Origin of the sequence: Thiothrix lacustris DSM 21227 (assembly GCF_000621325.1) — a bacterium.
GTDB classification, from domain to species: domain Bacteria; phylum Pseudomonadota; class Gammaproteobacteria; order Thiotrichales; family Thiotrichaceae; genus Thiothrix; species Thiothrix lacustris.
This window is the reverse complement of sequence record NZ_JHYQ01000015.1, coordinates 57,672-112,232: the sequence shown is the minus strand read 5'-3', so window position 1 is coordinate 112,232 and position 54,561 is coordinate 57,672. Positions and strand designations below refer to the sequence as shown.

Annotated in this window: 54 protein-coding genes (1 of these 54 cut by a window edge); 27 read left to right on the top strand and 27 right to left on the bottom strand. The window is 51.9% G+C overall.

The features are described from left to right. Together Q394_RS22705 and Q394_RS0108520 are read left to right on the top strand one after the other, a co-directional pair. Positions 1 to 729: transposase (locus Q394_RS22705; RefSeq protein ID WP_051543122.1), on the top strand; the 729-nt coding region annotated here is incomplete at its 5' end. Between the two features lie 257 nt (positions 730 to 986). After that, complete coding sequence (locus Q394_RS0108520) at positions 987 to 1,826, top strand: class I SAM-dependent methyltransferase (RefSeq protein WP_028488917.1); 840 nt, start codon at positions 987 to 989, stop codon at positions 1,824 to 1,826. A gap of 92 nt (positions 1,827 to 1,918) precedes the next feature. Here Q394_RS0108520 and lpdA read toward each other — a convergent pair whose 3' ends face one another. Genes lpdA through aceE form a run of 3 tightly spaced genes read right to left on the bottom strand, consistent with a single transcriptional unit; the run spans position 1,919 to position 7,632 of the window. Then, the gene (gene lpdA, locus Q394_RS0108515) at positions 1,919 to 3,661 is read right to left on the bottom strand and encodes a dihydrolipoyl dehydrogenase (protein WP_028488916.1); all 1,743 of its coding nucleotides are present in this window, start codon (positions 3,659 to 3,661) and stop codon (positions 1,919 to 1,921) included. After that, positions 3,658 to 4,962: a dihydrolipoyllysine-residue acetyltransferase gene (aceF, locus tag Q394_RS0108510; RefSeq protein WP_028488915.1), complete on the bottom strand. Its 1,305-nt coding sequence runs from the start codon at positions 4,960 to 4,962 to the stop codon at positions 3,658 to 3,660. Before aceF ends, lpdA begins: the two co-directional genes overlap by 4 nt. Positions 4,963 to 4,974: 12 nt before the next feature. Continuing rightward, a complete protein-coding gene (aceE, locus tag Q394_RS0108505; RefSeq protein WP_028488914.1) occupies positions 4,975 to 7,632 on the bottom strand; it encodes a pyruvate dehydrogenase (acetyl-transferring), homodimeric type in 2,658 nt (885 codons plus the stop codon). A gap of 207 nt (positions 7,633 to 7,839) precedes the next feature. Between aceE and rnt the strand changes: the two genes are divergently transcribed. Further along, positions 7,840 to 8,481, top strand: a complete 642-nt coding sequence (rnt, locus tag Q394_RS0108500) for a ribonuclease T (protein WP_028488913.1) — start codon at positions 7,840 to 7,842, stop codon at positions 8,479 to 8,481. A gap of 40 nt (positions 8,482 to 8,521) precedes the next feature. Here rnt and Q394_RS0108495 read toward each other — a convergent pair whose 3' ends face one another. The 12 genes from Q394_RS0108495 to Q394_RS0108445 form a co-directional block, all read right to left on the bottom strand. Next, positions 8,522 to 9,556, bottom strand: a complete 1,035-nt coding sequence (locus tag Q394_RS0108495; protein WP_028488912.1) for an extracellular solute-binding protein — start codon at positions 9,554 to 9,556, stop codon at positions 8,522 to 8,524. Position 9,557: 1 nt separating this feature from the next. Next, positions 9,558 to 10,325 (bottom strand): spermidine/putrescine ABC transporter permease PotC, encoded by a 768-nt coding sequence (gene potC / locus Q394_RS0108490; RefSeq protein WP_028488911.1) that lies wholly within the window; start codon positions 10,323 to 10,325, stop codon positions 9,558 to 9,560. Further along, positions 10,309 to 11,175 carry a spermidine/putrescine ABC transporter permease PotB gene (gene potB / locus Q394_RS0108485; protein WP_028488910.1) on the bottom strand — a complete coding sequence of 289 codons (867 nt, stop codon included), beginning with the start codon at positions 11,173 to 11,175 and terminating at the stop codon, positions 10,309 to 10,311. The genes potC and potB overlap by 17 nt, the downstream gene beginning before the upstream one ends. Beyond that, positions 11,172 to 12,281 (bottom strand): spermidine/putrescine ABC transporter ATP-binding protein PotA, encoded by a 1,110-nt coding sequence (gene potA / locus Q394_RS0108480; RefSeq protein ID WP_028488909.1) that lies wholly within the window; start codon positions 12,279 to 12,281, stop codon positions 11,172 to 11,174. The genes potB and potA overlap by 4 nt, the downstream gene beginning before the upstream one ends. A gap of 137 nt (positions 12,282 to 12,418) precedes the next feature. Beyond that, positions 12,419 to 13,183 (bottom strand): hypothetical protein, encoded by a 765-nt coding sequence (locus Q394_RS0108475; protein ID WP_028488908.1) that lies wholly within the window; start codon positions 13,181 to 13,183, stop codon positions 12,419 to 12,421. Between the two features lie 146 nt (positions 13,184 to 13,329). After that, positions 13,330 to 16,590 carry an efflux RND transporter permease subunit gene (locus Q394_RS0108470; protein WP_028488907.1) on the bottom strand — a complete coding sequence of 1,087 codons (3,261 nt, stop codon included), beginning with the start codon at positions 16,588 to 16,590 and terminating at the stop codon, positions 13,330 to 13,332. A 27-nt stretch (positions 16,591 to 16,617) separates the two neighbouring features. Beyond that, positions 16,618 to 17,514, bottom strand: coding sequence for an efflux RND transporter periplasmic adaptor subunit (locus tag Q394_RS19600; protein ID WP_245606757.1), 897 nt, complete (start codon positions 17,512 to 17,514; stop codon positions 16,618 to 16,620). After that, positions 17,504 to 17,764 carry a hypothetical protein gene (locus Q394_RS22855; protein WP_245606756.1) on the bottom strand — a complete coding sequence of 87 codons (261 nt, stop codon included), beginning with the start codon at positions 17,762 to 17,764 and terminating at the stop codon, positions 17,504 to 17,506. The genes Q394_RS19600 and Q394_RS22855 overlap by 11 nt, the downstream gene beginning before the upstream one ends. 77 nt (positions 17,765 to 17,841) lie before the next feature. After that, entirely contained in the window at positions 17,842 to 19,119 is a 1,278-nt protein-coding gene (locus Q394_RS0108460) for an NAD(P)/FAD-dependent oxidoreductase (protein WP_028488906.1), read from the bottom strand. A 258-nt stretch (positions 19,120 to 19,377) separates the two neighbouring features. Continuing rightward, positions 19,378 to 19,485 (bottom strand): cytochrome bd-I oxidase subunit CydX, encoded by a 108-nt coding sequence (gene cydX / locus Q394_RS21890; RefSeq protein WP_028488905.1) that lies wholly within the window; start codon positions 19,483 to 19,485, stop codon positions 19,378 to 19,380. 11 nt (positions 19,486 to 19,496) lie between these two features. Then, positions 19,497 to 20,639, bottom strand: a complete 1,143-nt coding sequence (gene cydB / locus Q394_RS0108450) for a cytochrome d ubiquinol oxidase subunit II (RefSeq protein WP_028488904.1) — start codon at positions 20,637 to 20,639, stop codon at positions 19,497 to 19,499. Positions 20,640 to 20,651: 12 nt separating this feature from the next. Then, positions 20,652 to 22,253: a cytochrome ubiquinol oxidase subunit I gene (locus tag Q394_RS0108445; protein ID WP_028488903.1), complete on the bottom strand. Its 1,602-nt coding sequence runs from the start codon at positions 22,251 to 22,253 to the stop codon at positions 20,652 to 20,654. A gap of 346 nt (positions 22,254 to 22,599) precedes the next feature. Here Q394_RS0108445 and Q394_RS0108440 point away from each other — a divergent pair, with 346 nt between their 5' ends. Next, on the top strand, positions 22,600 to 24,309 hold the full coding sequence (locus Q394_RS0108440) for a proline--tRNA ligase (RefSeq protein ID WP_028488902.1): 1,710 nt from the start codon (positions 22,600 to 22,602) through the stop codon (positions 24,307 to 24,309). Positions 24,310 to 24,356: 47 nt separating this feature from the next. On the opposite strand, the gene pheA is transcribed toward Q394_RS0108440, so the two are convergent. The 4 genes from pheA to Q394_RS0108420 all read right to left on the bottom strand — a co-directional run bounded on the left by pheA (position 24,357) and on the right by Q394_RS0108420 (position 29,986). Further along, positions 24,357 to 25,460 (bottom strand): prephenate dehydratase, encoded by a 1,104-nt coding sequence (pheA, locus tag Q394_RS0108435; RefSeq protein WP_028488901.1) that lies wholly within the window; start codon positions 25,458 to 25,460, stop codon positions 24,357 to 24,359. A 67-nt stretch (positions 25,461 to 25,527) separates the two neighbouring features. Continuing rightward, on the bottom strand, positions 25,528 to 26,613 hold the full coding sequence (gene serC, locus Q394_RS0108430; RefSeq protein ID WP_028488900.1) for a 3-phosphoserine/phosphohydroxythreonine transaminase: 1,086 nt from the start codon (positions 26,611 to 26,613) through the stop codon (positions 25,528 to 25,530). A gap of 6 nt (positions 26,614 to 26,619) precedes the next feature. Then, a complete protein-coding gene (gene gyrA, locus Q394_RS0108425; protein ID WP_028488899.1) occupies positions 26,620 to 29,229 on the bottom strand; it encodes a DNA gyrase subunit A in 2,610 nt (869 codons plus the stop codon). Between the two features lie 370 nt (positions 29,230 to 29,599). Further along, the gene (locus Q394_RS0108420; protein WP_245606755.1) at positions 29,600 to 29,986 is read right to left on the bottom strand and encodes a hypothetical protein; all 387 of its coding nucleotides are present in this window, start codon (positions 29,984 to 29,986) and stop codon (positions 29,600 to 29,602) included. A 47-nt stretch (positions 29,987 to 30,033) separates the two neighbouring features. Here Q394_RS0108420 and Q394_RS0108415 point away from each other — a divergent pair, with 47 nt between their 5' ends. Next, the gene (locus Q394_RS0108415) at positions 30,034 to 30,459 is read left to right on the top strand and encodes a hypothetical protein (RefSeq protein WP_028488897.1); all 426 of its coding nucleotides are present in this window, start codon (positions 30,034 to 30,036) and stop codon (positions 30,457 to 30,459) included. Here Q394_RS0108415 and Q394_RS0108410 read toward each other — a convergent pair. After that, positions 30,437 to 31,354 (bottom strand): LysR family transcriptional regulator, encoded by a 918-nt coding sequence (locus Q394_RS0108410; protein ID WP_028488896.1) that lies wholly within the window; start codon positions 31,352 to 31,354, stop codon positions 30,437 to 30,439. The two genes, Q394_RS0108415 and Q394_RS0108410, sit on opposite strands and share 23 nt — an antisense overlap. A gap of 158 nt (positions 31,355 to 31,512) precedes the next feature. Between Q394_RS0108410 and Q394_RS0108405 the strand changes: the two genes are divergently transcribed. The 5 genes from Q394_RS0108405 to Q394_RS0108385 all read left to right on the top strand — a co-directional run bounded on the left by Q394_RS0108405 (position 31,513) and on the right by Q394_RS0108385 (position 36,924). Continuing rightward, the gene (locus tag Q394_RS0108405) at positions 31,513 to 32,931 is read left to right on the top strand and encodes a form I ribulose bisphosphate carboxylase large subunit (protein WP_028488895.1); all 1,419 of its coding nucleotides are present in this window, start codon (positions 31,513 to 31,515) and stop codon (positions 32,929 to 32,931) included. 33 nt (positions 32,932 to 32,964) lie between these two features. After that, the gene (locus Q394_RS0108400) at positions 32,965 to 33,321 is read left to right on the top strand and encodes a ribulose bisphosphate carboxylase small subunit (RefSeq protein ID WP_028488894.1); all 357 of its coding nucleotides are present in this window, start codon (positions 32,965 to 32,967) and stop codon (positions 33,319 to 33,321) included. A gap of 106 nt (positions 33,322 to 33,427) precedes the next feature. Next, positions 33,428 to 33,739, top strand: a complete 312-nt coding sequence (locus tag Q394_RS0108395) for a hypothetical protein (RefSeq protein WP_028488893.1) — start codon at positions 33,428 to 33,430, stop codon at positions 33,737 to 33,739. Between the two features lie 11 nt (positions 33,740 to 33,750). Then, a complete protein-coding gene (locus Q394_RS0108390) occupies positions 33,751 to 34,560 on the top strand; it encodes a CbbQ/NirQ/NorQ/GpvN family protein (RefSeq protein ID WP_028488892.1) in 810 nt (269 codons plus the stop codon). Positions 34,561 to 34,581: 21 nt separating this feature from the next. Further along, the gene (locus Q394_RS0108385; protein WP_028488891.1) at positions 34,582 to 36,924 is read left to right on the top strand and encodes a VWA domain-containing protein; all 2,343 of its coding nucleotides are present in this window, start codon (positions 34,582 to 34,584) and stop codon (positions 36,922 to 36,924) included. Positions 36,925 to 36,950: 26 nt separating this feature from the next. Here Q394_RS0108385 and Q394_RS0108380 read toward each other — a convergent pair whose 3' ends face one another. The 3 genes from Q394_RS0108380 to Q394_RS22350 are packed head-to-tail and all read right to left on the bottom strand — an operon-like array spanning position 36,951 to position 38,456. After that, positions 36,951 to 37,889, bottom strand: a complete 939-nt coding sequence (locus tag Q394_RS0108380; protein ID WP_169735886.1) for a reverse transcriptase family protein — start codon at positions 37,887 to 37,889, stop codon at positions 36,951 to 36,953. Positions 37,890 to 37,892: 3 nt separating this feature from the next. Further along, a complete protein-coding gene (locus Q394_RS0108375; protein WP_028488889.1) occupies positions 37,893 to 38,174 on the bottom strand; it encodes a helix-turn-helix domain-containing protein in 282 nt (93 codons plus the stop codon). A 33-nt stretch (positions 38,175 to 38,207) separates the two neighbouring features. Beyond that, complete coding sequence (locus Q394_RS22350; protein WP_156946781.1) at positions 38,208 to 38,456, bottom strand: hypothetical protein; 249 nt, start codon at positions 38,454 to 38,456, stop codon at positions 38,208 to 38,210. Positions 38,457 to 38,932: 476 nt separating this feature from the next. On the opposite strand from Q394_RS22350, the gene Q394_RS0108365 reads away from it, so the two are divergent. Then, positions 38,933 to 39,220: a type II toxin-antitoxin system HigB family toxin gene (locus Q394_RS0108365; RefSeq protein ID WP_028488887.1), complete on the top strand. Its 288-nt coding sequence runs from the start codon at positions 38,933 to 38,935 to the stop codon at positions 39,218 to 39,220. Between the two features lie 4 nt (positions 39,221 to 39,224). Continuing rightward, the gene (locus Q394_RS0108360; protein WP_028488886.1) at positions 39,225 to 39,632 is read left to right on the top strand and encodes a helix-turn-helix domain-containing protein; all 408 of its coding nucleotides are present in this window, start codon (positions 39,225 to 39,227) and stop codon (positions 39,630 to 39,632) included. Positions 39,633 to 39,646: 14 nt separating this feature from the next. Here Q394_RS0108360 and Q394_RS0108355 read toward each other — a convergent pair whose 3' ends face one another. Continuing rightward, positions 39,647 to 40,570: a LysR family transcriptional regulator gene (locus Q394_RS0108355; RefSeq protein WP_028488885.1), complete on the bottom strand. Its 924-nt coding sequence runs from the start codon at positions 40,568 to 40,570 to the stop codon at positions 39,647 to 39,649. 165 nt (positions 40,571 to 40,735) lie between these two features. Here Q394_RS0108355 and Q394_RS0108350 point away from each other — a divergent pair, with 165 nt between their 5' ends. The 7 genes from Q394_RS0108350 to Q394_RS0108320 all read left to right on the top strand — a co-directional run bounded on the left by Q394_RS0108350 (position 40,736) and on the right by Q394_RS0108320 (position 46,996). Further along, a complete protein-coding gene (locus Q394_RS0108350) occupies positions 40,736 to 42,115 on the top strand; it encodes a ribulose-bisphosphate carboxylase (RefSeq protein WP_028488884.1) in 1,380 nt (459 codons plus the stop codon). An 87-nt stretch (positions 42,116 to 42,202) separates the two neighbouring features. After that, a complete protein-coding gene (locus Q394_RS0108345) occupies positions 42,203 to 43,006 on the top strand; it encodes a CbbQ/NirQ/NorQ/GpvN family protein (protein ID WP_028488883.1) in 804 nt (267 codons plus the stop codon). A gap of 5 nt (positions 43,007 to 43,011) precedes the next feature. Next, positions 43,012 to 45,258, top strand: coding sequence for a nitric oxide reductase activation protein NorD (locus Q394_RS0108340; RefSeq protein WP_156946779.1), 2,247 nt, complete (start codon positions 43,012 to 43,014; stop codon positions 45,256 to 45,258). Positions 45,259 to 45,595: 337 nt separating this feature from the next. After that, positions 45,596 to 45,766 (top strand): oxidoreductase-like domain-containing protein, encoded by a 171-nt coding sequence (locus Q394_RS0108335; protein ID WP_210223529.1) that lies wholly within the window; start codon positions 45,596 to 45,598, stop codon positions 45,764 to 45,766. 86 nt (positions 45,767 to 45,852) lie between these two features. Further along, entirely contained in the window at positions 45,853 to 46,179 is a 327-nt protein-coding gene (locus tag Q394_RS0108330) for a heavy metal-binding domain-containing protein (protein ID WP_028488880.1), read from the top strand. Positions 46,180 to 46,216: 37 nt separating this feature from the next. After that, positions 46,217 to 46,573 (top strand): HopJ type III effector protein, encoded by a 357-nt coding sequence (locus tag Q394_RS0108325; RefSeq protein ID WP_028488879.1) that lies wholly within the window; start codon positions 46,217 to 46,219, stop codon positions 46,571 to 46,573. A gap of 69 nt (positions 46,574 to 46,642) precedes the next feature. Further along, positions 46,643 to 46,996: a VWA domain-containing protein gene (locus Q394_RS0108320; RefSeq protein WP_245606754.1), complete on the top strand. Its 354-nt coding sequence runs from the start codon at positions 46,643 to 46,645 to the stop codon at positions 46,994 to 46,996. Between the two features lie 2 nt (positions 46,997 to 46,998). Here the strand turns inward: Q394_RS0108320 and Q394_RS21410 are convergent, their stop codons facing one another. Continuing rightward, positions 46,999 to 47,811: an HNH endonuclease gene (locus Q394_RS21410; protein WP_051543120.1), complete on the bottom strand. Its 813-nt coding sequence runs from the start codon at positions 47,809 to 47,811 to the stop codon at positions 46,999 to 47,001. Between the two features lie 185 nt (positions 47,812 to 47,996). On the opposite strand from Q394_RS21410, the gene Q394_RS0108310 reads away from it, so the two are divergent. From Q394_RS0108310 to Q394_RS0108295, 4 genes are all read left to right on the top strand, one after another. Continuing rightward, positions 47,997 to 48,425 carry a putative toxin-antitoxin system toxin component, PIN family gene (locus Q394_RS0108310; protein ID WP_028488877.1) on the top strand — a complete coding sequence of 143 codons (429 nt, stop codon included), beginning with the start codon at positions 47,997 to 47,999 and terminating at the stop codon, positions 48,423 to 48,425. Next, positions 48,422 to 48,679, top strand: coding sequence for a toxin-antitoxin system HicB family antitoxin (locus tag Q394_RS0108305; protein WP_028488876.1), 258 nt, complete (start codon positions 48,422 to 48,424; stop codon positions 48,677 to 48,679). Before Q394_RS0108310 ends, Q394_RS0108305 begins: the two co-directional genes overlap by 4 nt. A 97-nt stretch (positions 48,680 to 48,776) precedes the next feature. After that, positions 48,777 to 48,941, top strand: coding sequence for an oxidoreductase-like domain-containing protein (locus tag Q394_RS0108300; protein ID WP_211248792.1), 165 nt, complete (start codon positions 48,777 to 48,779; stop codon positions 48,939 to 48,941). Positions 48,942 to 49,040: 99 nt separating this feature from the next. Next, positions 49,041 to 49,397 (top strand): HopJ type III effector protein, encoded by a 357-nt coding sequence (locus tag Q394_RS0108295; protein WP_028488874.1) that lies wholly within the window; start codon positions 49,041 to 49,043, stop codon positions 49,395 to 49,397. A 3-nt stretch (positions 49,398 to 49,400) separates the two neighbouring features. Here Q394_RS0108295 and Q394_RS0108290 read toward each other — a convergent pair whose 3' ends face one another. Continuing rightward, positions 49,401 to 49,997: a DUF938 domain-containing protein gene (locus tag Q394_RS0108290; protein ID WP_028488873.1), complete on the bottom strand. Its 597-nt coding sequence runs from the start codon at positions 49,995 to 49,997 to the stop codon at positions 49,401 to 49,403. 47 nt (positions 49,998 to 50,044) lie between these two features. Here Q394_RS0108290 and Q394_RS0108285 point away from each other — a divergent pair, with 47 nt between their 5' ends. Then, positions 50,045 to 50,599 (top strand): thermonuclease family protein, encoded by a 555-nt coding sequence (locus tag Q394_RS0108285; protein ID WP_028488872.1) that lies wholly within the window; start codon positions 50,045 to 50,047, stop codon positions 50,597 to 50,599. 61 nt (positions 50,600 to 50,660) lie between these two features. Then, complete coding sequence (locus Q394_RS0108280; protein ID WP_028488871.1) at positions 50,661 to 52,799, top strand: metallophosphoesterase family protein; 2,139 nt, start codon at positions 50,661 to 50,663, stop codon at positions 52,797 to 52,799. On the opposite strand, the gene epmB is transcribed toward Q394_RS0108280, so the two are convergent. Further along, on the bottom strand, positions 52,796 to 53,782 hold the full coding sequence (gene epmB, locus Q394_RS0108275; protein ID WP_028488870.1) for an EF-P beta-lysylation protein EpmB: 987 nt from the start codon (positions 53,780 to 53,782) through the stop codon (positions 52,796 to 52,798). The two genes, Q394_RS0108280 and epmB, sit on opposite strands and share 4 nt — an antisense overlap. A gap of 83 nt (positions 53,783 to 53,865) precedes the next feature. Here epmB and efp point away from each other — a divergent pair, with 83 nt between their 5' ends. Then, a complete protein-coding gene (gene efp / locus Q394_RS0108270) occupies positions 53,866 to 54,435 on the top strand; it encodes an elongation factor P (RefSeq protein ID WP_028488869.1) in 570 nt (189 codons plus the stop codon). After that, positions 54,432 to 54,561: the beginning of an EF-P lysine aminoacylase EpmA gene (gene epmA / locus Q394_RS0108265; protein ID WP_028488868.1), read on the top strand. It continues 791 nt past the right edge of the window; only the first 130 of its 921 coding nucleotides appear in the window; the start codon lies at positions 54,432 to 54,434; its stop codon lies off the right edge, out of view. The genes efp and epmA overlap by 4 nt, the downstream gene beginning before the upstream one ends.

The following is a 54,561-nucleotide window of genomic DNA, read 5'->3' as shown; positions in this document are numbered from 1 at the left end:
GCAGCCGCTTTTGACCCAGCGGTGTTACTCAAAATCATCCTGTTAGCTTACAGCCGTGGCATTATCAGTAGCCGCAAAATCGAATCAGCGTGCCGTGAGAATATGCTGTTCATTGCGATTTCCGGTGACAGCCAACCGCACTTCACCACGCTGGCGGCGTTTATCGCCAATGCCGGGGAGCTGATCACCAAACTGTCTACCCAAGTGCTGCTAATTTGTGACCGCCAAGGCTTGATCGGGAAGGAGATGTTTGATCTAGCCCAGCAAACCCGGACATTAGACAACAACAAAAGAAACAAATTGGATATGAAAAATATAATCTTGATCACTCTTTTAGTCGGCATTGGATGGTATGGAAATTTTTTCTATAAACAACATCAATTACCTTTACTAAATACCCCCTCAAACGCCGCACCGACTATAGCCACAAAATGCATTACTAAAGATGGCCATGTTATATATGGTAGCGTGCCTGTAGGAACGGTATGTGAAAGAAAAGAACCGATTGATGGCGCATTAACAATCATTGGTGGCGAATCTCCACGCATTGATAAACAGAACTCATATAGTCAAAGCGGTAAATCTTCAAGCTTTCGCTGTGATGGCAGAGTATATTGTTCTCAAATGAACTCTTGCGAAGAAGCTACTTTCTTTTTGAACAATTGTCCAAACCTCAAAATGGATGGAAACAATGATGGTATTCCTTGTGAGAAACAATGGTGCAAATAATGAAATCAAAGCAAATCATTTTGCACACCATTGAAGTGTGGTGAAAAAAGCGAGCACGAGACTCAGAACAATATAGGGAGGCCGTGGAAAGCAGTTTGTAAATGTGGCAACGACCTCTATTATGAAGTCGACGAAATACCAATATTCGGAAACACAGAGAAAACCTAACAAACGGAAATTCTCTGCATCTAAACTTGAGGTATGCTTCTAATTCGATATAGTACGGTCAGTATTTTTAGCCAGATAGACGAAACACTATGCCCAGCTACTACCTCCACACAGACAATGCCAAACAAGCGCTGGATGCCATCGCCAAGGGGCTTACCTGCATCCGGCTCTCCACCGACCTGAACCTTTCGGAACAAGACTTTGCCTTAAGCGACCAGAGCCTAGTGCTCGACGCAGACAATCGACTCTCCATCGACACCCTCAAAAGCATCGTCAAAAAGACCCAGAGGATCTACCTGTGTCGCGATGGCACGATACACCCCTTGGAAGACCGCAGCACTGGCTACTACAAGCTCGTTCCCACGGCTGGCGCACCGCTGCTGGAAATTAGCGGCGTCAAGATGCACATCTCCAAGGGAACCGACCCCTTTGCCAGCGCCTCCGCGATGGCGCAACAAGCAGTGCGCAAGGGTGACAAGGTATTGGACTGCTGTAGCGGCTTGGGCTATGCCGCCATCGCCGCCCACCGACTCGGCGCAAGCGAAGTACTCAGCATCGAACTAAGCCCGGAAGTCATGAGGCTACGCTCACAAAACCCGTGGTCAAATGATTTAGGGCAAGCCGGAATTGTGCAACGCCAAGGCAGTAGCTATGAGCTGATAGGCTCCATGCCAGCGGCTTCCTTTGATGCGGTCATTCACGATCCACCGCGTTTTTCCCTCGCCGGGGAACTCTACAGCGAAGAATTCTACAGGGAAATCTTCCGGGTGCTACGCCGCGACGGGCGGCTGTTTCATTACACCGGCAATCCACACGTCGTCAAAAAAGGCAGCAGCTTTGTCGATGGCGTCATCCACCGGCTCAAGGCGGCAGGCTTCAAGCACGTACAAAAAGTCGAGCACCTGATGGGTGTCAGCGCCCAAAAATAACGGCAAAAAAAAGCGGCTCGTTGTTCACGCGAGCCGCCAACCGGTTTCTCACTTAACGTGAGGAGTCAAACTTAAAATCTTCTAGTAAGGGATTACTTCTTCGGCGCGTAAATATCCGTGCAAGTCCCTTCTGCCACTTCCGCCGCAAAGTTCAGCGTCTCGGAAAGCGTCGGATGCGGGTGGATAGTCAAGCCGATGTCATGCGCATCCGCACCCATTTCCAGCGCCAACACCGCCTCAGCAATCAGCTCACCGGCATTCTTACCCGCAATGCCCGCGCCAATCAGCCGTCCGGTTTCCTTGTCAAACAGCACTTTAGTAATGCCGTTGCTGGCATCCATCGACAAAGCCCGCCCACTTGCTGCCCACGGGAACGCGCCTTTTTCATACGCAATCCCCTCAGCCTTGCACTGCTCTTCAGTCTTACCCATCCACGCCACTTCCGGGTTGGTGTAAGCCACCGATGGAATGGTTTTCGCATCGAAATACGCCTTGTGCCCGGCAATGACTTCCGCCGCCACTTTGCCTTCGTGCGTGGCTTTGTGCGCCAGCATCGGTTGCCCCACGATGTCGCCAATCGCGAAAATGTGCGGCACATTGGTACGCATTTGGTTATCCACCGGAATAAACCCGCGAGCGCCCGCAAAGACACCTGCCTTACCCGCGTCGATCAGATCACCGTTGGGGCTACGCCCAATCGCGACCAGCACCCGGTCAAAGGTATCCTTTTCCGGCGCACCCTTGCCTTCAAACGAACACACCAACCCTGCCGCCGTCGGCTCAATCGCCGTGACCTTGGTATTGAGGTAAATGGCTTCGTACTGGCCTTTGATCTTATTGTGCAAAGGCTTCACGATGTCGCGGTCAGCACCGGGCATCAAACCGGGGGAAAGCTCCACCACCGTCACACTCGCGCCCAGCGCGTGGTAAACCGTGGCCATTTCCAGCCCGATAATGCCACCGCCAACCACCAGCAAACGCTTGGGGATTTCCTGTAATTCCAGCGCAGCGGTGGAATCCATCACACGCGGGTCATCCCACGGAATAAACGGCAATTTGGTAACACGCGAACCCGCAGCAATGATGCAGTTGGCAAACTTAACCGTTTGCTTGCTGCCGTCTGCCGCTTCCACCTCAAGCGTGTGCGCAGAGGTGAAACGACCATAACCCTGCACGATCTGCACCTTACGCTGCTTTGCCAGCCCTTTCAGACCCGTGGTCAACTTGCTGACCACATCGCTTTTGTGCGCCCGTACCGCAGCGAGGTCGATGTCCGGCTCACCGAATTTCACCCCATGCTTGGCAAATTCCTTAGCCTCTTCAATCACCTCAGCGGTGTGCAGCAAGGCTTTGGACGGGATACAACCCACGTTCAAGCACACCCCGCCGATATTAGGGTAACGCTCGATCAGCACCACTTTCGTGCCGAGATCAGCCGCGCGGAACGCAGCGGTGTAGCCGCCGGGGCCAGAGCCGAGCACAACCAATTCCGCCTCAATATTCGCCGTGCCACTAAAAGTTGCTGCTTGAGGTGTGGGAGCAACTTCTTGTCCCTCCCCTGATAAGGGGAGGCTAGGAGGGGTTTCCCCCTCTTCCGCCACTTCCAGCATCAACAACACCGACCCTTCCGACACCCGATCCCCCACCTTCACCAGCATCTGCTTGACAGTGCCAGCCAAGGGGCTAGGGATTTCCATCGACGATTTGTCCGACTCAATGGTAATCAGCGAATCTTCCATTTCAATCTTGAAACCAGCGTCGACCAGCACTTCGATGATTTCCACATCCTTGAAGCTACCAATGTCGGGGACTTTGACTTCGATTAGCGTGCTCATACCAGCAACCTCCGAATGTCACCCAGCATTTTCGCAAGGTAGGTGGTGAAACGCGCACCCTCCGCCCCGTCGACCACGCGATGGTCATACGACAGCGACAGCGGCAGCATCAGGCGCGGCGCGAATTCTTTACCGTTCCAGATCGGCTGGATGTCGGATTTGGACACACCGAGGATAGCGACTTCCGGTGCATTCACAATCGGGGTGAACTTAGTGCCGCCGATCCCGCCGAGGCTGGAAATCGAGAAGCAGCCGCCTTGCATGTCCGCCGGTTTCAGCTTCTTGTCACGCGCCTTGCCAGAGATTGCTTTCAACTCTTCCGACAGTTGCATGATGGACTTTTTGTCCACGTCACGAATCACCGGCACGACCAAACCATCCGGCGTATCCACGGCCACACCCACATGGTAGTAATGCTTGCGGATCAGGTTTTCACCCTTCGCATCCAGTGAGGAATTGAAACGCGGGTAAGCCTTCAAGCCAGCCACTACCGCTTTCATGATGAACACCAGCGGGGTGATTTTCATCCCGGACTTGGCATTTTCCTCATTCAACTGCTTGCGGAAGGCTTCCAGATCGGTAATGTCCGCCTGATCAAACTGCGTCACATGCGGAATGTGTACCCAGTTGCGGTGCAGGAATTCGCCCGTCAGCTTGTTGATGCGTGACAGCGCCACCGTTTCGATTTCACCCCATTGGCTGAAGTCGATATCAGGCATCGGTGCAACGCCGAGCGTATTGCCGGAAGCAGCACCTCTGCCCGGCACACCGCCCATGCTCATCACGTCCTTGATGTACGCTTTCACGTCTTCTTGGGTGATGCGCCCTTTGCGGCCTGAGCCGGTCACTTTATTGAGATCAGCGCCGAGTTCGCGGGCAAACTTGCGTACCGATGGCGTCGCGTAAGCCTTGCTGAAATCGAGCTTCGCGGCTTCGGACTGCACGGCTGCTGTTGGCGATTTCACCGGTTGCGGACGTGGTTCTGGTTTCGCTGCCGGAGCGGGTGCAGGGGCTGGAGCTGCCGGTGCAGCAGCAACGGGTGCAGGAGCAGCCGCAGCGCCATCCGTCACATCCATCATCACCACCAGACTCCCTTCCGAAATCCGGTCGCCGACCTTAACCTTCACGTCCTTGACCACACCCGCTGCGGGTGAGGGAATTTCCATCGACGACTTGTCGGATTCAATCGTGATGAGTGAGTCTTCAACGTTGATCGTATCGCCAACGTTAACCAGTACTTCAATGATTTCAACATCTTTGAAGCTGCCAATGTCTGGCACTAAAATTTCCTGGATTGCCATAACATGCTCTCCTTATGCCAGACGTGGGTTGGGTTTTTCGGGGTTGATGCCGTATTTTTCCATCGCCTTGACCAGATCAGCAGCAGGCAGGGATTTTTCATCCACCAGCGCTTTCAGTGCGGCAATCACGATGTAATGACGGTTAACCTCGAAATGTTTACGCAGTTGCGCACGGGTATCACTACGCCCAAAGCCATCCGTGCCCAACACAGTGTAAGGCACTGGCAACCAAGCACGGATTTGATCCGGGTACTGGCGGATATAGTCGGTCGCGGCAACCGCAGGCCCACGTTGGCCTTTCATGGCTTGGGTCACATACGGCACTTTCGCATCTTCCAGCGGGTGCAGCATGTTCCAGCGGTCGATGTCACGGGCTTCACGCGCCAGTTCGTTGAAACTGGTCACACTCCACACATTGGCATCCACGCCCCATTCCTTGTCGAGCAATTCTGCGGCAGCAATCACTTCGCGCAGGATCGTGCCTGAACCCATCAGTTGCACTTTCTTGCGCTTTTTACCGCCGCCGCTGAACAGGTACATGCCTTTGACAATGCCGTCTTCGCAACCAGCTGGCATGGCGGGGTGCGTGTAGTTTTCGTTCATCGCGGTGATGTAGTAATACACATCTTCCTGATCCTGATACATGCGTTTCAGGCCGTTATGAATGATGATCGCCATTTCATAAGAGAAGGTCGGGTCGTAAGACAGGCAGTTCGGAATCAAGCCTGCCTGAATCAGCCCGTGACCATCCTGATGTTGCAAGCCTTCACCGGCGAGCGTGGTACGCCCTGCCGTGCCGCCAATCAGGAAGCCGCGTGAACGCGAGTCACCCGCCGCCCATGCCAAATCACCAATGCGCTGGAAACCAAACATGGAGTAGTAAATGTAAAACGGCACCATGTTCACGCCGTGGGTACTGTAAGCTGTCGCTGCTGCAATCCACGAGGAGAACGCGCCCGCTTCGTTGATACCCTCTTCCAGAATCTGCCCGGTCTTGTCCTCTTTGTAGAACATGACCTGATCTTTATCCTGCGGCTCGTACAATTGCCCGACCGAGGAGTAAATCCCCAACTGGCGGAACATGCCTTCCATACCAAACGTCCGCGCCTCATCCGGCACAATCGGCACAACATGGCGACCCATGTTTTTATCGCGTGCCAGCAAGGTCAGCAAGCGCACGAATACCATCGTGGTCGACATTTCGCGCTCGCCCGTGCTTTCCAACAGCGGTTGGAAAATGGAAATATCCGGCACTTTCAGCGGCGTTGCATGGGTCTGGCGCTGCGGCAAAGAACCACCCAAGGCTTTGCGGCGTTCCAGCAGATACTGCATTTCTTCGCCGTTCGGGTCAGGGCGGTAATATTTCGCTTCAGCCGCATCCGCATCGCTCAACGGGATGTTGAAACGGTTTTTGTAAGCAATCATTTCTTCGCCACTCAGCTTTTTCTGCGAGTGGGTACGGTTCTGGCCTTCGCCAGCAGAACCCATGCCGTAACCTTTAACCGTATGCGCCAAAATAACGGTTGGCTGCCCGGTGTGGTTTACGGCTGCGTGGTAGGCGGCAAACACTTTGTGCGGATCATGGCCACCACGGTTCAAACGCCAAATGTCGGCGTCGCTCATTGTCGCGACCATTTCCTTCAGTTCGGGGTATTTGCCGAAGAAGTTTTCGCGCACATATTTGCCATCGCGGGATTTGTAGTTCTGGTACTCGCCGTCGACCGCTTCCATCATGCGAGCTTTGAGCAAACCATCTTTGTCTTTGGCCAAGAGCGGATCCCAGTAAGAACCCCACAGGACTTTGATGACGTTCCAGCCAGCGCCACGGAATACCGCTTCGAGTTCCTGCACGATTTTACCGTTGCCACGCACTGGGCCATCCAGACGTTGCAGGTTGCAGTTGACGACCCACACCAGATTGTCGAGTTTTTCGCGACCACCGAGGGAAATCGCCCCGAGGGTTTCCGGCTCATCGGTTTCACCGTCGCCGACGAATGCCCAAACCTTGCGGTTGGCGGTTTCAGCCAGCTTGCGGTCTTGCAGGTACTTCATGAAGCGTGCCTGGTAGATCGACTTGATCGGCCCCAGCCCCATGGAAACGGTCGGGAACTGCCAGTAATCCGGCATCAGCCACGGGTGTGGATAAGAGGACAAGCCGCCGCCATCCACTTCCTGACGGAAATTGTCGAGTTCGGATTCGGTAAATCGGCCTTCAAGGAAGGAACGCGCATACATCCCCGGTGCAGCATGACCTTGTATATACAGCAAGTCGCCGCCGTGTTGCGGGGAAGGCGCGTGCCAGAAATGGTTCATGCCCACATCGTATAAAGTCGCGGCTGAGGCGAAGGTGGCAATGTGCCCGCCCAGTTCCGGGCTTTCCCGGTTAGCACGTACCACCATCGCGGCGGCATTCCAGCGGATGTAAGAGCGCAAACGCGCTTCAATCGCGGGCTTACCGGGCGTATAGCGTTCTTTATGGGGGGGGATCGTATTGATGTAAGCGGTGTTGGCTGAATAGGGCAGATTCGCGCCGTTATGACGGGCGGTAGCAATCAGCTCTTCTAGCAAGAAGTGGGCACGTTCCACACCTTCTGCTTCAATGACTGCTTCAAGGGAATCAGTCCATTCTTTTGTTTCTTGCAAATCAATATCTTGTATTGAATTATCCATTGTAAATCCTCTCTCTTCCAGCGATAACTCTGGCGCACCAAATGGTATTATTATCCAGATGGATATGAACCATATCACACGATCCTATTTTTTTGAAAGAAAAAATTATTACAAAAATAAAAACTTAAATATTAATAACTTATGCGCATTAAATATTTTTTAAAATCTTTCCTATTCATTTTACATCAGTTCCGTTAAGCTCTCGCTATGACTGATGATATAGAAATTATCCCTATCGCCGGACGTTTCCGTGGCTTCCTCCCAGTAGTGGTGGATGTGGAAACCGGAGGCTTTGATTGCCGCAAGGATGCGTTGCTCGAAGTGGCAGCCGTGGTGCTGCGTATCGACGAAAAAGGTGAGCTATCACGCCACCGTACTTTCAGTTGGCACATTGAACCTTTCCCCAATGCCAACATGGACCCCAAGTCGCTGGAAGTGAATGGCATCAAGCCTTTCAGCCCCTTGCGCATGGCTGTCCCTGAACCGAAAGCGATGGAAGAATTCTTCAAGGTCATCCGCAAAGAAGTGAAGGTTAACCGTTGCAGCCGCGCCATTCTGGTTGGTCACAATGCACCGTTTGACCTAAACTTTGTGCACGCGGCCTCGGAACGCATTAAAGCCACCCGCAACCCCTTCCACCCCTTCAGCACGCTGGACACGGTTTCCTTGGGTGCGGTGATGTATGGGCAAACGGTATTGGCGCGACTGGCGCAAGCAGCAGGCATGGGCTGGGATGCAGATTCAGCACACTCAGCCGTGTATGATGCTGAAAAAACAGCAGATTTATTTTGCCATTTCGTGAATACCTGGCAAACACTCGATGCAGCGTTTAAAGCTGTCGAGAATTAAAATATAGGGTGAGTGGAGCCACTCCACTCACCCTACAAAATTACTTTCCTGTCTTCAATTTTTCCCAATAGCCGTCATACACTTTCATAGCGTCGCCAACATCCTGCTGGAATTCACTGGCTTTAACGATGTCTGCGGGCGGGAAAATCACCGGGTTGTTTTGAGTATCCTCATCCAGTAATGCCTTGGATGCCATATTGGGTGTGCTGTAGCCCAGCTCTTCGACCACTTTCTGACCCACTTCAGGGCGCAACATGTAATCAATGAACTTGTGGGCATTCTCGACATGTTCCGCACCAACCGGGATCGCAAAACTGTCTACCCAGAAACCCGCGCCTTCCTTGGGAAAAATGTACTGGATATCCGGGTTCTCCTGTTGCGCCATGATGACTTCACCGCTCCAGATCATTCCCAAATTCACATCGCCCGCCAGAAACGGTTCACGCGGCGCATCTGCATTAAATACTAGCACGTTGAGCATCAGTTTTTGCAGGTCTTCGTAAGCTGTTTTGATTTCATCCGGGTTAGTGGTATTGGTGGAAAAGCCGTTCTTTTTCAGCGCCATGTGGAAGACTTCACGCACATCATCGGTCAGCAACAGCTTACCTTGCCACTTTTCATCCCACAAATCTGCCCATGAAGTGATGGTGGCAGGGTCAATTTCCTTGGCATTCACGCCAATGCCAGTGCTGCCCCACAGGTAGGGGACGCTGTATTCATTGCCGGGGTCATAGGGTTTGTCCAGCAAATCAGGCGAGAGGTTTTTCAGATTGGTAAGCTTGGCAGGGTCAATCTTCTGCAATAAACCTTCCTGACGCATCTTCGACACCAGATAGGAGGACGGCACCACAATGTCGTAACCCTTGCCCTTTTGCAGCTTGATCTTGGAGTACATCACCTCGTTATTTTCGTAGGTGGAATACTCGACCTTGATACCGGTTTCCTTGGTGAAATCTGCCAGCGTACTTTCGGGAATGTATTCTGCCCAGTTGTAAACCACGAGTTTTTCTTCAGCGTGCAGCGCCGTTGTCGCCGCCATCAGCACAGCAGCCAGTAAAGCAGGGATTTTTTTCATGTCAGTGTTTTCTCCTGAGTAGCAAAGTTGAGAACGTGACCAAAAGCAGTGACAGCGCCAGCAACAGGGTTGCCAACACATTCACTTCGGGCGAAACACCGACCTTAACCATCGAAAACACCCGGATCGGCAGGATTTCAAAGCTGGGGCCGGTCACAAACGAACTGATGATTACATCATCTAATGACAGGGTAAAGCTCAATAACCACCCTGCGACAATCGCCGGAAACACCAACGGGAAAATAATCAGGCGAAAAATACGGCTTTCACTCGCCCCCAAATCCTGCGCAGCCTCCAGCAAATATTGATCGAAACCTTTGAGTTGCGCATACACCGTAATCACCACAAACGGCAGGCAAAAGGTGATGTGCGCAATCAGCAACGACCAGAAACCAAGCTGGATACCCAACGCAATAAAAATCACCAAAAAGGTAATCGCCAGCACAATATCTGGCGACATCATCACAATGAACAACAACCCGCTGGAGGTGGCCTTGAGCGGGAAACGGTAACGGTACAAGGCCAGCGCCATCAAGGTTCCGATAAGGGTTGCTGCCGTCGCCGCCAGCGTCGCGATTAGCAGGGAATTCAGGAAAGCCTGCGCCAATGCCTCATTTTCCCAGAGCTTCGCGTACCAGTTGAGGGTGAAGCCTTTCCACTCATAACCGTATTTGGAAACGTTGAAGGAATTGATCACCAGAATCGCGATGGGCAGGTAGAGGTAGGCGAAGATGGCGGCGATAAAGCTCCATTTAAAAACTTTCATCATCCAACCCCCCTGCCCGGTTAATCCGCCGATTTGCCAAGAAATACAGCCATAGCAACACCGCCATGATCCCAATCAGTGCCACGCTAAACGCCGCCCCAAACGGCCAATCCCGCACCACCAAAAACTGGTTCTTAATAATATTTCCCAGCAGCAGATTCTTCGCGCCACCCAGCAAATCCGCCACGTAAAACATCCCCATCGCGGGCAGAAACACCATCAAACTTCCCGCAATAATCCCCGGCATAGTCAGCGGCACAATGATCAGCCGGAAGCGCTGCCAAAACCCCGCCCCCAAATCATGCGCGGCCTCCAGCAACGTGCCATCCAGCTTGCCGAAACTCGACACCAGTGGCAGCACCATGAACGGCAACAGCACATACACCAGCCCAAAAATCACCGCAAACGGCGTATACAACAACTGCACCGGCTCATCCACCAAACCCGAAGCCAGCAACAAGCTATTCACCAACCCCTTGTTCCCCAGAATCAGCTTGATCGCATACGTGCGGATCAAACTGTTCGTCCAGAACGGCACAATCATCAAAAACAGCAGCAAACCACGCCACACCCCCGGCAATTTCGCCACGATGTACGCAAACGGATAGCCCAGCAGCAAACAAATCGCCGTCGTCAGGGTCGACAGCCACAAACTGTGCCAGAACACTTCGGCATACAACGGCTCCAGCAAACGCCCCCAGGAATTCAGCGTCAGCGGCCACACCGCCAAATGCTGCGGATCAGGCGACATTACGCTGGTCAGCAACACCAACACATGCGGAACCAGCACAAACAGCCCCAACCACACCACGGTCAGCACAATCACAAATCGGCGGAAATTTATCACCATCATGCTTTCCCCGATCTTTCCGCCGGGATCACATGCTCCCAACCCGGCACCCAGTCCACCCCCACTTTCTGGTTGATGCTGTAGTCAAAATCGGGGTCGTCTTCGTCAAAGAATTCGTGCGCCATCAAGGTTTGCCCGTTTTCCAGCTCGATGTGTGAATTCAGGGTCTGCCCGGTGTAACTGCGTTCCAGCACAATGCCGGGGAAACCTTTGCGTTCTGCCACGTCCGGGCGGCAATCAATGCGCAAGTCTTCCGGGCGCAACATCACGTGTACTTTGTCACCCACTGCAAAACGGTGGTCACAGCGGATTTCACGCACCACGCCGTTAATGCTGGCTTCGTACTGGTATTCACCCAGCGCCTGCACGATTTCGCCGTCAAACACATTGATTTCGCCAATGAATTGCGCCACAAACAGATTACGCGGTGATTCGTAAATTTCGCGCGGTGTGCCAACCTGCTGTGCTTGCCCATTGTGCATGACCAAAATACGGTCAGACATCGACAGCGCCTCTTCCTGATCGTGGGTAACGTAGACGAAGGTAATCCCCAATTGGCGTTGCAATTGCTTGAGTTCAAGCTGCATTTGCTGGCGGAGTTTATAATCGAGAGCGCTAAGCGATTCATCCAGCAATAAAATTTTCGGGCGATTCACCACGGCGCGGGCAATCGCGACCCGTTGCTTCTGACCACCGGAAAGCTGATGTGGCTTGCGGGTGGCAAACTCGGAAAGGCGCACAATCGCCAGCGCATCCGCTACCCGTACCGCGATGTCTTGCACATCGACCCCGGCCATTTTCAAACCAAAGGCTACATTGTCGAATACCGTCAGGTGAGGAAACAGCGCGTAACTCTGGAATACCGTATTGAAGGGGCGTTTTTCAGCGGGAATGCGGGCAATATCGTCGCCATTCAGCAAGATTTGCCCTTCATTCGGCTGTTCAAAGCCTGCAATCAAGCGCAACACGGTCGTTTTACCGCAGCCAGATGGCCCCAGAATCGTGAAGAATTCACCATCCTGTATCGTCAGATTAAAATCGGAGAGCACTTCCTGAGATGCAAACCGCTTGCTAATGTTACTCAGGGTAAGGATGGGTGATCGGGTCAAGCGATACTCCAGTGGTTAACATGATTCATCACACTGGCATTGATTATAACCAACATCGACTGCTGGTTGACTGATTTATCCGAAATCCATTCCCCCGTAGGAGCAAGCTCCCACAGGAAGAATGTCAGGCGCACTCGTTACTGAGCGGCGGCTGGCGCTGCTGCACTTGGTGCTGGAGCGCTAGTTGCTGCTGCCGGAGCCGAGCCTGCGGGTATCGGCACCAGCATATACCCTGGCGGTACCATCATCATCTGCGGCTGTTGCATTGGCATCTGCTGCATAGGGGACATACCGTTGTAATTCTGCTGTGGCATCATCGGCATGTTAGGCATGTTAGGCATGTTAGGCATGTTAGGCATGTTAGGCATGTTAGGCATGTTAGGCATGTTAGGCATGTTAGGCATGTTAGGCATCTGCATATTGGGCATACCGCCGCCATTATTGCCGCCCCACGGGAAACCACCCCAAGGACTGCCACCATTACCACCCCACGGATTAGCACTGCCCCAAGGGCTGCCACCACCGCTGTTATTACCCGAGGTATTGCTGTAACCGCTCATATTGTTATAGCCATTACCGTAACCATAGCCACTGCCTTGCAGATTACTGGCGGTATTGCCGCGCCCGCTACCTGCTGCATCGGAAGCCATGTCGGTATTGCCCTTGCCTTTGAAGGTCACAGTGAAATCGACAGCGCCATCGGCATCACCTTTACCACGCCCAAAGCCACTGGCATCGCTTGCACCCGTGCCGTAACCTTGCCCGGTTCCAGAGGTATTGGCAGTCCCGCTACCCTGACCACTGCCAGTTCCTGAGCCATTATCAAAACCATTGAAAAATTCAGCCGATGCCGCTGTAGACAAGGCCAACAAGCTGGCGAAAACCATGATAGGTAATTTCATTTTCATCCATCCTCTCTAACGTGTTTAATGTTTATCATCCGAGACCATTACTAGCAAACCACCTCCGTCCCAATAAAAAAATGGCTCCGTACACAAGACACGGAGCCAAAAAACCTTCTACGTTAGGATGAATAGAAGGAGTCTACTCACAGTGACTTTCCGGCACTGATGCAACCCAGCGGAATAATCAGCAGGGTCAATAAAGTCGCCACAGCCCCGCCAAAGATCAGTGACACCGCCATCCCCTGAAAAATCGGGTCAGAGAGAATCACCATCGAGCCACCAAACAAGGCCAGCGCCGTAATTAAAATCGGGCGGGTACGCGCTTCACAAGAATGGATAACCGCATCCAACACCGGCATACCTTTAGCCACTTCACCTCGGGCAAAGTCCACCAGCAGGATGGAATTGCGCACAATAATCCCCGCCAGCGCAATAAAGCCGATCATCGACGTTGCGGTAAACTCTGCATTCATCAGCCAATGCCCCGGCACAATGCCGATCAAGGTCAGCGGAATCGGTGCCATGATGATGGCAGGCAGGATGAAATTACCGAACTGCGCCACAATCAGCATGTAAATCAATACCAGTGCGGCGGCAAACGCAATCCCCATGTCGCGGAAGGTTTCCCACGTTACTGTCCATTCACCGCCCCACTCGAAAGCGGATTTACTTTCCACCTCTTGCGGGGTCTTGAGCCAGTAAGCTTGTTCATGTAACAACGTGCCATCCGGGCTGCGGTAGCCTTCGCCATTGTTGGCAGCCTTCAGCAGATTTTCTACCTGACTTTGCCCGTAAACCGGTGCAGCCAAACGCCCAGTGGTTTCAGCCGTCACAAATTCAACCGGGCGCAAATCCTTACGGTAAATCGGCTTGTCCTGCTTCTCGAACACGAATGTACCCAATTCCTGCAACGGTACAGCCTGCCCGGCCGGGTTGGTCACGGGCAGTTGTGACAAGCGGTAAATTTGCGAGCGGGCTTCCAGCGGAATCTGCATCACAATACGGGTCGGGTCGATCAAGGCGTTTTTCTTGATGTCACCCAACACATAACCCCCCATCGCCATTTCCAGGGTGCGGTTGATCGCTTCGGCAGTAATGCCATTACGTTGCGCCTTGTCCGAATCCACGATGAAGCGCAGCACCTCATGATCGTCTTCCATCAAGTTATCCACGTCCCCAAGGTTTTCGGCCTGACTAAAGAAGCGAGTCAAATCAGCCGCGACCTGACGGCGGGTATTCGCATCCGGCCCATAAACCTCGGCGACTACAGATTGCAGCACCGGAGGGCCCGGCGGCATTTCGACAACCTGAAGTTTCGCGCCAGTATTGCCCAGCAAAGGTTGCAGGATTTCCCGCGCCTCCACCGCAATCTCGTGGCTGCTGCGCTTACGGTCGTGTTTGGGGGAAAGCTGTACCTGTATATCCGCCTGCCAAGGTTGCTGGCGTAAATAATAGTGGCGCACCAAGCCGTTGAAATTGAAAGGCGAAGCTGTGCCAGTATAGGTTTGCAGAGCAGTTACTTCCGGCAAGGTCTTGAGTTTGCCCGCCAGTTGGTACACCAGATTGGCGGTCACGGGCATTGCCGTGCCTTCCGGCATATTGACCACCACATTGAATTCCGGCTTGTTATCCAGCGGTAACATTTTCACCCTGACACCCGTGAATGGGTAGAACATCAGCATAAACACGAAGAAGGTCGCGATAATGCCCACTAGAAAGGTAAAGCCCTTAAAACGGCTATCGACCAAAGGTGTGATAACACCACGGAAAAACTTTTCCATCATCGCCGCTTGCTTGTGCTCTTTCTCCGCCGCCGCCTGCAAGCTTTTCAGGGAAGGTCTAAAGCGATTGGTCAGCCACGGCGTAAAGGCAAACGCTGCAAACAAGGAAATCACCATCGCCACCGAACCCAGTACCGGAATCGGGCGCATATAAGGCCCCATCATGCCGCTGACAAAGCCCATCGGCAGTAAAGCTGCAATCACCGTGCCCGTTGCCAGAATAGTCGGGTTGCCTACCTCACGCACTGCATCGACCGCAATACTGATTTTGGTACTGCTGTCCATCAACCAGCGCCGGTAAATATTTTCCACTACCACAATGGCGTCATCGACCAGAATGCCGATGGAGAAGATCAGCGCAAACAGACTCACCCGGTCAATCGTCATACCCATCAGCCAAGCCGCAAACACCGTGGTGGTAATCACCGCCGGAATCACGATCAGCACCACTGTCGCCGCACGCCAACCGAGGAAGAACCACACCAGCAGCGTCACGATACCAGTCGCAACAAACAGCTTGAAGATCAGTTCATCGACCTTTTCTTTCGCGGTTGCCCCATAATTGCGGGTCACTTCGACATGCACATTGTCGGGAATAATCCGGCCTTTGAGCACTTCCAGTTTCGCCAGTATCGCATTGGCTATATCGACACCATTGGTGTTCTTTTTCTTGGCAATCGCCAGCGTGACCGCAGCGGCATTATCGGCAGTTTCTGGCACAGCCTGCGCCGCAGGGCCTGTAAAGTAAGCAACAGCATGATCTGCTTCCATCGCTGCTTCCGTCACCGTCGCGACATCACGCACATAGACTGGCCTGCCCCCCGCTACCGTCACAATCAGACGCTGAATATCGGCGGCAGAATTCAGGAAAATACCGCTATAGATCTTGAAGACTTTCTGGTTAGGTTCAACCGTGCCAGTGCTGCGTTCCGAATTCGCCATGCGGATAGCATTGGCTACCTGTTCCAGCGATACCCCAAAGGTCGCCAAACGTTCGGGCAATATTTCAACCTTCAAGGCTTCATGACGGCCTTCTACCATGAAACTCTGGCTGGTGTTTTCCACTTCGCGCAGGCTTTGCAGCACATCCAACCCAATCAGCCTCAGGTTGGTATCCTCAACTTTATTCGACCACAAGGTCAGCGTAACCAGCGGGACATCATCCGCCCCTTTGGGTTTCACGCTAGGGGTTGAGGCTTGCTGGGGAATCTTGTCTTGATTGGAGGCCAACTTGTCGTAAAGTTTGACCAGCGAAGCTTCCAGTTCTTGACCCACGATAAACTGTACCGTGACCATCGACTGTTCGTGCATGGACACTGAGTAAACGTGATCCACCCCCGTCATTTCCGAGAGGATACTTTCCAGCGGACGGGAAATCAGCTTTTCAACTTCCTGCGCCGACGCACCGGGATAGCCCACAAAAATATCCACCATCGGCACGGATATTTGTGGGTCTTCCTGACGCGGCGTGACCCACATCCCCAACACACCCACGGCAAAAAAAGCCAGTAGCAACAACAAGGAGAGCGGCGAAGTAATAAAGGCTTTGGCGGTAACGCCTGCCAACCCCAAATTGGGGTGCTCTATTTCAGCCGGATCGGCGTCTTTGGGGAAATCATTCATGTGTAACGAGCCTGACGGTAAAGGGCATTATTTCGCAGGTGGCATCCAGCCAGAAACGACGCCAACGGGTGGATCATTGATGATTTGTTCTGTGGCATCCAAACCTGAGATGACTTTGACTTTATCCTTGCCTTGATCGGTTCCAAGGCGCACCAGCCATAATTGTGATTTGCCATCCTTAACGACCAAAACACTGGGCAAACTGCTACCTTTGAACAAGGCTGTTTTGGGAATGAACAAGCTGGCGGCGCTATCACCTTCTGGCAAATGCACTTCGGCATACGTGCCTGGCGTTGCCTCAACATCGGCGGGAAGGTCAAATTTGACTGTCACCGTATGACGGGTTGGGTCAGCCAATGGGTAAATCTCGGCGACTTTCGCTGTTGTGTCGAAGTTGCTGTTAATTCTGGCGGCGACGGTCATTCCCACCTGCAAACCCGCAACCAAGCCAGAAGGTACATCCGATTGCAGGCGTTTGTTTTTGATATAACCGTAAGTGAGAAGCGGCTGACCGGGCTGGACGGTATCACCGACCTCAACCTGCTTTGATAGGATCATGCCCTCGAACGGAGCGGTTGAGGTTGCATTACCGATAGCGGCATCCAGTTCCTGTAACTGGGCACTGGCTTGTTGAAGACCACTTTGTGCTTGAAGAACAGTCGCACGGCTATTCTCCAAATCTGCCTGACGGATAGTATTGTCGTCATAACCACCCATAAAGGTACTGGCAAACTGGCGTGTCCCCAGTCTGTCGAACATGGCAGGCATACCAAAACCCGGCATCGCGCCAATATCCTTGCTACGGGGTGAAATCTGTTCGCGGTTATATTGTGCCTGAGCATTGGTAACCCCAGACTGTGCAGTGCCAATCTGGGCAGCCACCTCATTGCGCTTGGCCTGCAACTGTGAATCATCAATCTGCACAAGGGTATTGCCTGCGGCGAAAGAAGCGCCAACGCCCCCCGCCACCCGCCACCCGCTTCACTACCCCCGGTATTTGTGCTGTCAAGGTCACTTCCTTGTAAGGCACAACGGTACTACCCAGCACCGATTGGCTTTGGGTGCTGGAAACTTCAACGGGAATAATCTCGGCAGACTGCGCACCGGTAGGAAAACCGATACCCAATACCACACCTATAAGCCCCACAAACGCGGACTTTTTGTTATCCATCACGATGCCCTCCTCAAAACATCACGATTTCACCGAATCAATACCGGGCAAGCGCCACAAAGCAACCTGCCCGGCTCAGGCTAGTCGTTAAGGCGGGTAATACCCAGCATCTTCATGATGGACTTTTCATAGAATGGCTCGGAACTGCCTTTTTTCATTTTGCGGATGAAGTATTTTTCAAAGGCAATCTTGGCCAAATGCACCCACTTGCCTTTCTTCGCCCACACCATGTTACGCGGCGGGATTTGCGGAATGGCGACGAAAGCCGCACCACTATCCCCAAAGTCTGCCAGACAGATCGTGCTCCAGGTGCCGGTGGTATGCGGTTCCTTGCCTGCGATTTCATCGGCAATATTGTGAACAGCGGAGGTCACCATTGACTCGATCATATAGCCGGTTTTGGGCATACCTGTCGCGACTGGCGTTGCTTCCAATGGTGGGATGGCAATACACACACCCGCCGAGTAAATGTTTTTGTATTTTGGGCTGCGGTGCAATTCATCCACAATCACAAAACCACGCGGGTTACACAGACCTTCCACCGCAGCAACGGCTTCAACACCTTTGAAAGCAGGCAGCATCATCGCAAAGTCGAAAGCAATTTCGTGTTCTTCTTCCACTTCGCCTTTCGCGGTCAGTTCCGTGGTAAACAGCTTGCCTGCTTCAACCTTGTGGGTCTTGGCATTGGTAATCCAGTTGATGTGATGATTACGCAGTTCCGATTCCAGCATACCCTTAGAGTCGCCTACTCCACCCAAACCCAGATGGCCGATGTAAGGTTCGGAAGTGACATAAGTCATCTTGAATTTGTCACGCACCTTGCGCTTGCGCATGTCGGCATCGAGGATAAAGGCAAATTCGTAAGCTGGGCCAAAACAGCTTGCCGCAGGCATCGCGCCCACAACGATATGACCACTGCCTTTTTCCAGCAGTTTTTGGTATGCCTCGTAAGCTTGTTCAGCGTGGGTAACATCGCAAACCGACTGAGTATGACCACCGTGCGGGCCAGAACCTTCCACTTCATCAAAAAACAGTTTAGGGCCGGTGGCAATAATCAGGTAGTCGTAGTTGACCACTTCGCCATTGTCCATGTGCAGTTTGCTACCGTTGGCATCAATCTTGTTGCAACGGCTGGCAATGAATTTGATTTTCTTGCGGCTCAAATATTTTTCAATCGGGAAAGAAATATCGGAACGGGTACGCCAACCCACAGCAATCCACGGGTTGGAGGGGATGAACTGGAAATAATCCCGCTCATTGATGACAGTGATGTCATGCCCTTTACCAAGAATTTCACGCAACTCATAAGCAGCAGGCATCCCGCCTGTACCAGCACCAAGAACGACAACATGGGCCATATTCAACTCCTAAACGGTTTCTTTATCTGAACGGCATGAAACCACATTGAGCAAAAAAAGTCAAAAAAATCACTTAAAATTCAATAAGTTAGTATATTACTATGTATTAATATATAAGAATATTTGCATATTAGAATACTAAAGCGAATGGGGGACATTCACTCACTGTACAACCCTATGCCGTAATAGTTTCGTTAAGGGGAGTACATGAAATATCTCCCCTTAACGATGACGTATTGAATACGTCCCTAAAATGGCCTATTCATCATCCGCGTCCAGCCCGCCATGAAATTCTAGCCACATCACATTGATGATACCGAAAGAACACGCCAGCAATACGCCGAGTAACCAAGCAAAATACCACATGGCAAACCTCCTTAATAAACGCTGTGATCGTTGTCACGGATGAATTTAACGGTAATTTTTCCCCACATCTGCTTGTAGCACCACACGGTGTAGAACAGAATAATCGGTACAAAAATAACCGCCGCCCAGAACATGATCGCCAACGTCAGATGACTGGAAGAAGAATCCCAAATCGTCAAACTGTGGCTAGGGTTCAGACTAGAAGGCATCACGAACGGGAACAGCGAAACACCCGCCGTCATAATCACCCCGATCAGGCACAAGGAGCTATGAATGAAGCTCAACACCGGACGGTCTTTACCCGCCAGAATCAACACCCCAAATGCCCCCAGGAAACCTGCGATAGGTGCCATGATCGCCAGTGGATAGGTGCTGTAATTCGCCAACCAGGCACCAGCCATCGGCACAACCGTTTTCGCAATCGGGTTCGGCAGTGAATCATGCGGTGGCGCTTGGGTAATGGCATAACCATCAATACCCGCCCATAACCAGATACCTGCTAAACCGAAGGTCACAATTACCCCTGCGGCAGTCCATTGCGCTGCCTTACGTGAACGTGCATACACCACATCATCAGTACGCAACATCAGGTAAGTCGCACCTTGCATGGTAAACATCAACAAACTGACCAAACCCACCAAGACGGCAAACGGGTGGAACAGCTTAAAGAATGAGCCATAAGTGGTGATCCGCAGGAACTCGTCAAATGCAAACGGCACACCCAGCAACAAGTTGCCAAACGCCACGCCGATCACCAGTGGCGGCACAACACCTGCTACCACCAGACCCCAGTCCCACGTATTCCGCCAGCGCGTATCCGCAATCTTGGAACGGTAGTCAAAGCCCACCGGGCGGAAAAACAATGAAAACAACGTCAGTACCAATGCCCAGTAGAACATCGAGAACGATGCACCAAAGGTAATCGGCCACGCCGCAAAAATCGCACCGGCAGCCAGAATCAACCAAACCTGATTGCCATCCCAGTGAGGGGCAATCGCATTAATCGCCACCCGGCGTTCCTCATCGGTTTTACCGACGATGCGCAACAATGCGCCGACACCCATGTCAAAGCCATCAGTCAGTGCAAAGCCAATAAACAGCACACCCACCAAGACCCACCAGATCAACTTGAAGGTTTCGTAATCAAAAATCATGGTCTGTGCTCCTTATACCTTGTCGTTCAGTTTATCAGCGAGCACCGCACCCGCATGACCACCACCGTGCTTCTCAAAGTGATAGCGTCCGGTATGCAGGCTGCTAGGGCCTTGTTTCGCAAACTTGATCATCAAGTACATTTCCACCACCAGCAGAATGCTGTAGAAGAACACAAACCCAATAAGGCTACCGATCAAATCCCCTTCAGTCAGGGTAGAAGTCCCCAAGAACGTCGGCAATATTTCACCCACCGCCCAAGGCTGACGCCCGTATTCCGCTACAAACCAGCCAGATTCAATGGCTATCCACGGTAATGGCAAACCAACAACCGCCAAACGCATCAACCAACGCTTTTCATACGCCGTCTTTTTCGCCGTGTAATAGAATGCCAATGCAAAAATAAACAGCATTGCTACACCAGCGGCCACCATGACACGGAATGCCCAAAACAACGGTGCAACGTGTGGCACTGTGTCTCTAGAAGCTTTCTGAATTTGCTCTTCAGTCGCATCCACCACATTCTCGGTATAGCGCTTCAGTAACAAGCCGTAACCCAAATCCACACGAGCGCTTGCAAATGCCGCTTTTTCCTCCTCCGTCGCTGTACCTGCCCGCAATTTCATGAGCAAGCCATAGGCCACCATACCATTGCGGATTCGCTGGACATTCTCTGCCACCAAATCATTGATGCCTTTGACCTCCTCCGTTAATGAACGTGTCGCAATCAAACCCAGCGCGTAAGGAATCTTAATGGCGAAACTGTTTTCAGCGTTCTCCTGATCCGGGAAGGCAATGACATTAAAGCCAGCCGGAGCGGGTTCGGTATGCCATTCAGCCTCAATCGCTGCCAGTTTCATCTTCTGCACGTCACCCGCTTCGTAACCACTTTCGTCACCCAGCAAGATAACGGAGAGGATGGACGCCATGCCGAAACCGGCTGCAACAGCAAACGAACGTTTGGCAAACCCAAGGTCACGCCCTTTGAGGATGTACCACGCACTAATCGACAATACGAACATCGCCCCCGTCACATAACCCGCTGCCACCGTATGGATGAATTTGACCTGTGCAACCGGGTTGAGCAATACCGCTGCAAAGTCCACCATTTCCATGCGCATGGTTTCGTAGCTGAATTCTGCACCCACCGGGTTCTGCATCCAACCATTGGCAATCAGGATCCACAAAGCCGACAAGTTGGTGCCGATAGCCATTAGCCATGTCACCATCAAGTGTGAGGTCTTGCTTAAACGATCCCAACCGAAGAAGAACAAGCCGACGAAAGTCGATTCGAGGAAGAAGGCCATCAAGCCTTCAATCGCTAGCGGTGCGCCAAACACGTCGCCAACATAATGCGAGTAGTAAGCCCAGTTCGTACCGAACTGAAACTCCATGGTCAAGCCGGTGGTGACACCGAGAGCGAAGTTGATACCAAACAACTTACCCCAGAACTTCACCATATCCTTGTAAATCTGCTTGCCGGTCATGACATACACTGATTCCATAATGGCCAGCATAAAGGTCATACCCAGCGTGAGCGGGACAAACAAAAAATGGTAAAGGGCGACAGTTGCGAACTGCAACCGCGAAAGATCGACTACTGCATCTGTAATCATGTGGCGCTACCTCTTAGCACGTTGACGACTAACATTCCGGCTATACCAGCAGTGCCGGATGTTATTTTTAGAGAACTCCTACCTACCGAGCCAGAAATATACTGCCCATCGCAGTGCAGCAACATTGATTTCCATCAAAGCACAACAGGTAATTCTTCTTTTATTCATTCAAATACAGCTAATTAGATGCGGGTAATCCCCAACGTTTTCATGATAAGCAGCAGGCCTAACAAATATTTGTCCTATTAACGCTGTAAACCGACAGCGAATAAAGCCATAGGGCTTTCGTAAACCTGCCGTGAATCCTATAATCCCCTGTTTCCCCTTACCGGATAAAAACACAACCATGCGAGTTTCCCGATTCCCCCTGACTACCCTGCGTGAAACGCCAGCGGATGCCGAAGTCATCAGCCACCAATTAATGCTGCGGGCAGGCATGATCCGCCGCCTTGCTTCCGGCCTGTATACGTGGATGCCGTATGGCTTGCGGGTATTGCGCAAGGTCGAAGCCATCGTGCGCGAAGAAATGAATAATGCCGGAGCCATTGAAGTGCTGATGCCCTCCATCCAACCGGCAGAACTGTGGCAGGAATCCGGGCGCTGGGAAAAGTACGGGGCGGAACTGTTGCGCATCCGTGATCGCCATCAGCGTGATTTCTGCTACGGCCCCACGCACGAAGAAATCATCACCGATTACGCCCGTAAAGAATTGAGCAGCTACAAGCAGTTGCCGATCAATTTCTACCAGATCCAGACCAAATTCCGTGACGAAGTTCGCCCACGTTTCGGGGTCATGCGTGCACGGGAATTCCTGATGAAGGATGCCTACTCCTTCCACGCGACGCAGGGATCCTTGCAGGAAACTTACGACACGATGTTCGCGGCTTACTCGCGCATCTTCCAACGGCTGGGCTTGGATTTCCGCCCGGTACAAGCGGATACCGGCTCAATCGGTGGTAATGCCTCGCACGAATTCCACGTCCTTGCCGATTCCGGGGAAGACGCGATTGCCTTCGCCAGTGGCAGCAACTACGCGGCCAATATCGAGCTAGCGGAAGCCGTTTGCCTGATCGCCGAACGTGCCGCCCCAACGGAAGCAATGCGTGAAGTCGACACCCCCAATGCCAAAACCATCGAAGAACTGGTGGAACAATTTGGCCTGCCTATCGAGAAAACCGTCAAAACACTGATCGTGGCAGCGGCGGAGGATGCTGAAGCCGATTTCATCGCCCTGTTGGTACGTGGCGACCACACCCTGAACGAAATCAAGGCGGAAAAAATCCCCGGCGTTGCCGTACCCTTGCGCTTTGCTCGTGAAGATGAAATCCGCCCACTGATTGGCGCAGGCCCTGGTTCTTTAGGCCCTGTCGGCTTGAAAATTCCGGTAATCGCTGACCGTACTGTCGCCAATATGGCTGACTTCAGTGCAGGCGCGAATAGCGACGGCAAGCACTTTTTCGGGATCAGCTGGGAACGCGATGTCGCCCTGCCCCAAATTGCCGATTTGCGTAATGTGATCGAAGGCGACCCCAGCCCGGATGGTTGTGGCACACTATCCATCATGCGTGGTATCGAAGTCGGACACATTTTCCAATTGGGTAAAACCTATTCGGAAAAACTCAATGCTACCGTGCTGGATGAAAACGGGCGGGCGCAAGTCATGACCATGGGTTGCTACGGCATCGGCGTTTCCCGCGTCGTCGCTTCTGCGATTGAGCAGAACAACGACGAAAACGGCATTCGCTGGCCTGCGGCGATTGCGCCGTTCACCGTAGTGATTGCACCCCTGAATATGCAGAAATCGCCTGATGTAGCGGCGAAAGCGGAAGAACTGTACGCACAACTGCAAGCCGCTGGCGTGGATGTGTTGCTGGATGACCGCGCATTACGCCCCGGCGCGATGTTTGCTGACCACGAACTGGTGGGCATTCCGCATCGGGTCATCATTTCTGAGCGTGGCTTACAAGCCGGAGAGATTGAATACAAGGCGCGGAGTGGCGGTGATGCGGTGAAAGTGCCGGTTGCCGAGATTCTGGCGTTTGTTCAAGGGTTGTAAGAAAATCCCCACTGCCCCCCCTTTTTTCGAAGGGGGGGTAGGGAAGTTTACATGACAGCGACGGGGTAAGAACCCAGTACGCGCACTACTTCCGCTTCTTGTCGCAGTGCTTCCAACGCCCCACCAATCGCGGCGTCTTGCTCATGCCCACGTACATCCAGAAAGAACGAATATTCCCAGTTGGTCGTGCGCGACGGGCGCGATTCGATGCGGGTCATATCCACACCGTTTTCAGCCAACGGTTTCAGCAAGTGATACAAGGAACCGGGGCGATTGCGGGTGGATACCAGCAACGAGGTACGGTCATTACCACTCGGCGATACCACCTGATCACCGATGACCAAAAAGCGCGTGGTGTTGTTAGGGTTATCTTCGATGCTGTCCTGCATAATCTGCAAACCGTAGATCGGCGCGGCCTGACGGCTACCAATCGCTGCTGCGGTATCATCCAGCGAGGCCAGACGCGCCGCTTCGGCATTACTGCTTACCGGAATGCGTTCGGCTTGTGGCAAGTTTTTATCCAGCCAATAGCGGCATTGCGCCAGCGATTGTGCGTGCGAATACACTTTTTGCACACTCTGCCAGTTCGCGTGGCGGCACATCAGGTTTTGATGGATGCGCAGGGAAATTTCCCCGCAAATCCGCAAGCCCGATTGCATGAACATATCCAGCGTATGCGTGATCACGCCTTCGGTCGAATTCTCGATGGGCACAACCCCGTAACGCACCCTGCCCGCTTCCACTTCACGGAACACCTGCGGGATAGAATCGACAGGTTGGGTAGCAACATTCAGCCCGAAGTGCTTGAAAGTAGCCTCTTGTGTGAAAGTGCCTTCTGGCCCCAGATACGCAATGCGCATGGATTCTTCCAACGCCAGACACGAGGCAATGATTTCGCGAAACAGGTGCGTAATTTGCTCATGGCGTAAGGGGCCTTGATTCAGCGACTGCATCCGCGTGAGAATTTGCGCCTCGCGTTCCGGGCGGTAAAACTTCGCCTTCGGGTCTTCCGCCAATTTGGTGTGCGCTACTTCTTCAGCACAGCGGGCGCGTTCATTCAACAGCGCCAGCATCTGGGTGTCCAGCGCATCAATACGTTCACGCAAGGCAACTAAGGCCGCATTCGTGGCGGAAACAGTCGTGTTACTCAAAGCAATATTACCTTTGAAATCGTTCATCATGTGGCAGTGTGATCACTCGCGGATGGTTACTCAGGCATTACCCGTTCTTTTTCGCAAAGTCTTGCATGAAACTGACCAGCGTATCCACGCCTGCTTCCGGCATAGCATTGTAGAGGCTAGCACGCATACCGCCGAACAAGCGATGGCCTTTCAGTGTCATCAAACCCTGCTGGGCGGCTTCGCTGAGGAAGGATTTATCCAGTTCAGCATTGGCAAGGATAAACGGCACATTCATCCACGAACGGCAGTCAGGCGCGACTGGGCTATGGTAGAAACCGCCAGACGTTTCAATCGCAGTGTAGAGCTTTTGTGCCTTGCGTTGGTTGAGGGTTGCCATACCTGCCAAACCACCCTGCTGCTTGATCCACTTGAATACCAAACCGGCCAAATACCAGCTATAGGTTGCCGGTGTGTTATACATGGATTCATTGTCAGCATGGATTTTGTAATCGAACATGGTCGGCGTACCCGGCAGGGTTTCGCCAATCAGGTCATCACGCACAATCACGATGGTCAAACCAGCCGGGCCAATGTTTTTCTGTGCACCCGCGTAGATTAGGCCAAACTTGCTGACATCCAGCGGACGCGACAGGATAGTAGAAGACATATCCGCGACCAAGGGAACATCGCCTGTTTCAGGAATCCAACCGAACTCCACCCCGCGAATGGTTTCATTCGGGGTGTAGTGCAAATAAGCCGCATTGGCATCACGCGTCCACGTATCAAACGCCGGAACACTGGTGTAATTGCCTATTTTGCTAGAGGCAACCACATTAACCTTGCCGTAACGCTTGGCTTCCATGATGGCCTTGTCTGACCAGTCGCCGGTGTCCACGTAGTCTGCCGTGCCTTTGCCACGCAGCAGATTTTGCGGAATCATCGCAAACTGGCTGCTCGCGCCGCCTTGCAAAAACAGTACTTTATAATTGGAAGGGATACCCATGATTTCACGCAGATCCGCCTCGGCTTCAGCAGCGATAGACATGTATTCATGGCCACGATGACTCATCTCCATCACTGACATGCCGCTGCCATTCCAGTCCAGCATTTCAGCCTGAGCTTGCTCAAGGACGGATTGAGGCAACATGGCAGGGCCAGCGCTGAAATTGAATATTCTCTTCATTCGTGCTTATTCCTGATCATCAATTGTATCGGTAACGTCAGCGGCTTCGCTCATCTCAGTCAGTTCGGCAGCATCACCTTCTTCATCGCTGGCGTCGGTCAAAATCGGGGCAACTTGCACCAGCTTTTCACCCTCACTGAGGCGAATCAGGGTGACGCCCTGCGTATTACGACCCACGATGGAAACGTCTACCACCGGCGTGCGCACTAACGTACCACCGTCGGTGATGAGCATGATTTGACATTCTTCACGCACCTGCACAGCGCCGACCGCATTACCGTTACGGTCGGAAGTCTGGATGGCAATCACACCTTGCCCACCGCGACCTTGCTGCGAGAATTCTTCGGCGCGGGTACGTTTGCCGTAGCCATTTTCGGTGGCAATCAGCAATTCACCTTCGCCCAGAATAATCAGCGCGTTTACTTCCTGACCTTCTTCCAAACGAATACCACGCACACCAGCGGCAGTACGCCCCATCGCCCGCACGTCGGATTCGTGGAAACGGATGGCCTTGCCGGAAGTGCTGAACAGCATGACTTCGTTGTCACCGTTAGTCACGGCGACATCGACCAATTGGTCACCATCACGCAGGTCAACGGCAATGATCCCAGCAGTACGTGGGCGCGAGAAATCAGCCAGTGAGGTTTTCTTTACCGTACCTTCTGACGTTGCCATGAAGATGTATTTGTCTTCGGCGTATTCGCGGATCGGCAACACCGCATTAATGCGTTCGCCTTCTTCCAGTGGCAGCAAATTGACCATCGGTTTACCGCGTGCACCGCGTCCGCCCATTGGTAACTGGTATACCTTCAGCCAGTACATGCGCCCACGGCTGGAGAAGCACAGCAAGGTGTCGTGCATACTGGCAACGAACAGCTTTTCGATGAAGTCTTCGTCTTTCATTGACGTGGCGGCTTTGCCCCGTCCACCGCGTTTTTGCGCACGGTAAGTGTCGAGGGTTTGCGCTTTGGCGTAACCGGCGTGCGAGAAGGTGACCATGACTTCTTCGTCAGCAATCAGGTCTTCCATGCACAGGTCTTCGCCGACCACGTTGATTTCAGTGCGGCGAGCATCACCGTAAGTGTCACGGATCAGCAGCAATTCATCACGGATCACTTGCAGCAAGCGGTCAGGATTACTAAGAATTTCCAGCAAATCGGCAATCTTTTCCAGCAATTCGCGGTATTCAGCAAGGATTTTGTCTTTTTCCAAACCTGTCAGGCGGTGCAGGCGTAAATCCAGAATCGCTTGCGCTTGTACTTCAGACAGCCAGTAACCGTCTGGGCGCAAACCGTATTGCTCTGGAAGATCGTCCGGGCGACAAGTATCGGCACCGGAACGGCTGAGCATGTCGCTAACAATGCCTGCATTCCAAGCACGCGCCACCAAACCTAGTTTCGCATCCGCTGGGCTAGGCGCAGATTTAATCAGCGTAATAATGTCGTCGATATTCGACAACGCTACCGCCAAACCTTCGAGGATATGGGCACGTTCACGCGCTTTGCGTACTTCAAAAATGGTGCGGCGGGTCACGATCTCGCGGCGATGACGCAGGAAGGCTGAAAGGATGTCTTTCAGGTTCAGCAAGCGCGGCTGACCATCGAGCAGCGCCACCATATTGATGCCGAACACGCTCTGCATCTGGGTTTGCTTGTACAAGTTATTGATGAGAACGTCGCCGGATTCACCGCGCTTGAGTTCGATCACCATGCGCATCCCGTCCTTGTCGGACTCGTCGCGCAACTCGGAAATGCCTTCGATCTTTTTCTCTTTCACCAGTTCGGCGATTTTTTCCAGCAAACGTGCCTTGTTGACCTGATAGGGTAACTCGGTGACGATGATGGTTTCGCGACCCGTGCGGGCATCGACTTCGACAGTGGCACGGGCGCGGACGTAGATGCGGCCTTTCCCTGTCGTGTAGGCTTCGCGGATACCGCGTGCGCCGTTAATGATACCGGCCGTCGGGAAATCTGGCCCCGGCAGGTATTCCATCAAATCGCTGATGTCCATATCCGGGTCGGAGAGCAATGCCAGACAAGCATTGACCGTTTCGGTCAGGTTGTGGGGCGGAATATTGGTCGCCATCCCGACCGCGATACCGGAAGAACCGTTGACCAGCAGGTTGGGAATGCGCGTGGGGAATACGCTGGGTTCTTTTTCGTTGCCATCGTAGTTGGGGACGAAATCGACGGTTTCTTTGTCGATGTCCATTTGCAACTCATGAGCCACCTTGGACATACGCACTTCGGTATAACGCATCGCTGCTGGTGAGTCACCATCCACGGAACCGAAGTTACCCTGCCCGTCCACCAGCATGTAGCGCAGTGAAAACGGTTGCGCCATCCGCACCATCGTATCGTACACAGCCGTATCACCGTGCGGATGGTATTTACCGATCACGTCACCGACGATACGCGCAGATTTTTTGTAAGACTTGTTCCAGTCGTTGCCAAGTTCACTCATGGCAAACAACACGCGACGATGTACGGGTTTCAAACCGTCGCGCACGTCTGGTAAAGCACGCCCGACGATGACACTCATCGCGTAGTCCAGATAGGACTGACGCATTTCATCTTCGAGATTAACCGGGATAATTTCCTTGGCAAATGTGGCCATATTATTGTTCGATCACCTAAATCATGAAGTGCGCGATTATACCAGAAAAAGTAAGGATGTGCGCATTAGACATCGTGGATTCATATCAAACCCGCCACACTCATTTCATCTTGTATTACGGTATGACAGCCATAACAATTTCTGTACGACTTCCACCGGAAGAGCAACACATGCTGACGATGGTAGCGCGGCGCATGGGGCGCGGATAGCCTTGCCGCCGCCCCCACTGACCCGATGAAACGCCAAATCTGGGAGAAACTGCGAGCCAAGCACCACCGCATGGGTTAATGCTCAAAATCAGGCATATTCTGACGGTGGATGAGCGGGATTTTCAGTCTATCGCCTCGCCGATGGCAGTTGTTTTGAACGGCTATGGGTGTAACGACAACACCCGCTCAAGATCAGCCTCAGTAATCGGAAAAGCCAACGTCACCAACGGAAAACGCTCTTCCAACCGCGCCAACTGATGCGCGTATTCGCGGTCGTAAAACACCACCACCCGCGTATCCGTAAAGCGTTGCACCACCGCCATCATGGATTCGAGGCTACTGGTACGGTCACGAAAATCCGACTGGAAATTAAACTCCGCCACGATCACCGCCGGGGTGTTTTTTTTCAGGAATTGCAGCACCTTACGCATACTGGTTTCCCGCGCCACGTTGTAGCCCAAACGCTGGTACAGGGGGGTAAAATCGGGGTAGCCACCCAACTCCACCACACTCAACAATAGTCTTTCCGGTTTTTCGGACATTGGCATTTGCGCCTCTCCTGTTTCACAATAAGCTCAGGTAACGGAGGTAGATCATGCCACAATACGAAAGTTTTTATCGCGGCGACGTGCTTGGGTTTGAAACACGTACCCTGTCCGCCCCCCACTACAATGCGATGCGCTTGCTGCTGGATTTCAGCGGCAAACCGTGTGTATTTGTCCCCATCCGCACCATGCAAGTCATGGCAGTGATTGACCATGAGGAAGTGATTTTTGTTGCCTCCCACCACAAGGCCGAGATTGAATTTGCATGGCGGTATTTTCACCCGCAAACACGCGAATCCCTCAGCGACCCCGTGCCATACATGCTGGAATATTACAAACCCGAAGCGCTGGAAAACATGCAGCGGGCGCAAGGGGAATTTTTCCAGCATGTGAAATTACTGGCGGGACGGCTACGCCAACAAGAACGCCCCACCACCGCCACACGCAAAGTGGTCACTTTCCCACAGCGCTCTTGACGAAACGCGGTGCTTCCGCCATCACAAAGCGTTTGAATTCGCGGGCAATCGGCGATAAACGTTTGCCCTTACGCATGACGATGTGCCAGTGACGCTGGATCGGGAAATTTCCCACATTCAATACAACCAAGCGTCCACTATCCAGTTCCGGCTGGATGGTGTGCATCGACACAATCCCCAAACCCAAGCCCGCTTCCACCGCGTGTTTGATGGTTTCATTACTGCGCATTTCCAGTGTATTTTTGCAACTAGCACTGTGTTTATGCAGGTGGCGCTCGATCGCGCTGCGGGTTCCTGAGCCTTTTTCCCGCACGATAAAGCGTTCCGCCAACACATCACTCAGTAATAATGGGCGATCGATACTAACCAGCGGATGATTAGGCGCGGCAATCACTACCAGCGGATTGGCCATCAAACGCTCGGATTGCAAGCCATGCCCTTTCGGCGGCTCGCCCATAATCACCATGTCTGGCTCGTGGTTTTCCAATTGATCCAGCAAGGTATGGCGGTTGGTCACATCCAACGTAATATTGATACCTTCGTGTTGGCGGGAAAATTCTGCCAGTAGTTGCGTGACAAAATAATTAGCAGTAGTCGCTACCGATACAATCAGGTGTCCACCCTTCACGCCTTTGAGTTCTTTCATTGCCCCCAGCATATCGTTATGCGCTTGCAAGACGCGACTAGCATACTGCTGCACCTCCTTACCAATTGGGGTCAGACACATCTTCTTGCCTTGTCGCTCAAATAGCGCCAAGCCACTATATTCTTCCAACTGCTTGATTTGCATGGATACGGCAGGTTGGGTCATGAACAGCTTTTCAGCCGCACGGGTGTAACTTTCGTACTGGGCAACCGCTTCAAAAATACGGATCTGGCTCAATGAGTACGGCATCTGCTCCTCCTAAAAACATCAGCGATGCTTATATCTACATGTTTCATTATTGAGTTTCAATTATACCTACACTTTGCCATACTTAGCCCCATCAGCAAGACATGCTTGTTGTTTATACAGATTATTTGTCAATTACGCTCGTTGGAGGCACTTACTTCATGGCTAAGAATTACAGCGCTGGTGTTAAAGAATACCGCGAAACTTACTGGATGCCGGACTACACCCCGAAAGATACCGACATTTTGGCTTGCTTCAAAATCACTCCACAGGCTGGCGTACCACGTGAAGAAGTAGCCGCAGCGGTTGCAGCAGAATCCTCCACAGGTACATGGACAACGGTTTGGACTGACCTGCTGACCGACCTGGATTACTACAAAGGCCGCGCTTACGCGATCGAAGACGTACCCGGCGATGACACTTGCTTCTACGCATTCGTGGCTTACCCAATCGACCTGTTTGAAGAAGGTTCCGTGGTCAACGTACTGACTTCATTGGTGGGTAACGTATTCGGCTTTAAAGCCCTCCGCGCCCTGCGTCTGGAAGACATCCGCTTCCCAATTGCTTACGTTATGACTTGTAATGGCCCACCACAGGGTATCCAAGTTGAACGTGACATCATGAACAAATATGGCCGTCCACTGCTGGGTTGCACCATCAAGCCTAAGCTGGGTCTGTCTGCGAAGAACTACGGTCGTGCGTGCTACGAAGGTCTGCGCGGCGGTCTGGACTTCACCAAGGATGACGAAAACGTTAACTCACAGCCGTTCATGCGCTGGAGACACCGTTTTGACTTCGTTATGGAAGCGATCCACAAAGCTGAAGCCGAAACGGGCGAACGCAAAGGTCACTACCTGAACGTTACAGCTCCGACTTCTGATGAAATGATGCGCCGCGCTGAATACGCGAAAGAAATCGGTGCACCTATCATCATGCATGACTACCTGACGGGTGGTCTGTCGGCCAACACCCAGTTGGCGCAATGGTGCCAAAACAACGGCATGTTGCTGCACATTCACCGTGCGATGCACGCGGTTCTTGACCGCAACCCGCACCACGGCATCCACTTCCGCGTTCTGACCAAGATTTTGCGTCTGTCAGGCGGCGACCACCTGCACTCCGGTACGGTTGTGGGTAAATTGGAAGGCGACCGTGAAGCCACTTTGGGCTGGATCGACATCATGCGCGACTCTTTCATCAAGGAAGACCGTTCACGCGGTATCTTCTTCGATCAAGATTGGGGCTCCATGCCTGGCGTCATCCCGGTTGCATCCGGTGGTATCCACGTCTGGCACATGCCTGCGCTGGTTAACATCTTTGGTGATGACTCCGTACTGCAATTCGGTGGTGGTACTCTGGGTCACCCTTGGGGTAACGCAGCCGGTGCAGCAGCCAACCGTGTCGCGGTTGAAGCTTGCGTCGAAGCGCGTAACTCTGGTCGTGAACTGGAAAAAGAAGGCAAGGACATCCTCACTAATGCAGCGAAGTCCAGCCCTGAACTGAAAATCGCCATGGAAACCTGGAAAGAAATCAAGTTCGAGTTCGATACCGTTGACAAACTTGACGTCGCACACAAGTAATTGATTCTTTAAACTTATTCTGGAGTAACTCACATGAGTGATGTACAAGACTACAAATCAAGCTTGAGCAATGCTGACAGCCGCAAGTTTGAAACTTTCTCTTACCTGCCTGCACTGGATGCGGATCAAACCCGCAAGCAGATTCAGTACATCGTGAACAAGGGCTGGAACCCTTCGATCGAGCACACTGAACCGGCCAATGCATTCGGCAACTACTGGTACATGTGGAAACTGCCCATGTTCGGTGAAACCAGCGTTGATGCGATATTGGCTGAACTGAACAATTGTCACGCCGCGCACCCGAACAATCACGTTCGTTTGCTGGGTCTGGACAACTATGCACAGTGCGCAGGTGCTTCCATGGTTATCTTCCGTGGTAAAACCGTCTGATTAAGGGGTGACAGTGTGTGGAGGGCGTATACAATACGCCCCTACACCAACCTCGTAGGGGCGTATTGCATACGCCCTTATTATCCAACCCTATCAGGAGCGCATCATGAATAAACCCAATACTTACATCGGCATCGACAAGGACATCCAAGGCGGCATGACCAGCATTGGTAAGATTATCCGCGACGCTTGGGTATTCGGCATTTTGCCTGAAACGCAAACCTGTGAAGGCTGGAACCTAGCCGGGATTGACTCCGTATTACAAAAGGTCAATGCCGAGTGGGATAAATATGGCTGTTTGGTCAGCCACTTACCGCCAGAACTTGTCGAACGTCACCAACGCATCCACGGGGCAGCCATCGAAAAAGCCCGTGTCGAGGGCTGGTGTGGCGAACACGAACTCGAAGACGATAAATAAGAGGACTTGTCATGTCTGCTGTTGACCCAAACCAGTATGTCGTAAAAACCGAGCCTTACTACGAACCGGTCGGGGATGAAATTGCCCTGTACGAAGCCGCTTACAGCGCACGTATGCCGATGATGTTGAAAGGCCCAACCGGCTGCGGCAAATCGCGTTTCGTCGAACACATGGCATGGCGCTTGAAACGTCCGCTGATCACCGTAGCATGTAATGAAGACATGACGGCATCCGATCTGGTGGGGCGTTTCCTGCTGGATAAAGATGGCACCAAATGGCAAGACGGCCCACTGGCAACAGCCGCTCGCATGGGTGCAATCTGCTATCTGGATGAAGTCGTGGAAGCCCGTCAGGATACCACCGTTGTTATCCACCCACTGACTGACCACCGCCGCACCCTACCGCTGGACAAAAAAGGCGAGCTGATCGAAGCGCACCCCGATTTCCAGTTGGTCATTTCCTACAACCCCGGCTATCAAAGCCTGATGAAGGATTTGAAACAATCCACCAAGCAACGTTTCGGTGCACTTGACTTTGATTACCCGCGCGAAGCGATTGAAGTGGCTATCGTTTCCAAAGAATCCGGCGTTGACGAAAAGACAGCCGCGAAGCTGGTACAAATTGCCCACCGCGCGCGTAACCTCAAAGGCCACGGTCTGGATGAAGGCATTTCCACCCGTTTGCTGGTTTACGCAGGACAATTAATCGGCAAAGGCGTTGCACCGCAAGCCGCTTGTACCATGACCATGGTAACACCGCTGACTGACGACCCAGACATGCGCGATACGCTGAATGCAGCAGTACAAACGTTCTTTGGGTAAACAGTAAAATGGTGGCAGGTTATGGCGATTCATCTTGAAGAATACCGGGAATTTCTGGAAAAAATAACACCGGAAGTGCGTGTGGTGCTGGATGCTTCCTATCAGGAAGCCTCTCGCATGATGTCGCCCGCTGGCGTGAAAGACTATCTGGATGGTGCGAAAGCCCTGTGTCAATTGGGTCGCGGCAACGATGTAGTGTTGACCTATTTGCAGGAAATTCCCCAAGTTGCCAAAGAGTGCGGCGAAGACATTATCCCCGATTGCGTCACCGCCGCGCTGAAACTGTCGTCGATGGCTTCGGGCGAGGTCATTGCCCTGCTGCTGTCAAGCTTGCCAACGGCTTCGCGTCATTTGGGTGATGCGGAACTGGTGCGCGGCTATTTGACCCTGATCCACCAACTTTCCTCTACTGCCGCACGCGGGTTACGCCCGATGTTTGGGCATCTGGATGAATTACTTTCCAAGTTGACCTTGAGCGGCCTGCGCCGCTGGGCGAATTTCGGGGCGCAAGCTTATCGCCGTGATTTCAATAACCTAACGAAGTATTTTAATCTGGCATCAGCGGATAGCCGCGCCACTTTGCAGAAAGAACGGCGCGGAGTGCTGTTCGTCAAAACCCAGCGCAAACTGAATTTTTACCTGCGAGCCTTGTGGGCACGCGACTTTTTCCTGCGCCCCACGGGTGCTGATTACACCGACTTCCGCCCGTACATTGAGCACCGGATTTTCCACATGCCGGATGCGGTGGATGACATCGGCGATATTCCGGGGTTGGAATTGTACCGCGCCACCGCCGCGCACATGGCTGCGCATTTGATGTACACCAACAAAGCATTGTCGGCGGAACAGTTAAGCCCGGCACAGATGTTTTTCATCGGCTTTGTGGAGGATGCGCGGGTCGAATACAAGGCAGCGCAAGCCTTCCCCGGTCTAAAAACCTTGTGGAGCCGCTTGCTGACCGCAGAATACGACGGCAAGGTGGAACACCCCACCATGCTGTTGCTAGAACATCTGGCGCTGATGCTGTTGGATGCTAACGTGCGCGGTGATGACCCTGAATTGCAGCAATTTGCGGAGAACTTCCACGCTAACATTGCCGAAAAACAGGATGACCCGAATTTTGCATGGCGCATGGGGGTTGAGCTGTTTAACCTGTTCACCAGCCGCCGCGAAGTGCCGAGTTTGCGGATTTTGGAGCGGATTCGCATCCCGTTCCGCGACGATAACCGCTTCGTGTGGGTCTATGAGGAATTTGCGTGGGAAGCAGGCTTTGAATACGTGCCTGCCAGCCAGCAGCAAGTACGCCGTCAGGTCAGCGTGATCGAAATGGCGAACGAAGTCGATTGCGAGCTGGCGGGGGATGATGCGCAGGAAATCTGGACGTGTGCCACCGAAATGCGCCCGTATGAAGATGATTTGACCGATAACACCAAAACATTCAATCAGATGTGGGGGAAAGAGCCGATTTCTGACCCATTCCACTACCATGAGTGGGATTACCACATCCAATTGCACCGCCCGGACTGGGTGACGCTGTACGAACGTCGCCAGAAACGCGGCGACCCGGACGATATTCGCGATATTGTGGATGCTTACCGCCCCGTCGCGCACCGCATCAAGCAGATTATCGACTTGCTGACTCCGGCAGGTGTGCAACGTCAACGTGGTCTGGAAGACGGCGACGAAGTGGACATCAATGCGGCGGTCGATGCGATGATTTCCATCCGCATGGGCGAGCAGCCTAACCCACGTATCACCATGCGTAATGTGCTGAAAAGCCGTGATTTGGCCGTGGTGGTCTTGCTGGATTTGTCTGAATCGACCAATGAACCGATGCAGGGTTCCGACAAAAGCGTGCTGCAACTGACCCGCGAAGCCTCGACGCTGGTGGCGACGGCGATGGAGGGAATCGGCGACCCGTATGCGATTCATGGCTTTGCCTCTGATGGGCGGCATGATGTGCAGTATTACCGCTTGAAAGATTTCAACCAGCATTTTGATGATGAAGCCAGATCACGACTGGCAGGCATGAAAGGTGGATTGTCGACCCGTATGGGTGCGGCTTTGCGCCATGCCGCACACCATTTGTTCAAGCAACCGGAACGCCGTAAGCTGATCTTGCTGGTCACGGATGGCGAACCGGCGGATATTGACGAGCGCGACCCGCAACATCTGCGCCTTGACACCAAGAAGGCGGTGGAAGAGCTGTATACGCAAGGTGTGTTGACCTACTGCCTGACGTTAGACCCACATGCGGATGATTATGTGAAAAGGATTTTCGGGCAGAACAACTACACGGTTATTGACCATGTGGATCGTTTGCCGGAACAGTTGCCGTTGTTGTTTGCGAGTTTGACGAAGTAAACTGACTTGCCAAAGAAATACCTCGCCTATTTCTTTGGCTTAATCATGTCCAAGCGATTTCTTAGTATTGTTGCTTGCGTTGGATGTAATCTTTTCATTGTTGCCACACGTCCGACAGTGCTATTAAATAACTTATTGTATTCTTCTGTTTTTCTGCCATATTTCGCCATTTCCTCGCATTGAAAAACGGCTGCCCTAATATCAGCACGCTTACTTTTAGGTAGTGAGGGTCTTCCTTTATCAACATTTAAGTTGTGGATTCTTTGTTTTTCTCCTTGAGTCATGATTTTATGTTTGCCTCTATTAGGCTTAACATCTTTTGAAAGTAACATCCCATAAACATCTGAAATCATAGAGGCTAGTAATTTTTTCGATGGCTTATAATCACAAGATATTGTAATATCATCGACTAAGCGTGAGTAACTCATTCCTTTTTTTCTAAGGTATTCCACAAGCACTGGCTCTTTATCCCACAAAATCAAATTGGCAATATATCCACTTGTTTTTGCTCCCTGCGGAACAAATCCATTGTGTGTAGTTAGCTTTGTCAAAACATCTGCAACTTCAGGAGAGAAGTGGAAGAAGTATAACCACATTTTTTTAACAACTGAATCCTGAATAGAAGGAAAAAAATTTGACACATCTTCTGTTATTAAAAATTTCTTTCCCGCATGAATTTTAGTATTTGAAATGTAATCTCGCCCTGAAATCCCACCTTGAAGATAAAAAGGATATTTCACAACCCTAAACAATGCTATTTTAATTCTATCGTGAATATTTTTAAGCGCTGGTCTAGCATCGTAAGTAACTCTTACTTTTCCATTTTCTTTCTTTACACACTTCGCCACAAAGAAAAGTGAATCAGAATTTTGAGCAACTTCCAGTAATTCAGCTTCAGTAACATCTAATGTTTTAGCTAAAGACTCGATACTCGCAATAGGCTTATGTGGATAATATGCACTCACAATTTATTTTGCTGATATTAACTTTAGTACTGTTAATGACAGTTTTTCAGCTAGTTCTTCTGAAATACCATCAAGTTCTTCTTTATCAGAGGCAAGAAACATAAGAATGCTAGTCGGGACTTCTAAAGCCGTTGAAATATCTTGAAGCGTGGATAAGTTTGGATCTCTTTTCCCTTTTTCCAACAAAGAAAGGTAAGATACTGAAATATTTGCCTTTTCAGAAAGTTTTGATTGTGTATAACCTTTCTGTGTTCTGCAAAGTTTAATGGCATTACCGATATTCATAAAAATTAGTGACCTGCTGCACATTGCACAGTTTTAATGTTGAACAAACATTTCAATCAGCTTGGCAATAGCTGGCATAGCCCCAATGAACTTTCCAATTAATTGGATAATTTCATTATGGTCCATGTCTTCTTTTTCCCCAAGAGCATATAGCTCTAACTGTTTGATTGCCCGACTCAACTCCATGCGAGTGCTGCTCCCAATGTCATCATGCTTTTCCATTTCTTCTTGAATTTTCTTCAAGGTGTTAATGGAGTCATTTAAGTACACTTGATTGCTCATAAAAATCCTTATATCAACTACTCGATGCGAAATTGCACCCGTCGTCAATGCGTTTCTGATCCGAGTAGAAATGACATAGGAGCACAGGTCACTCTCTTTGCGGTGCTGTAAGCACCGCCCGTCGTGTAGATTATGTATGTTGCTATTCGCTCCGCTCGCGCACTGGATAACATCCGGCGTTGCATCGTCTAGCCACATGCCCACGGGTAGTTGGTCACAACTTAAACTTATGACCGACTCAAAGTGTTGAGCCTTTTGCGGGTTCAGAAACTTAGATTTTCGTGTCTTAAAGAGCATCTAGGCGGTAACACCTAGTCATAGGTAGTCATTATAGAGAAACGCCCAATCCAGTCAATAATTTTTTACTGTGAGTCAAAAAAAGAGTTTAAATAACCTCAAACGTACATCATGATTAAAAATCACTTGCATAAATCTCATTTTGAGATAAAGTAATAACAAACGAACAAGGACAGCCTATGCACATCATCACCCGCAAACGGATCATTGAAGCAGAAGAAAGATACCCTGATTGTGAAACCGCCTTGCGGGGTTGGTATTTGCTGATGAAAGGCACGGATTTCAGCAATTTTGCCGATCTGAGAAATGCCTTCAACAGTGTGGACAAAGTAGGCGATCTATATGTATTCAACATAGGCGGCAACAAGCTACGCCTGATTACCGCCATTCACTTCAAGACAGCAAAGGTCTATATCCGTGCGATCTTGACCCATAGTGAATACGACAAAGACAACTGGAAGGAATGAAGCCATGGGTGCAATCGCCGTTAAAACTGCAATGGAACACTGGTGCTATGTTGCCCCGTTGTTGCTGTTGCCTCAAACCGAAGACGACTATAACGCACTGGTTGAAGCCTTAGATACCGTGCTGGATGCGGGCGGTGCTGACGAAAACCATCCGCTCGCCACACTGGCTGACCGGATGGCTGACTTGGTTGCCCAGTATGAAGATGCCCATGTGCCCCCCATTCCTGCTACTGGCATTGATGCACTCAAATTCTTGATGGAAAGCCATGATGTTGGGCAGGCAGATTTAACTGAAATTGCTAGCCAAGGGGTTATATCCGAACTCCTCAACGGCAAACGTGATTTGAATGTGCGACACATTCGTGCATTAAGTGAGCGTTTCGGTGTACCTGCACAAGTATTTCTTAGGTAAATTTTGCTGCTCTATCAAGCCAACAAAAGCCGCTGGTAATCCTGCGAATAATTCGCCGCTTCCGCAATCACATACTCCTTAAACGCCTGCGCCGCTGGGGAAAGCCACTTACCCTCCCGCATAACAATATGCCAGTAACGCTGGATCGGGAAATTTTCCACATCCAGTATGCTCAACGAATGGGTTTCCAGTTCCAGTTGGATGCTGTGTAATGACACAATTCCCAACCCCAGCCCGGCAATCACCGAATATTTAATCGACTCATTGCTACCCATTTCCAGCGTACTCGAAAACGTATGCCCGTGTTCGGCAAAGAAACGTTCAATCGCTGCCCGCGTTCCCGACCCCGGCTCACGCACCACAAACTTTTCGCCAATAATGGCAGATACCGGAATATCTTTCTGCCCCGCCAGCGGATGATTCGCCGGTGCAATCAATACCAGCGGGTTACACATCAGCCGCTGCGAATGCAGATCAAGGTTGGCGGGTGGTTCGCCCATCACCACCAAATCAGCGTCATAATTCTGCAACTGTTCCACCAGCGTTTTGCGGTTGGTGATATTCAGGGAAACGGTAATACCTTCATTTTGTTCGGAAAAGCCCGCCAGCATTCGGGTAATGAAGTAAATCGAAGTATTCGCCGCCGATACCTTAATATACCCCTGATGCACATTCTTCAACTCCTCCAGCGTTTCCACCATGCCTTGATACTTGGCGGAAATTTCGCAAGCGTAAGTGTGCATCGCCCGCCCTGCTGCCGTCATCACAATGCGCTTGCCTTGGCGCTCAAATAACGACAAACCCACGTTTTCTTCCAATTGCTTGACCTGCATCGATATGGCAGGCTGTGTCATGTGCAGCAACTCTGCTGCGCGGGTAAAGTTTTCCGTTTGGGCAACGGTTTGAAAGATCTGGATCTGGCGGAAGGAAATGTGCATCTTAACTAATTTACTCAGAAATTCAGGGTTTCTTGTCGTCAGAATAACATAATTAAGACTGATGTTTAAGTAAGAATAAATGAGTTTCTCTTATCTTAAGCATCGCTTATACTTACGCCCACTAAAAGTTATCGCACTATTTTTACTCATACTGAGGAGAGAGTCATGGACCAATCTGGACGCTACACAGATCTTAGTCTGAAAGAAGAAGACCTAATCGCAGGTGGTAAGCACATTCTGGTTGCTTACAAAATGATGCCACAGCCAGGTCATGGCTACCTGGAAGCAGCAGCGCATTTCGCGGCCGAATCTTCCACCGGTACAAACGTTGAAGTTTCCACCACTGACGACTTCACCAAGGGTGTTGACGCACTAGTGTACTACATCGACGAAGCCACTGAAGATATGCGTATCGCGTACCCACTGGACTTGTTCGACCGTAACATCACTGACGGCCGCATGATGGTCGTATCACTGTTGACGCTGATTATCGGCAACAACCAAGGCATGGGCGACATCAAACACGCCAAAATCCATGACTTCTATGTGCCTGAGCGTGCCATCCAGTTGTTCGATGGACCATCCAAAGACATCTCTGACATGTGGCGTATTCTGGGTCGTCCAGTGGTTAACGGTGGTTACATCGCGGGTACGATCATCAAGCCTAAACTGGGTCTACGCCCAGAGCCATTCGCAGCGGCTGCTTACCAGTTCTGGCTGGGTGGTGACTTCATCAAGAACGATGAACCACAAGGCAACCAAGTTTTCTGCCCTGCCAAGAAAGTTTACCCACTCGTTTATGATGCAATGAAACGTGCACAAGACGAAACTGGTCAAGCGAAACTGTTCTCTGCCAACATCACCGCTGACGACCATTACGAAATGTGCGCCCGTGCTGACTTCATCCTCGAAGCGTTTGGCCCGGATGCGGACAAAGTTGCCTTTTTGGTTGACGGTTTCGTTGGCGGCCCTGGCATGGTCACGACTGCTCGTCGCCAGTACCCTAACCAATACCTGCACTATCACCGCGCGGGTCACGGCATGATCACTTCCCCCTCTGCACTGCGTGGTTACACTGCGTTTGTACTGGCGAAACTGTCACGTCTGCAAGGTGCTTCCGGTATCCACGTAGGCACTATGGGCTACGGTAAAATGGAAGGCGAAAACAGCGATAAAAACATCGCGTACATGATCGAACGTGACGAGTGCCAAGGGCCAGTTTACTTCCAAAAATGGTATGGCATGAAGCCAACCACGCCCATCATCTCGGGCGGTATGAACGCACTGCGTCTGCCAGGCTTCTTTGAGAACCTGGGTCACGGTAACGTTATCAACACTTCCGGTGGTGGCTCTTACGGTCACATCGACAGCCCAGCGGCTGGTGCAATTTCCTTGCGTCAATCGTATGAGTGCTGGAAAGCCGGTGCTGACCCAATCGAATTCGCGAAAGAGCACAAAGAATTTGCTCGCGCATTCGAGTCATTCCCTGGCGATGCAGACAAGATCTACCCAGGCTGGCGCGAAAAGCTGGGCGTACATAAATAAGTCGCAAGCAACCACAGTAAGGTGGGGGGTGCAAACGCACCCTTCGCGCTTTCCACTCTTCCCAACATGCTGTCAGGAATCCCACCCATGACCGATGCTACCCAATACACCATCCAGCAAGAGCCTTTTTATCAAGCCACCGGACGCGAAGTCGAACTGTACCAAGCCGCGTACCGTTCCCGCCTACCCGTGATGGTGAAAGGCCCGACGGGTTGTGGTAAGTCGCGCTTCATCGAACACATGGCGTGGAAACTCGGCAAGCCACTGATCACCGTGGCCTGTAACGAAGACATGACCGCCTCCGATCTGGTCGGACGCTATTTACTCGAAGCCAATGGCACACGCTGGTTGGATGGCCCCTTGACCACCGCCGCCCGCATTGGTGCGATTTGCTACCTCGATGAAATCGTTGAGGCACGCCAAGATACGACCGTCGTCATTCACCCCCTGACCGATCACCGCCGCACCTTGCCGCTGGATAAAAAAGGCGAACTGGTGAATGCGCACCCTGATTTTCAGTTGGTGATTTCCTACAATCCGGGCTATCAAAGCCTGATGAAAGATTTAAAACAGTCTACTAAACAACGTTTTGTAGCTTTTGATTTTGACTACCCGTCAGCCGAACTGGAATCCAGCATTTTGCAGCAAGAGGCCAGTGTGGATGCTGCAATGGCTGATAAGCTGGTGAAAATTGCCCACACCGCGCGTAACCTGAAAGGCCACGGGCTGGATGAAGGCATTTCCACCCGGTTGCTGGTGTACGCCGCAAATTTGATGCGTGATGGAATTGATGCAGGCGATGCTTGCCGCATGGCACTGGTCAGCCCGATTACCGATGACGCGGACATTCGCAGCACCTTAAACCACGCGATTGACGCGATCTTCGGATAAACAGCATGGAAGACACCATCGCCCGTTACCGCACCCAACTAAGCTGCAACTTCAAGCAGTTAGATGAAGCCTTTGCCGCCTGTATGCAGGATGCTATTGCCCTGTTGAGTGAGGAAGGCATCAACGACTACCTCGACGGTGCGTCGTTGGTGTGCAAAATCGGGCGCGGTTTCGACCCCGTGCTGACTTATCTGGAAGAAATGCCGATATTGGTGCACCGGCTCGGCGATGAAGGCTTGCTAGGCAAAGTCAGCCAAGCGGTGTGGAAAATGTCGCGCACCCCGAATGGCCGTTCCATTCCCGCCTTCCTACAAGCCTTGCCGGAAGCCTGCCGCCGTATGAACAGCGCCGAATTGGTGGAAAATTACATCGCCATCGTGTTCGACATGATGGAACGTACCACCGGCTCGATCCACGGTTTCCACACCACCATTCCCAGCCCCGGCTTACCCAAACTACTGGGGCAAATGCCCTATTTGATGAGCCAGTTGGCTCTGGGCGGCTTGAAAAACTGGATCGAATACGGCATCCGCAACTACGGCAGCCACCCGCAACGGCAGGAAGAATATTTCAACTTGGAATCCGCCGACAGCAAGGCGATGTTGCAGCACGAACGCCACGGCACACTGTTTACCCACCACGAGCGCAAGCTGAACCTGTATTTGAAAGCCTGCTGGGAAAATACTGAATACTTAGTGCCTTATTCGGTCGATTTCCGCGATATGCGCCAGCAACAACCGTATTTTGACGACTTCGGGATACGCATTCCTGACGTGTTCGACGACGCGCATGGCGTAAGCGGCATTGACCGTTACCGCGCGGTGTTGGCACACATGGCAGCACATCAACGCTGGACGAAAAAAGTGGTCGCGGACAATTTCAGCCCGCAACAGCGCATGGCAATTGAGCGGCTGGAAGATAGCCGGGTGGAATACTTGGCGATGCAGGAATACCCCGGTTTACGGCGGCTATTCATGGCCTTGCACCCGGTTCCGCAGGAAGATGAATGCAACACGCAAACGGAATCATGCTTCCGGCATCGGTTGGCCATGTTTTCGTGGGCGCTGTTAAACCCCGCACATGGCTACCAGAACGTGCAGATCAATGAGTTTGCGGGCAAATTCCGCGCAAAAATGGCGGAAGGCAACGCCACCACTGCCGATATGGTGCAACTGGCGATTTCGTTTGTAGCACGCACGCGCTTGCAATCTGACCAGTTACCCAGCGTGTATTTTAACAATACCGCGATTGGCTACCGCGATGACAACCGCCATTTGTGGCAATTCATCGAGGAAGGCGACGAAGAAGAAGCCTTCGAGGAACGCAAGCAATCTGAGCAAAATCAGGAAGTTCAGGGCTTGCCACCCCGCCATTACCCGGAGTGGGATTATAGCACCCAAACCTACCGCCCGGATTGGACAAGCGTGTATGAAAGCCTGCATCCGTCCGGCAATCCGGCGGTGATTGATGCGCTGTTGCAGAAACACGCGGCGTTGGCGAAGCGTTTGAAGCAGATTGTGGATTTGTTGAAGCCGCAAAATTATACGCGGGTACGCTATCAGGAAGAAGGCAGCGAGCTGGATTTGGATGTGGCGATCCGTTCGTTGATTGATTTCAAGGGCGGGGCGAACCCTGATCCGCGCATCAATATGAGTCACAAGCATGACGGGCGCAATATTGCGGTGATGCTGTTGCTGGACTTGTCAGCCTCGATCAGCGAAGTGCCGGAAGGCGCGACGCAAAGCATTCTGGAGCTGAGTCAGGAAGCGGTGTCGTTGCTGGCGTATGCGATTGAGGCGCTGGGCGACCCGTTTGCGATTGCGGGGTTTGCGTCCAATACGCGCCACGAGGTGCGTTACCAGCACATCAAGGGTTTCAAGGAACATTGGAACGACGAGGTGAAGGGGCGGCTGGCGGCCATGCAGGCGGGGTATTCGACACGGATGGGCGCGGCGGTGCGTCATGCGGCGCATTATTTGGAACATCAACAAGCGGATAAAAAGCTGCTGCTGATTTTGACCGATGGCGAACCGTCGGATATTGATGTGGATGACCCGCAGTTATTGACCCAAGATACGCGCCAAGCGGTGAAAGAATTGGATCAAAAAGGCATTTACAGCTATTGCATTAGCCTTGATCCGCGAGCGGATGAATATGTGCGGGATATTTTCGGCAAGCGCGTTACCGTGGTGGATAATGTACAGCGGTTGCCGGAAAGGATGACACAGGTGTTTGTTACGTTGACGGGGTGATATTTTTAAATTAAATCACCCTCCAAACAAAACCTGCCTGATTTAAATCATTGATAATAAATAGGAATACCATAGGCACTCCTGATTCTCGTTAAATAATTTGATATTTCGGGTGTTGCTGCATTAGGAGAATTCGCAACTGAACGTCAACAGCGGGCAGATAAAGATGCGTTCAAACGCATTCTGACACACCAAGGCGGACAAGAACCGTGTGAGGGAGATGAGTTGGTGATTGGCTAATGAGTGGGGCATTAGACGAGTTATCGCATATTGCAAAAAACTAGCCCAACCAACTTCAAATTGCTATGTTGCGCCCATGAAATCAGGAGCAACTACCATGCAACCATCGCCCATCACCGAAAAGCCACAACCACCCGCCCCCAACGAATGCTGCGAAAGCGGCTGTGACCCCTGCGTGTGGGATATTTACCGCGCAGCATTGCAGCAATGGGAGCAAGCGCAGCAAGACGCAAACACCGACACAACCAAGCCCGCAACGCAAACTTAAACCCTATCCCGATAAGGCTGAACGCGCCATTTCCAGCCGTTGTTATATGATAAACACCAGAAGTCACGGCAAAACAGGAGTGCCCCATGATCCAATCCACCACCCCGACGATTGAAGGCAAACACATCACCCAATACCACGGTGTCGTCACGGGCGAAGCCATTTTAGGCGCAAACATCTTCAAAGACTTTTTTGCCGGAATCCGCGACATTATCGGCGGACGTTCTGCTTCCTATGAAAAGGAATTACGCAAAGCCCGTGAAATCGCCTTTGCTGAAATGGAAGCCCAAGCACAAAGCCTAGGCGCAAATGCCATCGTCGGTATCGACCTAGACTACGAAAACATCACGATGGGTAACAGCGGTGGTATGTTGATGGTTACTGTTAGCGGTACGGCCGTTAACATCCAATAGTTTAGCAATCCTCCCAAACCACCCAACCGAGACAACCATGACCATCAACACCCTACTAACCCAACTCGCCACCGCCCCCGAGCAAATCGTCTTTGCCGACGTACTCGCCACCATCGCCGCGCACTACACCTACACCCCGCAAAGCTTCACCAATGGCAGCGACGACGACACCGTAAGCAACCCGGCAGGCACCAACGAAGGCTCGTGCAAACTCTTCGCCTTCGCCCACCTGCAAGGCTTGAATGCAGCGCAAACACTGGCCTGTTTCGGCGAACATTACCGCGACGTACTGGCAACGCCCGACGGCATCAACCACGCCAATATCCGCACTTTCATGCGCCACGGCTGGGCAGGCATCCACTTTGACGGCAAAGCCCTGCAAGCCAACGACTAAGCATTACGCCTTGCGCCACACCAACAGCCGGAACAGCCAGTTATTGAAAGGAATACTTGGAACGATGAAGTGAAGGGGCGGCTGACGGCCATGCAGGCGGGGTATTCGACGCGGATGGGTGCGGCGGTGCGTCATGCTGCGCATTATCTGGAACATCAACAGGCGGATAAAAAGCTGCTGCTGATTTTAACCGATGGCGAACCGTCGGATATTGACGTGGATGACCCGCAACTATTGACGCAAGATACGCGCCAAGCGGTGAAAGAATTGGATCAGAAAGGCATTTACAGCTATTGCATTAGCCTTGATCCACGAGCGGATGACTATGTGCGGGATATTTTCGGCAAGCGCGTGACCGTGGTGGATAATGTGCAGCGGTTGCCGGAAAGGATGACACAGGTGTTTGTTACGTTGACGGGGTGAGTTTATTGTAAAAAAATATGCTGCCTATGAAAATCCAAGTACTGGATTGATTCTTTATGGACAGTTCTTAGTCTAAGAGCATTAGATAGACCAAGCATTTTATAATTTTCCTCATTTATTAAGCTGGAATATTGAACAGCACCATTATTTCTGAATGTCAAGTAACCTCGGTCAAATAATTTGTCTAAATTGGGTGTCAACATTAATCCATTAAAACCATCTAAGCGTTCATAGTTGTTACTAAATCGCCAAGGCTTTATATGTGAGGCAATTAGTAATTCAGATATATTGCATTCAGTAACTGAGCAACAGTCGCCCCATAAGCCTAGCAATCTTGCTCTAAAATCTCCTTGTCCTATTCGACTGTTAATGATGCTTTTTTGTGTTGTCTCATCTAATCCAATATATGTATTTTTATATTCTTCAAGCTCCTCAATAACAGTCAAAATACATGAATCAAAAGTCAATTCAGAATTTGAATTATTCCTATTGACACTTTCATTGGCAATATTCTTTAATGAGGTTTCAGATTGAATTCTTTCGTTATTTTTTGAAATTATCAATCTGTAAATGCCCCGTTCTGTTTTTTCAAAGACAGCCTCATTTAAACCTTTATAGTTACCAGATTGAGGACAATGATCTTCAATTTTTTTCTGAATAGTCTCTCTATAGGAGTGTGAACTACCATAGTGATCAGGCATTCCACCTCGACGTTCTGTAACTTTATCCTTGATGAGTTTAGCTTGGGCTTGACCTCCAAGTTCTTCTAGGGCAGAAACTATTTCTTCTAGTGTAATTGCACCAGTTTTTCTCATGGAAATCCCCGAAAAAACTTATAGGATACAGCTTTCCTTTAGTGTTGGCGACAACATCCGGCTCTTCCAAAAACGCCAGCACGATGCTTTTTTCATCTACCCATTGATTGCTCAAAAACTCTCTTTGCCATAACTTTAGATATTGCATAAGATGTCATATAAGATACCAGTCAACAAGGAACACCATGCTTTGTTGTGTTTTGGATACAGATGTGATCATCGCTGCCATGCGTAGCCCAACGGGAGCTTCTGCGGCTATTTTGCAAATCGCAGCGGATACATCACAAGTCTGTTTACTAGCAAGCGTTCCGTTAGCACTGGAATATGAAGCTAAATGTCTGGAAACGCGCCATTGGACAGAAGCCCAGTTGAGCAAGGAAGAAGCCAGCATTTTTGTCGATGCAGTCATCGCATTGGTCGAACCCGTCCACATGGACTTTTTGTGGCGACCACAATTGCATGACCCAGCCGATGAAATGGTGTTAGAAACCGCTATCAATGGCAGGGCAGAGATACTTGTTACCTTCAATCTACGCGATTATGGCGATGCCCCCGCCCGTTTCGGTATCCAAGCCATGCGTCCCGCTGATGCTATTAGGAGAATTCGCATATGAAACAACAAACTGCAACTTACCCTCTGCGCCTACCTCGCTCTCTCAAAGAGGCGGTCAATGAAGCGGCAAACAATGACGGTGTGAGCATCAATCAATTTATCGCTATCGCCGTAGCAGAAAAACTGGCTGCAATGAAAACCGCCCGTTTTTTCACTGAACGTCAACAGCGGGCAGATAAGGATGCGTTCAAACGCATTCTGACACGCCAAGGCGGACAAGAACCGTGTGAGGGAGATGAGTTGGTGATTGGCTAATGAGTGGGGCATTAGACAAGTTATCACATATTGCAAAAAACTAGCCCAACCAACTTCAAATTGCTATGTTGCGCCCATGAAATCAGGAGCAACCGCTATGCAACAATCCCCCATCACCGAAAAACCCCAACCACCTGCCCCCAACGAATGCTGCGAAAGCGGCTGTGACCCCTGCGTGTGGGATATTTACCGCGCAGCATTGCAGCAATGGGAGCAAGCGCAGCAAGACGCAAACACCGACACAACCAAGCCCGCAACGTAAACTTAAACCCTGTCCCGATAAGGCTGAACGCGCCATTTCCAGCCGTTGTTATATGATCGAGACAAGCAATCACTACATACGCAAACACCCGAGACAACCATGACCATCAACACCCTACTAACCCAACTCGCCACCGCCCCCGAGCAAATCGTCTTTGCCGACGTACTCGCCACCATCGCCGCGCACTACACCTACACTCCGCAAAGCTTCACCAATGGCAGCGACGACGACACCGTAAGCAACCCGGCAGGCACCAACGAAGGCTCGTGCAAACTCTTCGCCTTCGCCCAATTGCAAGGCTTGAATGCAGCGCAAACACTGGCCTGTTTCGGCGAACATTACCGCGATGTACTGGCAACGCCCGACGGCACCAACCACGCCAATATCCGCACTTTCATGCGCCACGGCTGGGCAGGCATCCACTTCGACGGCAAAGCCCTGCAAGCCAACGACTAAGCACTACGCCTTGCGCCACACCAACAGCCGGTTATTCACCGGCAGGGTGTAATCGTGCTGAAACTGCATCCCCGCCTGTTCCGCCAGCCGGTTCAGGTCGGCAAAATCGCGAATCCCACTGCGCGGATCACGCATCTTCAACCACTGATCAAACCGCGCATTGCTCTCGCTGCTGTACTGCCCGTCATAGTTAAAAGGGCCGTACAGCACCAACAAACCACCCGCTGACAACAGCTTACCAACCCCGGCGAAAAATGCCTCCACTTCCGTCCAGCCCATAATGTGCACGGTATTGGCAGAATACACCGCATCCACCGCCAATTCAGGCCACGCATCGCGCACCACATCCAAAGCCAGCGGCGCACGGGTATTCGGCAAACCCGCCTCATCCAGCCACATCTGAATACCGGGGTGATGTACCGCCACATCGCTGGTATGCCACACCAACTGCGGCAAGGCCGCCGCGAAATGCACCGCGTGTTGCCCCGTGCCACTGCCCACTTCCAGCACCGCAGCACAGTCCCGCAACAACGGCTCCAGCACCGCCAGAATCGGCGCTTTGTTCTCTTCGCACGACTCAGAAAAAGGTTTTATTATCATCAGGCAACATCCGTTAGAATCTACAAAACAAAACCAATGGTAACAACATGACCCGCTACTTGACACTTACCCTCACTGCCCTGCTGCTGACAGGCTGCTTCGACAGCAAGCCCGACAACAAACTGCAAGCCCAGCTCCCACCCGGCGCAACCCTCAACGCCGACGGCACCGTGCTGGCACAAGGGCGCGTGGTTGGGGTTAGCGATGGCGACACCATCACCGTACTAGCCAGCAACAAACAATCATACAAAATCCGCCTGCAAGGCATCGACGCCCCCGAAAAAGCCCAACCCTTCGGTCAAAAGTGCAAGGAAGCCCTGATGACGCAAGCCATCAACCTCACCGCGACCGTGGAAGCCCACAAACTCGACCGTTACGGGCGCGTCCTCGGCAAAGTCACTGTCGAAGGCCAAGACGTAGCCCTCACCCAAATCCAATCAGGCTGCGGCTGGCACTACACCGCTTACATGAAAGAACAAAGCAAAGACGACCAAATCGCCTACGCTGCTGCTGAAAAACAGGCACGCAAAGCCAAACGCGGTTTATGGAAAGACAAACAACCGCAAGCCCCGTGGGATTTCCGCAAACATAAGGTAAGTTAAGGAAAGTTGCGTGTATTCGTCCTATGCTTGTAGAAGAACACAACAACTCAGGGCAAAGATCATGCATCACACACTCCCCGACCTCCCGGTGTTGCCGCGCATTCTCGCAGGTCCCATCCTACGGCGCGTCACCGTTGACAGCGCCAATGTCTGGCTAGCCAGCAGCAGCGAATTGCAGTTGGAATTGCGCATTTTCGATGCCAACGGCACGCTGATTAGCCAACCACCGGAACCCAAACCGCAACGCCGCCGTAACCGTACCAACCCCACAAGCTGGCAACTCGGCGCACAATTGTGGTTCACCTTGGTGGAAGCACTCCCGCTAGCTGATGCAGGTACATTTCCTCAAGACACTCTGCTCAGCTACGAACTTTTGGACACGGAGACCGAACAGCCTTTGGATCTGGATGATGTCTGTCTGGAAGGCGCAAGCCGCCCCGGTTTTTACATACCCAGCCAACTCGGCGTCATTGCCTACGGTTCTTGCCGCAAGGCGCACGGGCTTACGTTCAATGATGATGGCAGCATTCAACGCAAAGATTCCCTCGCCCTGCTGACCGAACAATTGGAAGAGACTCAGCATGATTTGAGCCAGCGCCCGGCGATGCTGTTCCTGATTGGCGACCAGATTTACGCCGATGATGTCCTGCCCGAACTGATGACCTACCTGCAAGCCCTGTCACTGCAATTAATGGGCAAAAGCATCCCACTTCCCGATGGCAGCGATGCCTGCCTCATTAGCACCCAAGAACGTACCGCTTTGAAAGCTGGCTGCGGCCTGACCTCCAGCTCCCAACATGCCCACGTACTCAGTTTCGGGGAATACGCCGCCTTGTATCTGGTCACATTCGGCAACCGAGTCGGTTTCCAGTTTCCCCCCGAAGGCAGGGAAGACCTCGCCGCCGCACGTCACATGAGGACTTATTCCCCCGAAAAGCTCAAAGATTTTGAGCGCTTGAGCCTGCAAACCTTTGTCAGCAGCCAGCCGCAGGTACGCAAGGCATTCGCCAATATCGTCACCTACATGAATTTTGACGACCACGACATCACCGATGACTGGAATCTCAACCGCAGTTGGTACGACAAACTCAGCGCCAGCGCCAATGGCACGCGGGTTATATCCAACGGCTTGGCCGCCTACTGGGCTTTTCAAGGCTGGGGCAATAACCCCGACAACTACCCCGCCCGCTTTATCCAAGTCATCAAGGATCATCTGGATGACCCGGAGGATCGTCACAAATGTGCTGAATTCGATTTTCGCCTATGGAAATTCCGGCGCTGGAGCTTCGTGTTACCCACCAACCCGCCGATTTTTGTGATGGATTCGCGCACCCAACGGAATTTCGGCAGCAATAACCAGCCCCCGCAATTGATGGATCGCTACGCACTCGACGAAATGCGCGGCGAATGGTTAAACATAGAAAATCAACAGCAAACCCCGATTTTCATGACCGGCACACCCGTGTTCGGCTTTTCCTCGATCGAATGGTTGCAAGACGTGTTGTACCGAATCGGGGTACTCATGGGCGGTTTCACCGGGCTATTCAGCGCCAGCAGCATCGACGTGGAAAGCTGGGTTGCCAATCGGCGCGGCTTTGCGTTTTTCCTCGACACATTGCTACTGCGGATGGGGCTGACAAAAGTCACTTTCCTGTCCGGCGATGTGCATTACAGTTTTGCCAACCGTGCTTATTACAGCAACCGCAGTAACCTGCTAAAACCGCAGTCCGACACCAATGACTGGCAATACTCCCCTACCCTGCAATGCCTGCAACTCACCAGCAGCGCGATGCGCAATACCCCCGAATCAGGCCGCTGGCTGGAAACCTTCCTCGCCAACTGGACCACCAAGGTACGTCTTGGCCCGTGCAGCCCAGAAACCCTGCCTTGGTGGGAACGTGTGTTTTTCTGGCGATTTTTCCGTTACAACACTTGGGCAGTAGAAGTGAATGGCATTCCGGGAAAAACTGTACAGCAGCACAGCATCAAACCGTGGTGGAAAATCCTGTTGTTCTGGCGCGTCATCAAGATCGAAAATTGGCGTCCGAGATTACGCACCGAACTCAACTGGATCACCAGCCGCCCGAATGTGGCGCTGGTGTATTTGCAGAATGGGGAGGTGGTCAGGCAAGTGTTACTGTCCGGCGATGAACGCGAAAACAATCTGACGTATGAAATACCGCCAGACACGCTGTCTTAAACCACGGGTGTTTTCGCCTTTTCACCTGCCACTTCCCGCACCAGTTTAGGTACGAGGAAACCGGGGAGCCGCTGACGCACGCCTTCCAGTAACGGCAAGGCTTCGCTTTCCGGCACTTCAAAATGCGCCGCACCTGCGACCCGGTCCAGTACATGCAGGTAATACGGCAACACCCGCTGGGCAAACAAACCTTCGCTCAAATCGACTTGCGCCTGCACACTGTCATTCACGCCGCGTAACAACACGGCCTGATTCAGCAAAGTCACGCCTGCGGAATGCAAAGCAGCCAGCGCTTGCTGCACATCATCCGCCGCCAGCTCCTGCGCGTGATTGGCGTGGATAACCATCACCACTTGCTGGCGAATACCGGCCAGTAGCTGCAAAAACCCGGCATCAATCCGCGACGGCAACACCACTGGCAAACGGGTGTGAAAACGTACCCGCGTAATGTGCGGCATCGCTGCCAGTTGCCCCAAAAACAGCGCCAAACGCTCATCCGACAAGGTAAGCGGGTCGCCACCACTCAAAATCACTTCGCGCACATCCGGGTTAGCACGGATATAGGCTAATGCACCCTCCCACTCGCCCTTCACCGGGTTGGATTCGCTGTAAGGGAAATGCCGCCGGAAACAATAACGGCAATGCACCGCACACGCCCCTGTCGTCACCAACAACACCCGCCCGTGGTACTTGTGCAAGACCCCATCCGCCACCAACGAAGGTTGGTCGCCGACTGGATCGTGGTTGAAACCTTCTACCACTTGCAACTCATCATCCAGCGGCAAGACTTGGCGTAAGAGCGGGTCGTTCCAATCGCCGGGCTTCATGCGAGCCATGTAGCTGTGCGGAACCAGCAGACGGAACTGGCGCACTACTTCCACACTGACACCTTCGCCGACTAAGTTCAGCGCCTGCATCAGCAGCAGCGGATCACGCACTGCACCTGCCAATTCACGCTGCCAAACAGTTACTTTTGCAGACACAACATTTTCTACCTGATTTTTTATCTGGATTCCGGTTATCATAGCGGGCTATTTTACGTTTAGATGATTTTGGAGACGGACTAATGGCCACCTATGGTAGCAATGATTTAAGAGTTGGTGTGAAGATTATCCTCAATGGCGACCCTTACACCGTCGTGGAAAGCGATTTTGTAAAGCCCGGTAAAGGCCAAGCCTTCACCCGCGCCCGTGTCCGCAACCTCAAAACGGGGCGTACCATCGAACAAACCTTCAAGTCAACCGAGACTCACGAAGGCGCTGACGTTGAAGACCGCGATATGGAATACCTCTATTCTGACGGTGAAAACTGGACGTTCATGGATAGCAGCAACTTTGAACAGCTTGATGCAGGCGCAACCGCGATGGCTGATGCTGTCAAATGGCTGAAAGGCAATGAAAAGTGCATCGTCACCCTGTGGAACGGCGTACCGTTGCAAGTGACTCCACCCAACTTTGTCGAATTAAAAATCACCCAGACCGACCCTGGCCTGCGTGGTGATACCGCCACTGGCGGCACCAAGCCTGCTACGCTGGAAACCAACGCAACCGTCAAAGTTCCGTTGTACATGGAAGAAGGCGAAATCCTCAAAATCGACACCCGCACTGGCGAATACGTTTCCCGCGTCAAAGCGTGAATCTGACTGCTTTGCAGGAACGCGCATCCCTGAATCATCAGGTGCGCGTTTTTTTTGCGGAACGTAAGGTGCTGGAGGTTGAAACCCCAGCACTGTCGCAAGCAGGCAATACCGACCCTTTCATCG

Excerpts from the sequence above, each read along its gene's own strand:
- Q394_RS0108520 (WP_028488917.1), top strand. The coding sequence starts at position 987 with ATGCCCAGCTACTACCTCCACACAGACAATGCCAAACAAGCGCTGGAT.
- lpdA (WP_028488916.1), bottom strand. The coding sequence starts at position 3,661 with ATGAGCACGCTAATCGAAGTCAAAGTCCCCGACATTGGTAGCTTCAAG.
- aceF (WP_028488915.1), bottom strand. The coding sequence starts at position 4,962 with ATGGCAATCCAGGAAATTTTAGTGCCAGACATTGGCAGCTTCAAAGAT.
- aceE (WP_028488914.1), bottom strand. The coding sequence starts at position 7,632 with ATGGATAATTCAATACAAGATATTGATTTGCAAGAAACAAAAGAATGG.
- rnt (WP_028488913.1), top strand. The coding sequence starts at position 7,840 with ATGACTGATGATATAGAAATTATCCCTATCGCCGGACGTTTCCGTGGC.
- Q394_RS0108495 (WP_028488912.1), bottom strand. The coding sequence starts at position 9,556 with ATGAAAAAAATCCCTGCTTTACTGGCTGCTGTGCTGATGGCGGCGACA.
- potC (WP_028488911.1), bottom strand. The coding sequence starts at position 10,325 with ATGATGAAAGTTTTTAAATGGAGCTTTATCGCCGCCATCTTCGCCTAC.
- potB (WP_028488910.1), bottom strand. The coding sequence starts at position 11,175 with ATGATGGTGATAAATTTCCGCCGATTTGTGATTGTGCTGACCGTGGTG.
- Q394_RS0108475 (WP_028488908.1), bottom strand. The coding sequence starts at position 13,183 with ATGAAATTACCTATCATGGTTTTCGCCAGCTTGTTGGCCTTGTCTACA.
- Q394_RS0108470 (WP_028488907.1), bottom strand. The coding sequence starts at position 16,590 with ATGAATGATTTCCCCAAAGACGCCGATCCGGCTGAAATAGAGCACCCC.
- Q394_RS0108460 (WP_028488906.1), bottom strand. The coding sequence starts at position 19,119 with ATGGCCCATGTTGTCGTTCTTGGTGCTGGTACAGGCGGGATGCCTGCT.
- cydX (WP_028488905.1), bottom strand. The coding sequence starts at position 19,485 with ATGTGGTATTTTGCTTGGTTACTCGGCGTATTGCTGGCGTGTTCTTTC.
- cydB (WP_028488904.1), bottom strand. The coding sequence starts at position 20,639 with ATGATTTTTGATTACGAAACCTTCAAGTTGATCTGGTGGGTCTTGGTG.
- Q394_RS0108445 (WP_028488903.1), bottom strand. The coding sequence starts at position 22,253 with ATGATTACAGATGCAGTAGTCGATCTTTCGCGGTTGCAGTTCGCAACT.
- Q394_RS0108440 (WP_028488902.1), top strand. The coding sequence starts at position 22,600 with ATGCGAGTTTCCCGATTCCCCCTGACTACCCTGCGTGAAACGCCAGCG.
- serC (WP_028488900.1), bottom strand. The coding sequence starts at position 26,613 with ATGAAGAGAATATTCAATTTCAGCGCTGGCCCTGCCATGTTGCCTCAA.
- gyrA (WP_028488899.1), bottom strand. The coding sequence starts at position 29,229 with ATGGCCACATTTGCCAAGGAAATTATCCCGGTTAATCTCGAAGATGAA.
- Q394_RS0108420 (WP_245606755.1), bottom strand. The coding sequence starts at position 29,986 with ATGCCAATGTCCGAAAAACCGGAAAGACTATTGTTGAGTGTGGTGGAG.
- Q394_RS0108415 (WP_028488897.1), top strand. The coding sequence starts at position 30,034 with ATGCCACAATACGAAAGTTTTTATCGCGGCGACGTGCTTGGGTTTGAA.
- Q394_RS0108410 (WP_028488896.1), bottom strand. The coding sequence starts at position 31,354 with ATGCCGTACTCATTGAGCCAGATCCGTATTTTTGAAGCGGTTGCCCAG.
- Q394_RS0108405 (WP_028488895.1), top strand. The coding sequence starts at position 31,513 with ATGGCTAAGAATTACAGCGCTGGTGTTAAAGAATACCGCGAAACTTAC.
- Q394_RS0108400 (WP_028488894.1), top strand. The coding sequence starts at position 32,965 with ATGAGTGATGTACAAGACTACAAATCAAGCTTGAGCAATGCTGACAGC.
- Q394_RS0108395 (WP_028488893.1), top strand. The coding sequence starts at position 33,428 with ATGAATAAACCCAATACTTACATCGGCATCGACAAGGACATCCAAGGC.
- Q394_RS0108390 (WP_028488892.1), top strand. The coding sequence starts at position 33,751 with ATGTCTGCTGTTGACCCAAACCAGTATGTCGTAAAAACCGAGCCTTAC.
- Q394_RS0108385 (WP_028488891.1), top strand. The coding sequence starts at position 34,582 with ATGGCGATTCATCTTGAAGAATACCGGGAATTTCTGGAAAAAATAACA.
- Q394_RS0108375 (WP_028488889.1), bottom strand. The coding sequence starts at position 38,174 with ATGAATATCGGTAATGCCATTAAACTTTGCAGAACACAGAAAGGTTAT.
- Q394_RS22350 (WP_156946781.1), bottom strand. The coding sequence starts at position 38,456 with ATGAGCAATCAAGTGTACTTAAATGACTCCATTAACACCTTGAAGAAA.
- Q394_RS0108365 (WP_028488887.1), top strand. The coding sequence starts at position 38,933 with ATGCACATCATCACCCGCAAACGGATCATTGAAGCAGAAGAAAGATAC.
- Q394_RS0108360 (WP_028488886.1), top strand. The coding sequence starts at position 39,225 with ATGGGTGCAATCGCCGTTAAAACTGCAATGGAACACTGGTGCTATGTT.
- Q394_RS0108355 (WP_028488885.1), bottom strand. The coding sequence starts at position 40,570 with ATGCACATTTCCTTCCGCCAGATCCAGATCTTTCAAACCGTTGCCCAA.
- Q394_RS0108350 (WP_028488884.1), top strand. The coding sequence starts at position 40,736 with ATGGACCAATCTGGACGCTACACAGATCTTAGTCTGAAAGAAGAAGAC.
- Q394_RS0108345 (WP_028488883.1), top strand. The coding sequence starts at position 42,203 with ATGACCGATGCTACCCAATACACCATCCAGCAAGAGCCTTTTTATCAA.
- Q394_RS0108340 (WP_156946779.1), top strand. The coding sequence starts at position 43,012 with ATGGAAGACACCATCGCCCGTTACCGCACCCAACTAAGCTGCAACTTC.
- Q394_RS0108335 (WP_210223529.1), top strand. The coding sequence starts at position 45,596 with ATGCAACCATCGCCCATCACCGAAAAGCCACAACCACCCGCCCCCAAC.
- Q394_RS0108330 (WP_028488880.1), top strand. The coding sequence starts at position 45,853 with ATGATCCAATCCACCACCCCGACGATTGAAGGCAAACACATCACCCAA.
- Q394_RS0108325 (WP_028488879.1), top strand. The coding sequence starts at position 46,217 with ATGACCATCAACACCCTACTAACCCAACTCGCCACCGCCCCCGAGCAA.
- Q394_RS21410 (WP_051543120.1), bottom strand. The coding sequence starts at position 47,811 with ATGAGAAAAACTGGTGCAATTACACTAGAAGAAATAGTTTCTGCCCTA.
- Q394_RS0108310 (WP_028488877.1), top strand. The coding sequence starts at position 47,997 with ATGCTTTGTTGTGTTTTGGATACAGATGTGATCATCGCTGCCATGCGT.
- Q394_RS0108305 (WP_028488876.1), top strand. The coding sequence starts at position 48,422 with ATGAAACAACAAACTGCAACTTACCCTCTGCGCCTACCTCGCTCTCTC.
- Q394_RS0108300 (WP_211248792.1), top strand. The coding sequence starts at position 48,777 with ATGCAACAATCCCCCATCACCGAAAAACCCCAACCACCTGCCCCCAAC.
- Q394_RS0108295 (WP_028488874.1), top strand. The coding sequence starts at position 49,041 with ATGACCATCAACACCCTACTAACCCAACTCGCCACCGCCCCCGAGCAA.
- Q394_RS0108290 (WP_028488873.1), bottom strand. The coding sequence starts at position 49,997 with ATGATAATAAAACCTTTTTCTGAGTCGTGCGAAGAGAACAAAGCGCCG.
- Q394_RS0108285 (WP_028488872.1), top strand. The coding sequence starts at position 50,045 with ATGACCCGCTACTTGACACTTACCCTCACTGCCCTGCTGCTGACAGGC.
- Q394_RS0108280 (WP_028488871.1), top strand. The coding sequence starts at position 50,661 with ATGCATCACACACTCCCCGACCTCCCGGTGTTGCCGCGCATTCTCGCA.
- efp (WP_028488869.1), top strand. The coding sequence starts at position 53,866 with ATGGCCACCTATGGTAGCAATGATTTAAGAGTTGGTGTGAAGATTATC.